This window comes from Chryseobacterium rhizoplanae (assembly GCF_900182655.1).
In the GTDB taxonomy this organism is placed as follows: domain Bacteria; phylum Bacteroidota; class Bacteroidia; order Flavobacteriales; family Weeksellaceae; genus Chryseobacterium; species Chryseobacterium rhizoplanae.
This window is the reverse complement of the sequence record NZ_FXTC01000008.1, coordinates 1-57,671: the sequence shown is the minus strand read 5'-3', so window position 1 is coordinate 57,671 and position 57,671 is coordinate 1. Positions and strand designations below refer to the sequence as shown.

The window sequence follows — 57,671 nt, the reverse complement described above, 5'->3', positions numbered from 1 at the left end:
AGCAGATGAAATTGTAAAACGTGTAATGGCCGGGCTTAAACTACAGAGAGGAAATATCATTCTTCTTCACGATGCGGGCGGAGATACCAGAGAAGAAACAGTGAAAGCTTTAAAAATACTGATCCCTACACTTCAGAAACAAGGCTATCATTTTACCAACCTGACCAGTATTCTGCATAAAACCAGAAGTGAACTGATGCCTGAAGTTCCGAAAACAAAGTCATACTATATCATGCAGCTCAACCTTGTACTGGCCACTGTAATTTATGGAATAAGCCATTTTCTGGTAGCTTTGTTTACCATTTTCATTGTATTAGGATTAGTCAGACTATTGCTGATGGCATACTGGGCTTTTAAAGAAAGAAAAAAAGAGAAAAAACTTGGCGAATTTCCGGTCTTGGAATCTTATCCTAAAGTTTCCATTATTGTACCCGCTTATAATGAAGAAGTGAATATTGTTTCTTCCTTGCAGAATCTGTTGAAGCAGACCTATCCGAATTTTGACATTATTATGGTAGATGACGGAAGTAAGGATTCCACTTATGAAAAGGTATCAGAAGCATTCCCTGATCATCCGAAACTGAAAATTTTCACCAAAACAAATGGCGGAAAAGCTACCGCCCTGAACTTCGGAATAGCACAGACGGATGCAGAATATGTAGTGTGTATTGATGCAGATACCAAACTGCAGCAGGATGCCGTAAAATATCTGGTTGCGAGATTTTTAAATTCAGATCCGGAAGAAAAAATTGCAGCCGTAGCAGGAAACGTGAAAGTGGGAAACAGAGTCAACTGGCTTACCAGATGGCAGGCTATAGAATATACGACGAGTCAGAATTTTGACAGGCTGGCATATGCGAATATCAATGCGATTACCGTAATTCCGGGTGCTATCGGTGCATTCAAAAGAGCTGTAATTATTGAGGCAGGAGGCTATTCATCAGATACCTTAGCTGAAGATTGTGATATTACCGTGAAAATTTTAAAAGCAGGATATACCGTCGCCAATGAAAACAGAGCGGTTGCCGTTACTGAAGCTCCGGAAACTGCGAACCAGTTTTTAAAACAGCGCTTCCGCTGGACCTATGGAATCATGCAGATGTTCTGGAAGCAGAGACAGACTTTCCTTAACCCCAAATATAAAGGATTGGGACTTTGGGCAATGCCGAATATTTTATTATTCCAATATATTATTCCATTTTTCTCGCCGCTGGCAGATGTGATTATGTTCTTTGGAATTTTGTCCGGAAACGGAGATAAAATATTCACCTATTATCTGATCTTTCTTTTGGTAGATGCTTCCTTAGCTTTAGTGGCATTTATTATGCAGCGTGAAAAATTAATCAATCTGCTGTATATTATTCCACAGAGATTCGGGTATAGATGGCTGATGTATATTGTTTTGTTTAAAAGTTTAAGAAAAGCACTGAAAGGCGAAATGCAGTCCTGGGGGTTCCTGAAAAGAACCGGGAATGTGAAAGAGATAGCCACTTCTTAAGAAGCCGGGAAGCCAGAAGAATGAGGCTGGAAGTTATTGTACGATTTCATAACTTCCAGCTTCCATCTTTTATAAATTTTTATAATGCTGTAATGTTATTTGTTTAAATTTGTTTGCTTAAAAAGTAACAAATACGAAATAAATCATACATATTCTAAAAATTGTTATCATAATGAAAAAAATAACGCTTTCTTTGTTTTTAATAGCAGGGATCTGTACTCAAACGACTATGAGCGCACAAGCTAAAGCTGCTAAAGTAGCAGTGAACAACACAGATAAAGGTTTAGACCTTAGCTTGATGGACACTTCGGTGCGTCCACAGGATGATTTTTACAACTACGTGAGTGGAACCTGGATGAAAACTGCCAAAATTCCATCTGATAAACCAACTTGGGGAAGCTTCAATAAACTGGCTGAGGATACGGATAACAATTCCATGACCATCCTGAACTCTCTTCTGAAAGATAAATTTGCTGACGGAAGTGAAGGGAAAAAAATCCAGGATCTGTATGCTACTTACATGAACATGGAGAAGAGAAATGCAGACGGAATCAAACCTATCCAACAAAACCTGAATAAGATTGATGCTATCAAAAACATGGCTGATCTTCAAAACTACCTTACTTCTGTAACGAAAGAAGGGGAGAATGTTTTCTACGGATGGGGTGTTGACGCAGACCTTAAAGATTCTAAAATGAATGCCGTTTACTTAGGAAATCCTTCTTTAGGTTTAGGAAGAGATTACTATCAGAAAGTAAACGAAAAAAATACAGAAGCTATCGCTGAATATCAGAAATACGTAGCTTCAATGCTAAAAGAATTAGGGTACAAAAATGCTGATGAAGCAGCAAAAGGTATCGTAGATTATGAAAAAAGCATTGCACAGACGTATCTGACCAACGAGCAGAGCCGTGATAACACGCTTCAGTACAATCCTAAGACGATGACGGAGCTTTCTGCTTTGGTAAAAAATGTTGATCTTCCTGGTTACCTTAAAAAAGTAGGAGTAAATACAGATAAAGTAATTATCAGTGAATTAGGATTCTATAAAGATTTCGATAAATTAGTAAATGCTCAGAATCTTTCTGTGATCAAAGATTATCTGAAATTCCACATGATCCACGGAAGCGCTTCTTATTTAAGTGAAAACTTAGGAAATATGAAATTTGCTTTCTATGGTAAATATCTTAGAGGGCAGCAGGAACAAAGAGCTCTTAACAAGAGAGGATTTGAGCTGATCAACGGTTCTTTGGGTGAAGCGTTCGGAAAATTATATGTTGAAAAATATTTCCCTGCTGAAGCTAAAGCTCAGATGGTGGAACTGATCGACTATTTAAAGAAAAGCTTCGCAGTTCATATCAATAACTTAGCTTGGATGTCTTCAACAACTAAGGAAAAAGCAATGCAAAAACTGAACAAGTTCACGGTAAAAGTTGCTTATCCTGACAAATGGAAAGACTATTCAAAATTAAATATCATTTCTGAAGCAAAAGGTGGAAACCTGTATAAAAACCTTCAGAACATCGGAGAATGGCAATACAATAAAGATTTAGCTAAAATCGGTAAGCCAGTAGATAAAACAGAATGGGGAATGACTCCACAGACTGTAAATGCATATTACAACCCGGTAAACAACGAGATTGTATTCCCTGCTGCAATCCTTCAGCCGCCATTCTTCAATCCTAAAGCTGATGCTGCTGTAAACTTCGGAGGTATCGGTGCCGTTATCGGTCACGAAATGAGCCACGGATTTGATGATTCAGGGGCGCAGTTTGATGCAGACGGTAACTTGGTAGACTGGTGGACGCCGGAAGATAAAGCGAACTTCGAAAAAGCAACAAAAGCCCTTGCTTCTCAATATGACAAATATGAGCCTGTAAAAGGAACCTTTGTAAACGGTACTTTCACAAACGGTGAAAATATCGCTGACTTAGGAGGAGTAAACATTGCTTACGACGCTCTTCAGATGTACTTAAAAGACAAAGGAAATCCAGGGAAAATCAGTGGATTCTCTCAGGATCAGAGATTCTTCCTAAGCTGGGCAACGGTTTGGAGAACATTATCCAGTGAGAAATATATGGTAAACCAGGTGAAAACTGACCCGCACTCTCCGGGATACTTCAGAAGTTTTGGTCCGCTTATCAATGTCGATGCTTTCTACAAAGCATTCGATGTGAAAAAAGGAGACAAATTATACAAAACTCCGGAAGAAAGAATTAAAATCTGGTAAAAATAACAACCGCTCAGGAATGGGCGGTTTTGTTTTTTTAGGTAGCAGGTGGCAGATGATAGGTAGCAGTGAATAGGATTTTGGGATTAGATATTAGGAGATCGGAAGAATTCTATTTGTCATAACGACTTCCATCATTCCCCTCCCTCGGAGGGGTGGCAAAAATTCTTTGAATTTTTGACGGGGTGGTTCTAAACTAACATTCAACCCTGAATTACCAATTACCATTCATCACATATCATTAAAGTTTGTATATTTGATAAGTTTGTGTAAAATCAAAAATAATCTTTAATGAAAAAGCTAAATATTGGAATACTTGCCCTTTCAGGTTTTGTATTTCTTAATTCGTGTGGTGCAGCAAAGACTGCAGGGACAGAGAATAAAACAGAAGCTACGGCAAAAGTGGCTGAACCGGTAAAAGAAGAAGCAAAAGAAGAGGGAATCAATTTATCGTATATGGATACCAGTGTCCGCCCGCAGGATGACTTTTTTAGCTATGTGAACGGAAATTGGGTGAAAACTACTCAGATTCCTTCCGACAAAGCCAACTGGGGTTCTTTCAATGCTTTGAGAGAAAATGTAGATGATGCTTCATTAGATATATTAAACAAAATCCTTACAGAATCATATCCTGCCGGATCAGAAGGACAGAAAATTCAGAATCTGTATGCTTCTTTTATGGATACCAATAAGAGAAATGCAGAAGGTCTGTCACCAATCAAGGCTGATCTTGCCAAAGTAGATGCTATTAAAAGTCTGGGTGATCTTCAGAAATATCTTTTGGAGGCTACAAGATTGGGAGACAACTCTTTCTACGGATGGAGAGTGGGTGCTGATATGAAGAATTCCAATATGAATGCAGTATATCTTGGTGGCCCGGATTTAGGTTTAGGAAGAGATTATTATCAGAAAGTAAATGATGCCAATACTAAAACATTGGCTGAATATCAGACTTATGTTGGAAAACTATTCGGAGTTTTAGGATATAAAAATTCTCCACAGGCTGCACAGAATGTGGTAGACTTTGAAAAGCAACTTGCCAACTACCTATTGACGCTTGAGCAGAACAGAGATGCCAACTTAAGATACAACCCTAAAAATGTATCTGAACTATCTGGCCTTGTGAAAAATGTTGATCTTGCAAAATACCTGAAAGATGCTGGTGTAAATACAGACAGAGTGATCATCGGAGAACTGAAATATTACCAGAATATGGATCAGTTCATTACTCAGAAAAATCTTCCTTTATTGAAAGACTATCTGAAATATCACATTATCAATGGAAATGCAAGCAATCTGGATGACAGTCTGGAACAGATCAGATTCGATTTCTATGCGAAATACTTACAGGGGCAGAAAGAACAGCGTCCGATGAACAAAAGAGGGCTTACCCTTGTGAATGGCGTTCTTGGAGAAGCTTTCGGGAAACTGTATGTAGACAAATACTTTACTCCTGAAGCGAAAAAGCAGATGGAAACGTATATTGATTACCTTTTAAAATCATTCAAATCCCATATCGCAAACATAGACTGGATGTCTCCTGAAACTAAAGTAAAAGCTCAGGAAAAGCTATCCAAATTTACCGTGAAAATTGCTTACCCAGATAAATGGAAAGATTATACACAGTTAAAAGTAGAATCTCCAAAAGATGGAGCAACATTATATTCTAACCTTCAGAATGTAGCAGCATGGCAGTATCAGAGAAGTTTAGATAAAGTAGGAAAACCTGTTGACAAAACAGAATGGGGAATGTCTCCACAAACGGTAAATGCATACTACAGCGGATCAAACAACGAAATTGTATTCCCTGCAGCTATTCTTCAGCCGCCTTTCTACAATCCTAAAGCTGATGCAGCAGTGAATTTCGGAGGAATCGGAGCCGTTATCGGTCACGAAATTTCTCACGGATTTGATGACAGCGGTTCACGTTTCGATGGTGATGGTAACCTTAATAACTGGTGGACGGATGCGGACCGTAAAAACTTTGATGCAAAAGTAGGTCAGCTGGCAGCTCAGTACAGTGCTTATGAACCTGTAAAAGGAAGCTTTGTGAATGGTAAATTTACAAGTGGAGAAAATATTGGTGACTTAGGTGGAGTAGCAGTGGCTTACGATGCCCTTCAGATGTATTTAAAAGATAAAGGAAATCCAGGTAAGATCAGCGGATTTACTCAGGATCAGAGATTCTTTATGAGCTGGGCTACTGTTTGGAGAACAAAAGCTACCGATCAGTATATGATTAACCAGGTGAAAACAGATCCGCACTCTCCGGGAATGTTCAGAGCTTTCGGGCCACTGGTAAACCAGGACTCATTCATCAAGGCATTTGATATTAAACAAGGGGACAAACTATATAAAGCTCCTCAGGACAGAATAAAAATCTGGTAATTTTACCTTAGAAATTGTTAGAAAAGAAAGAATCCGTCTCAATGTGGGCGGATTCTCTTTTTTAATATTCTTTCTTATAATTCCGGAGCACAAATTTTATTCCGGTTTCTATAATGTCTCCCATGCTTTTACAGTACTTGAAATTGACATCATAGGTGAGTTTTTGTAAAGCAGTCTTTAGTTCTGTAACATTGGCTTCCGGTGCAATATTGTCTTTTTTCATAATAGAAATAAGTTCATCAAATCTGTTTTGACTGCTCGTTACTCTTTTCACGATTTGTGAACGTACTTCCTTGCGGTATTGCTCTATAGAACTAGGCTTCAGCTTTTCCAGTACCATATTGACCATTTGGCTGTTTTCCTTGAAATACTGCGGAAGATAGACTTTCAGATTTCCCTCATACGTTTGCTGGTCAAAATCAATAGGGCGAATTCTGTAAATCACCTGGTCGAAATCATGGATGGGAATAACAACATAATTATAAGAACGCATGTCGCCAAGGAGGCCAATAAGACAACGCTCATTGAATTTCACAAATTCCTTGGAAATCTGTGCTTTTTCAAGTTCTGAGCAGCTGGATAAATGTTTCTGAATAAAAACATCTCCGGGAATTCCCAAAATATGTTCTTCAATCAAAGTATTTTTGTAAACCAGAAAGTTAATCCGGTTGGGAGAAAGCAGGTCTTCAAGTTCCAATCCGAATATTCGGGAAGCATCGGCCTGTTTAATATAAAAATAAGTATAATTATCGTTCAGTACATTTCTTACCCGAATCCGGAAAGGTTTGGAATTCCCGAAAGTACAAAAGTCAATGGTATCCACTTTCAGATAAGGTAAAGTAGCGATATCCCCATCAGAATGAAGCAAGGTGTAAATCTTATTTAAATTGGCTTCTATTTCTTTAAACTCAAATTCAGGATATAACACCCCAAGCCACAAAGTATCTTTGCCTTCTTTATCCAGAATTCTCACACTGTCACTGAACCTTAGCAGATCTTCATACAGAAACTTGATTTTGGTAGTTCTGTTATATTTTTCCAGATACTGCTGTAATGCTTCTGAAACTGGAAATATGGGTTTTCTGAACGCTATTTTTACATCTTTCATGACACTGTTCACTTTGATTAAATATAAAGATTTTTTTTTGTAATAATTGAGGAATTCTTATTTTAACATTCATTGGATACTTTTGTATAAAAAATAAAGCGGACAAAATTTTATTTATTTTTTCTTGAATTTTTTTATTTATTTTTTCATAGCTTAGTGATATCGTAATATGGTGATTTTATGTTGAATAAATGTAGATAAATTTAGATGATCCAAGAAAAATCTTAGTAAAATTTTTTATGTTACAGTTTTTTTTTAAATTTAAACACTGGATTGGTAATTTATTTGATTCATCTGTAAATTACTCAAAGACAGATCCAAACCAGAATAAGAAATCTCAAAATAACAATAATATGGCAATGTTTAATTATGGTGTTGGCGGAAACGAAGTAAAAGTAGACGCTAATGAAGCTATTCAGGAAATACAGGAAAATAAATCACTGATAGTAAGCCAGCTTACAACAGAAGAGTCTTATACTCCTGAAATCGTAACAGGATTAAAAACAGTGGAAGACGTTTTCAAACATTTTCAGCCTTCAATATCGGTACAACACGAAACCGAAGACGGAGGAGTGGTAGAAGAAGAATTCCGTTTTCAAAACCTTGGAGACTTTACCCCTAAAAGCCTTACTCAGAAGTCAGATTATCTGCAGCAGCTGAGCATGGAGCAGGAGCAGTACAATAAAATAGTACGTCAGCTGAAAACAAACAAAATTCTACGCAATATGCTGGAGAACGATCAGACAAGAGCAGCGTTCGTAGAGGTATTGAAAGAAGTGGCACAAGAACTTGAAAAATAATTAAAGACTTACATTAAATCATGGATAGCAAATTACAGGCACAAGAAAGCCAGCAGCAGGGTCAGCAGCAGCACTCGGGACAACCGAAAGGCAACCCGCTTGCAGAGCTCAATAAAATGGGAGGATTTGGCTTTGTTGAATCCGTTGTAGACGGTATTGCCAATATGAACCCAACAAGAAAGGCAAGAAAAGAAATCTTCCTGAATGACAGCAATAAAGCAGACGAAAGAAAAGAACTTCTTCAGAAGATCAATCTTTGGGTAAACCTTTTAGAAGGTAGCGAATCTGCAGATAAAATGGCCGATACATGCAAGAGTAAAGCACAACAGGCCGACCAAAACCTAAAAACAAACTTAAAAAATACACTGGATGCCGTTCGTATGCTGGAAACCAACTACAGAACAGTAGCTCAATTCTACAAAAACACAGAATTGGATAAAGTGGATAACGTAAGTATCGTAAATGCAAGCCTTGAACAGGTTTCCGATCTGGATAATCCTTTGTTCATTGATGCAATCTCAGAAGAGTTCAAAAATTATTACGACCGTCTTGATCTTAGAGATAACTATTCAATCCTTGCAATCCCAGGATATTTAGGATCTAACAAGGTTATCGAGAAGTGGGCAAAAATCTGTAACGAAAACAAAGTAATGATGGTTACAGACTTCGCCAACCTTGATAAACCGGATGACGTAGTAGATTTATTCCACTCTGCGAACCTTACCGGAGGAGAACTTCACAGAAGTAACGTTATTATGACGTGTAACTGGCTTGTAGGTCGTGGTAAAGCTGAAGAAGTAGGGGAAGAAGAAAACGTAGAACTTCCACCTTCCACTTCATTGGCAGGAAAAATCCATAAAACCCTGATGTCTCAGGTAGCAGCAGGTAAAAAACATGGTAACATCAACGAAGTAGACGCTGTAAAATTCGAATTGAAGAAAAGTGAAATTTCTCAGTTGGAAAAAATGGGTCTTGTACCCATGGTAAACGAGTACGGAAAAATTATGGCCTTCTCAGCGAAGACCTTATTTACAGGAGACAATATCGGTCTTCAGACGTATTCGGTAGTTCGTGTATTCGATTACGTAACCAAAGTACTTCTAGACTTCCTGAACAGAAGAGCTTTCGAAAACTGGAATGCTAAAAACGAAGACGATTTGAGAAGACAGATCGTAACTTTCCTTGATAATATCAAAGGACCGGACAAATTGATTGAGAAATTCAAAATTGTTCGTTTCGAGCAGGATAGAGTAAACAAAGACAGAGTGTGGCTGGATATCCGTATGACGCCTTATTTCCCTACGAAAAGTTTCGTTATTAAACTTGACGGACACAAGGGAGATGATGGTAACGAATGGGATGCAGAATATACTCAGGAGTAACATCAACGTACTTTACATAACAAAAACCGATGCAATTTTACATCGGTTTTTTTTCAACCAACACCTATGAAATTTAATATGAATAAGAAACTTATCATTGGCTTGCCCGTTATATTGATGGTGCTTTTGTTAAGTTGTGAGAAAAAATACCAAAGCCCAGGCCAATACGAAAATGATCTTTTTGCAGACGAGCATCAGGAAGGTAAGGCATACATCATGAACAAAGATGAATGTTTTAATGGCAGTGAACTTGTCATTGCAAGTTCAGACGTAAAGCTGACAGACAGTTCAAAAGGCCGTGGAAAATCATTCTACCTTTACAAAGTAAGATCTGGAAAAGTATTAAAAACAGTAAGAGATTCCACCGTAGAAATGCCTATGTTGTTTTTATCCCAATATAAATTAAAGATAAAAAACACAGATTCTATGTATGTTTACCTGAAGAATCTGGAAGGATACCGCTTTTTAAAGAAAGACAGAAACCTTAATTATCAGTGGCTAAAAGCTGCTCCTGTTTGTAATGTGGATAAGAAATAACGTTGAATCTGTTATTTTTTTATATCACTGTATAATGATTTTTTATATTTTTGTTTTTGAACAAACACAAAAACAAAAATGAAAAAAAGCGTAATCCTGTATGAGGATATAATCCTACATCCTCTCCAACAATTTAATCTGAAAAGTAATACCTGTCTCAATAGCTTCCGGCAGGAAGCTAGTTAAATTTTATTAGCCATGACAGGGAAAATTGCCGGGGATCAGAATCCTCGGGTAGGAACAGCGTGTTCCTACGAAATAAAGCCTTCAGGACTTTTATTCATACTGAATGGAGATTATGAATGGTATCTTTTTAAGAAACAGAAAAACGGAAGCTGGAAAGATATCACCGGAAAACCGAAAACCGGTGAAAAAGTGACTTACAAATTTGGGGAAATAGCGCTGGGAATAGAATTTCAAATGAAGGTGTATGAAACTAAAAAAGGGATTTTACCAGGTTTTCCAATTACCAGGGAACTGGTTGGCAGCCTTACCATTATTCCTAACAGCAACAAGGTTCCGAAGATCGATAAAGTAGTACTCTTTAACAGAGGAGCAAAGGATGTCAATAAAGCCAGCTATCGCGATACTCTTATTGCGCAGGCACACTGCATTGCCATGTTCAATAAGGAAATAGAATTTCACCTTTGGGAAGATGATGCTCCGGGTAAAGGCCATGATCCCAATATTAATAAAAACAACCGTCACACACGCAGCTACAAGGCTCGTGTCAATGAAAAAGGAATTGCGGAAGTATCCATTCCTCTGATGTCTGATGAAAAAATTCTTCGTCATATGGCCAATCAGTTTATGATGAGAGGTGATAAAAATGAAGGAGCCAATCATGAATATTATGTTACAGCCACTTACTCCGGGAAAATTCAGGGTGCCAGCCAGGTGAATGTGGATGTGGCCAATCCGGATGATAAAGAACGGGCTCAAAGTCAGCCAAAGCCACAACCCAAACCGCAGCCTCGGAAAGACACTCCAAAATTCCCGGCCGGACAAGGAAATGTCCCTAAACAACCCGATTCTAAAGGGAATATCATAGAAGCTGTTTTCATTGATGATACTGGAAAAGAGCTTTCCAAAGTAGCTTTAGGAGATAAAGTGAGGGTAAGAATTCACTCCAAAAATATGGTGGGAAAGCACATTCAATATGTAATCTGGAAATATGACACCACTTCTAACGATGAAGTCTACCGAAGCAGAATGATTAAAATACCTGCAGATATATGCGACACTTCAGGGTTTATCATTAGCAATGAGATTTTTGAAAAAGGAATCGGATCGCCGATAGGCGATCCGGATGCAGATAAACAAAACTATTTTATAGAAATTATCTCCAAAGAACTTTCTGCGGAATCTCAGAAATTTGGGGTAAATTCGGAAGGCTTGATGGATGTGGACAAGGTGAAGAGTGCGGCGGGGGTGCAGAAGCAACCGGAACCGGAGAAAACTAAAGGCGAAAAATGCCCGAATTGTAAAAAACCAATTACAATACATGAATTCAATAAAATATATCCAAATATCAATAAACTATTTTCTGTCGGAAAAAATAATCTTTCTTCAACTACTATTCAACAATTCATTGATAGTTTAAACCAAACACTTCTAGAATTTCATATTGACACGTGTATAAAAAAAGCTTTTTTCTTAGCCCAATTAACCAAAGAAACAGGCTATTTTTCCAGAATTGATGAAAATTTATATTATACTTCTGAACAAGCACTTCATACTTATTGGAAAAAAGAAAGCCACCCTCTATTATATTCTAATCCTTATTCCTTTTTTAGAAATCCTGAAAAACTTGGAAATTATGTGTATAGAAACATTGCTGAAAATGGAAATGAACAATCAGGTGATGGATATAAATTTAGGGGTCGTGGTCTTTTACAGATAACTAGAAAAAAAGGATACAGGAGATTTGGAGAATATGCAGTAAAAGATTTAGTTACTAATCCTGATTTACTCATACAGGATTTAGACTTAATGGTAAGATCAGCTGGTTGGTTTTGGAAGCATGGGGTTTTATTAAAAGATGGAACTGAAAAGGATATTAATGAAGTTGCTAAAAAAGGGGACTTTAAAGAAACAACTAGATTAGTTCATGGTACAACACTAGATATAGTAGCAAGGACCGAAATTTTAAATAAAATAAAACTGATTTTAGAGACTGATGAATGTAAAGAAGTTATTACAGAACCCTTTCAACAAACAAACTCTGATAATGACATAGAGTATCACATAATAGCATCAACTGGGGAAATTAACTATAAATTACAAAGTGATAAGAGAGAAACTGCTGAATATTTCTACCATGACTCAACCGGAAATATTCATAACTTAGGCAAGTTCAATTTAAAAAAAATCAAAAATAACTATGGTGATCTTTATAAAGATCGAATAAAAGGAAATAATATATATTTAGTTGATATCCGGACTTTAAAAAACTATAAGAATGGTAGTGTTAAATTTAAATTAGAGCTAAACACCAATCGTTATTATATGAACGATGTGACATTAGCCGCTTTATTAGGGGCAATGTTAGATTGTGGCTATGAAGACTATACATTCAATGGCTTCAGTAATGAAAGAGGTGAATCTATAGGCGGGAGCAAATCTCATAAAAATGGTATGAATGGAGACTTAAGATACCTTAGGAAAGATAAGTCAGGTAAAAAAGTTTATTTAAATCATGATGAAGAAAAGGGAGATCCATGTGGATGGAGAGGTATGGATGAAACACGACAAAATAAATTTAATGATGCTCTTTATAGATATGGCTGGAAAGGTATGCTATCTTGGAAGTATAATGGAAAACTATTAAATCATGCAATTAAATTTGAAGATCATCACGACCATCTGCACGTCCAGACCTTTACACCTAAATTAAAAAAAATATAAAATTTATGAAAAATCTATTTTTAGTGATTATCATATTAATCATCATTTCTTGTAAGGGTGAAGAGAAAAAAGAATTCCTTAAAATTCAATCAAAAGTCAACATATCTCAAATTCAAAATGAAAATCTAGATTTCACATCAATAGATAACTCATCTATTGGTCAAGAAATTACTGATTCAATGAGAAAAAAAATTATACAGTTCTATAAACAAGCTTTAGAAAGAGATTTTGAGAGACCTTATATATGGGATGCACTTTTACCAGACAATGAAAATTTTATAAAAATTTATAATTATAAAAAATATATTATCAATAATATGAGTTTTAATTCATATTGTATTAAAATAAAATATGAGGATGCAAATTACGAATCCATTCTGCTAACGGTAAGTAATTTAGAAGTAAATACTAGAGATAATTCTTCTATTATTGTTTATGAAAATCAATTCTCTGAAGAACTTTATAAAAGGTATTCAAAAATTAATAATGGCAATGTTCTAAACATTATTTTACAAAAGGATAAAAAAGACTACAATCATTTTCAATATCTAGTAGCTGAGAATATGTTTTTAGATTATTTTACTACTGATAATAAACAGATAAATAGAAATTGGGGTGAAAATGAAGATAATATATATGATTATCAGATAAAGGGGACTATTAAAAATCATCTGAAAAATGGACATTGGGAAGAAAAAAGATATTCTTTTGATTATAATAAATCTGTATGGATGGATGGTGAATATAGTGATGGTGTTAGAAATAAAGAATGGAATATTTCTCCAGATGGGCCTGTTGAAAAAATAAAATTATATAATAACGGATTCATAGTCAGGATATTTTCTCCATAAATCTATTTTTCATGGAACAGATGCAAAAATCTGTTTTAAAAATCAAAACAGGTAAAAAAATAAAATAAGCCTATCTTTGCAACATTGAAAATAATGTTAAAGAGGAAGAGAAAATTATCTCTTCAATGATTTAAAACAAGATTGGTTTTTGGAAAAAAATAAAACAGCCTCAGAATTTCCACACGTTGGCAGCAAAATCCTGGAATGGTATAAAAATAATGCAAGAGATCTGCCTTTCAGACAGACAAAAGATCCGTACAAAATCTGGATCTGTGAAATTGTATTTCAGCAGACAAGGATCAATCAAGGATTGAATCATTATAATAATTTTATTAAAAGATTTCCGGACGTAAAAACGTTGGCAGAAGCTGAAGAAAATGAAGTGCTGTTGTATTGGAAGGGATTAGGCTATTATTCCAGAGCGATCAATATCCATAAAGCTGCCCGGCAGATCATGAATGATTATCACGGCGTCTTTCCTGAACAATACGAAGAAATTTTAAAACTTAAAGGAGTTGGGAAATATACAGCAGCAGCCGTTTCAAGCATATGTTTTGGCGGGAAAATGCCTGCTGTTGACGGGAATTTTTACCGTGTTCTGAGCCGCCTTTTTGCTGATGATTTTGATATTTCTAATTCAAGAGCTTTTACCTATTTTTCTGAGCTGGCTGCTTTGGTGATGCCGGAAAATGTGGGTGATTTTAACCAGGCCATGATGGATATAGGGTCAGAAATCTGTAAACCCAAAAATCCATTGTGTGGAGAATGTCCCATCAATGAAGACTGTCTGGCATTTGCTATGCAGAAAATTTCAGACTATCCTGTAAAAACAAAAAAAGTAAAAGCGGAAGATCTTGCTCTGACCTATTATTTTGTTCATAGAAACGGCCAGTTTCTGATCCGTCAGAGAGCAGATGACTTCATATGGAAGAAGTTATTTGAGTTTCCTGCAGCCATTTCTTCGGATATGGAACCATTCATAACAGGTTCAAAAACGGTTGCTCATAAACTTACTCATAAGAATTTAAGCATTGAAATATTGAATGTTGAGGTTACTTCACAAAAGATATGGAATGATTTTATTGCTGAAAATCAATACCTGATTACAGATGTTGAAGGCTCTCACGAAAAATCGTTTCCGAAGCCTTTGGAAAATTACATTCAAAACTCTCTGAAAGACTGAAATTTGTCTTCTGAAATCTGAAATCTAATTTGTACTTTTGCAAAATGATTAAAAAAGTCATTTTTATTTTTGTATCACTGCTTTTAATTTCATGTGGAAAAGATCCTTCACCAAAGCCTTATGGAGAGCTGCGTCTTGAATATCCTGCACCGAAATACCAAAAGTTTGAAAACGATTGTGCCTATACCTTTGAGTATTCGGACTTTGCTACTATTGCACCGGCTAAAAAACCTTGCTGGTTCTATGTGAATTACCCTAAAATGAAAGCAAAGCTTTTCGTTACCTATTACCCGATACAAAACGACTTTGCAGACCACATCAAAGAAGCTGAAAAAATGGTATATGAGCATACCATCAAAGCCAGTTCTATAGATACAAAATCCTTTGAATACCCTGAAAAGAAAGTATACGGGAACTTCTATGAGCTGAAAGGGCAGAGTGCTTCCAACCTTCAGTTTTACATTACAGACAGTACGAAACACTTCGTTACTGCTTACTTATACTTTAATACGAGACCGAAACCGGATTCTCTTGCGCCTGCAGTGAACTATATCAAAAATGATATGAAACACATGCTGGACACTTTTGAATGGAAAAAATAATTACTTTTAATATACATTGAAAAATATATGAAACTTTTAGTTGTAGGAAGTGTTGCATTTGATGCAATTGAAACACCATTTGGTAAAACGGACAAAATTTTAGGAGGTGCTGCCACTTATATCGGAATCACTTCATCAATTTTAGGCGTTAAATCCGGAATTGTTTCTGTAGTAGGAGGAGACTTTCCACAAGAACATCTTGATATGTTCACAGACAGAGATGTAAATATCGAAGGAATTGAAATCGTAAAAGAAGGAAAAACTTTCTTCTGGTCTGGAAAATACCACAATGATCTGAACACAAGAGATACTTTGGCTACAGAAGTAAATGTGCTGGAGAATTTTGATCCGAAAATCCCGGATTCAATGCAGGATGCCGAAATTTTGTTACTTGGAAACCTACACCCTGGAGTTCAGTTATCCGTACTTGAAAAAATGAACAACCGTCCGAAACTGGTTATTCTTGATACCATGAATTTCTGGATGGATTCTGCATGGGATATCTTAATGGATATGATTGCGAAAACAGACGTAATTACGATCAATGATGAAGAGGCAAGACAGCTTTCTGGAGAATATTCTCTGGTGAAAGCAGCTAAAAAGATTCATACAATGGGACCTGAATATGTGATCATCAAAAAAGGTGAACACGGAGCTTTACTTTTCCATGATAATAAAGTATTTGCTATCCCGGCACTTCCGTTAGAAGATGTTTTCGATCCAACAGGAGCCGGAGATACTTTTGCAGGAGGTTTTGCGGCTTATCTTGCTAAAAAAGAGAAAATAGATTTCGATACCATGAAATCGGCTCTTATCGTAGGATCTGCCATGGCTTCATTCACTGTAGAGAAGTTCGGAACAGAAAGAATAGAGGAAGTAAGCGAAGCAGATATGTTCAGCAGATTGAGACAATTTAAAGAATTAACGACTTTTGATGTTGAACTGCAGTAAATAAGTCTTTTTAAGAAATATTTATAATAAAAAATTGAGTGAAATTCGTTAAGAATTCTAAATTTGCAACTTGTTAAAATAGTAAAATGACAAATAAACTAAAAATCACTTTTCTCCTTGGGATTTTCATCATGATATTCTCTTCAAATATGATGAATGCCCAGCTAAAACAAGGAGATTTGGTGGATGGTATTGCAGCTGTTATCGGGGATGAGATTGTTTTGGAATCTGATGTACTTGAGCAAATGAATTATGGAAAACAGCAGGGAGCTGCCAACACAGACAAATGTGAGTTCCTGGAAAACCTTATCAGCAACAAGCTTCTTGTATATGAAGCAAAAAAAGATACCTTAATTGAAAACCGTTCTGCAGCAATCAAAGAACAGGCTAACGCAAAATACCGTCAGTTGCTTTCTCAATTTCCGGATGAAAAAACATTGCTTGCCGCTTATAAGTTCAGAAACGCTTATGAAATGAAAAATGCTATCGAAAAGATAGATACTGACCAGTATTACGGACAGGCAAAATACCAGAGAGTTACTGATAAAGCAGACGTAACTCCAAATGAGGTAACTGACTTCTATAATATGTATAAATCACAGCTGCCACAGGTAAAAGATGAAGTTACTTTAGCTCAGATTATGATCTATCCTACCTTAACGGAAGCACACAAACAAGAGCTTATCAACAGATTAAAAAAGATCAAGCAGGATATTCTTGGAGGGGAAACTTTTGAGAGCCAGGCCAGAATTTATTCTGAAGATGAAGGATCGGCTGCTAACGGAGGTTTATATAAAAATATCAATAAAGGGCAGATGGTGAAGCCATTCGAGGCTGCTGCACTGAACCTTCAGGAAAATGAAATTTCAGATCCTATCGAATCAGAATTCGGATTCCACATTATCCAGTTGCTGAAAAGATCAGGTAAAGTGTATGATGCAAGACATATCCTGCTAAAAGCTGTACCTACTGATGATGAGCTTAAAACTGCAAAAGCAAAACTAGACAGTATCAGAGGTCTTATCGTGAATGGTAAAATGACATTTAAAGATGCTGCTTTTAAATTCTCGGATGATAAAAGAACAAAATTCAACGCAGGGGTAATTCCCGGAGCAGATGGTTCTGACAAAATTGAAAGAGAAAGTATTCCGGGAACAATCAGCTACGAATTGGCAGGATTGAACAAAGGAGACATTACTACAGCTTTTGAAGATGAAGAAAACAAAAGAAAGCAGATCAAGATCATTAAAATTGAAGATGTGATTCCTTCTCACCAGATTACACTGGAAACAGACTTCAGCAGAATCAAGCAGATGGCACTGAATAAAAAGAAAAGTGAAATGGTTGAAAAGTTTGTCAACTCTAAGTTACCGACAACTTTTATATCTATTGACGGACGTTACGACAATTGTAGCTTTAAGTCTAACTGGAAGAAACAATCCATAGCAAAATAAAATGAAAACCTTCAGAACTTCTGAAGGTTTTTTTTATGCCTTTTATCTAAGATGATTGCTTAAGCTGCATTCAAATTCTTAATGAAAATATCACTGCATATTCTCTTGAAAACCGTTGTTTTTAGTATTTTTACACATGAGCAATTTTATAGATTTTAACGCTGCAAAAAAACTTCATGACATGGTGGCTACCCAAAATAGAATTTCAACCCTTTTTAATATTAAATATCCCATTATCCAGGCAGGTATGATCTGGCATTCCGGATGGAGGCTCGCTTCTGCGGTTTCCAATTGTGGTGGTTTGGGCTTAATTGGAGCAGGAAGTATGTATCCTGATATTCTGAGAGAAAATATCCAGAAATGCAAACAGGCTACAGATAAACCTTTCGGGGTAAATGTGCCGATGTTATACCCTAATATTGAAGAAATCATTCAGATCATTCTTGAAGAAGGAGTGAAGATTGTATTTACATCAGCAGGTAACCCGAAAACGTATACGGAAACCCTTCAGAAAGAAGGAATAAAAGTAGCGCACGTAGTTTCCTCAACTAAATTTGCTGTAAAATGTGAAGATGCAGGAGTAGATGCTATTGTTGCAGAAGGTTTTGAAGCAGGCGGCCACAACGGAAGAGATGAAACAACAACATTCTGTTTGATTCCGAATGTAAAGAAACATATTTCTAAGCCGTTAATTGCTGCGGGAGGAATTGCCTTGGGTTCACAGATCAAAGCAGCAATGATTCTTGGAGCAGATGGTGTACAGATCGGATCCCGTTTTGCCGCCACTACGGAAGCCAGTGCCCATGAAAACTGGAAAAAGAAAATCACAGAACTGCAGGAAGGAGATACCCATCTTACTTTGAAGGAGCTGGCACCTGTAAGAATGGTTAAAAATAAATTTTTCAGTGAGCTGGAAGATATCTATCAGATCGGAAGAAATAAAGATGCCTTGGTTGCCTCATTGGGAAGAGCCAGAGCAAAACGCGGAATGTTTGAAGGAGATATGGAAGATGGTGAGCTGGAAATTGGTCAGGTTTCTGCATTGATTGATGAAGTTCTTCCTGTGGAAACTGTTTTCAGTCACCTGTTAAAAGAATTTGAAGAAACAAAAATGCCAACTTTTTAAATATAATTTATTCAATGGAGGGAAGAATAATTGATGTAAAGGGTAAAAAATTATATATAGAACATAATAATCCGTTTGAAGACAGACCTACCATTATTTTTCTGCATGATTCATTAGGATCAGTACAGCTGTGGAGAGATTTTCCGGCCAAATTATCCGAAACCACACAATGCAACACTCTGGCATATGACCGTTTGGGCTATGGAAAATCAAATCCGCTGTCTACTCATGAAAGACCGGTGAATTATATGGAGCTGGAAGCAGATATACTAAACAGTTTACTGGCTGAAATGAACATTGATAATGTAATTCTTTTCGGGCACAGCGATGGAGGAACAATAGCCTTAATTACCGCTGCCAAATATCCTGAAAGAGTAAAAGCCGTTATCTGTGAAGCAGGACATATATTTGTTGAAGAAATTACTTTAAAAGGAGTATATGATGCCTGGGAAGCTTACAAAACAACCAATCTTCCCGAACGTTTACAGAAATACCATGGAGATAAAGTAGAAATGCTTTTCAAGGCCTGGACTGAGACCTGGACGCGTGAAGATTACAGAAGCTGGAATATTGAATATCTGTTGAAAAATATCGTGACTCCATTATTATTTATACAGGGAGAAGCCGATGAATACGGAACATTGGATCAGGTAGAAAAAACAATTACCCAGGTGAGCGGGAGTGCTGAAAAATATATTATTCCTAATATCGGGCATACGCCGCATAAAGAAGTTCCTGAACTGGTGTTGGGCAAAGCTGAAGCATTTATTAAAGAAAATTCTTAAATCAGAAACTTTCTGCACAATATAAAATAAGGCACCTTTCAATGGGTGTCTTATTAATTTAAAAAGGGAAAAATTAAATAATATCCCTTTCAATTACAGCAGTCGGAGTTCTCCAGCAATATTTTCCTTTGCCTGGGCTTCATATTTCTGCTTAAAATAATCTGTTTTAAAGATACTTTCAAGTTCCAGAAAATGTCTGAGTACTTTTTTCCGTCCCGGCTTATAAAGGAAGTCAGGATAAATGGAATATTCTTTTCTGATATTTTGAGTATATTCTAAATAAGTTATAAAATCTTTTCCCAAAACAGAAAGATCAGCATCTAAAAGATAATTGGTATCTTCATGATCAGATCGTTGATGGGATTTTGTTGCTAAGATCTGCTCTGAAATTATGGAAATCTTATTTTTATCTAAATGAAATTCTGCAAGTCTTTTTTCTGCTTTGGAAGCACTTTTCTCTTCATTAGTTTTGGAAGTTGCATCGTAGATAACGTCATGGTAAAATACTGAAAAAGAAAGAGCTGTAAAATCTGAGATATTACTTTTCACGGCTTCTAGCTCTTTAAACATATTTTCAAGATGAAGAAGATTATGATAATGCCTGCCTTTTTCAGAGTATCTGGTTTCAATTTCCACCCACAGATCACGGATTAATTGCTGATCTTCTGTAAACGGAGCGCAAAGCTGGTCAAATTGATTTTTCAGATTCATAGAAATAAAGGGATAAAAAAAGGAACTTTTAAAAAGTTCCCTGATTTGCTTCCAGAACAGCCTTCAGCTCAGCCCAGCCTCCACCGTTATAACCGTCTTTTAATCCTTGAGCATTAAGATAATCCAATGCTTTTCCACTTCTGTTTCCGCTTCTGCAGAATAAGATTACTGGTTTTTCAACAGATAGAATTTCATCCTGTCTGTCTTCTACTTCACCTAGAGGAATATTCTTAGCACCATCTATATTACCGTCCATTTCAAGCTCCATTGGCTCACGAACGTCTATTAATTCATAGTTTCCGGATTGTATTACTTCTATTAAAGACATAGTTGTTGGGTTTAAACATTAAATTAGAAACGAAATTACGCAATTTTTTTTTGAAAAAAATCCTAATGAAAACATAATTTTTCAGAAAAGAAGCAGGGCAGGAACAGGAGTTCAGACGAATCTCCACAGAAATCAGAAGATTGATAAAATAATCTTAATTTTGCAGTGTGAAATTATGAATGCAGGCGCTGAAAAATATTCCCAACTGATCAAGTCCAAAGCAAAAAGTTTTGGATTCCAGAGTTGTGGCATTTCCAAAGCTGATTTTCTGGAGGAAGATGCTCCTCATCTTGAAAAATGGCTGAAGAACAATTATAACGGCGAAATGAAGTATATGGAAAATCATTTCGATAAAAGACTTGATCCCCGACTTTTGGTTGAGGGCTCCAAATCTGTTATTTCACTTTCATACAACTACTTTCCCGAGGAAAAAATTTCAATTTTAGAAAATTACAAAATCTCAAAATATGCCTATGCAGAAGATTATCATGAGGTAATCAAGGAGATTCTCCGGGAGATGGTTGCAGAGCTGCAGGAGGAAATAGGGGAGTTCGGATTTCGTGTTTTTGTAGATTCTGCACCTATTATGGAAAGAAGCTGGGCCAGAAAATCAGGAATTGGCTGGGTTGGAAAAAATGCAAACCTCATTACCAAACAAAGCGGTTCTTTTTATTTTCTGGCTGAAATTATCTGTGATTTGGAACTGATTCCTGATCATGCAACCACAGATCATTGCGGAAGCTGCAGAAAATGTATTGATGCATGCCCTACAGATGCTATTGTTTCTGAGAAAATTATTGACGGAAGCCGTTGTATTTCTTATGCAACCATCGAGCTAAAAAATGAAATTCCTGATTATTTTAAAGATAAAATGGAAGACTGGATGTTTGGTTGTGATATCTGCCAGGATGTTTGTCCCTGGAACAGGTTCTCAGCGCCTAATAAACAAAGCCGTTTCCAACCCAATGAAGCGTTGAAAAACTTCAAAAAAGGAGAATGGAAGGAACTTACCCAGGAAATTTTCTCAGAAATCTTCAGGAAGTCCCCCGTGAAAAGGACCAAATTTGCAGGTCTGAAGAGAAATATTGAGTTTTTACAGAAATCTTCTGACTGATTTTTCTCTGAACTTTTGGTGACAATCCCTCTTTTGGAATTTTTTGAAGTTCCAAACCAGAGCTGATAGTCGACCATTCCTTAAATTTTTGGCTTTAAGGAGGTAAAGATTTATACCAATAAGTTACTTGAAAAACCTTTCCTATAAAGAAAAATTGATTTTCAGGAGATCAGAATCTCACCGAAAATCAACGTTTTTTTTGTATTCTTTTAGGAGCAGTTTTTACTCTTACTTTAAACCTTTTTTGGGATTTGATAGTTTTACGCATATTTGTGAATATTTCGTAACTAAATATAGCTAATTTTTCGATTAAAACAAATACTTTTACTAAAAATTAAAGATTAAATTTTATTAAAACATGACGGTGAAAACTATATTAATGTATCTCCTGAAAGTGGTAGGAATTATTTTAGGAATTGTGGTAATTTATGTAATTCTCGGATTGCTGATTCCCTATATTCCGGTTTCGGCTAAAGATGATGGACAGAAGAAAGAAATTCCGATTTATATCTATACCAACGGAGTGCATACAGATATAGTTATGCCTGTAAAAAATGATCTGCAGGACTGGAGCCTGAAAATTCCTTTTGCCAATACAAAATCAAAAAAAACAGATTATCAGTATATCGGAATAGGCTGGGGTGACAAAGGATTTTATCTTGATACGCCTACCTGGGCTGACCTGAAGTTTTCAACAGCGGTGAAAGCTGCATTCTGGCTAAGTGATTCTGCTATGCACTGTACTTATTATAATACCATGAAAGAAGGTGACGATTGTAAAATGATCATGATCAGCAGAAGCCAGTATGAAAATCTGGTAAAATTTGTTGAAGATAAGTTTGACAGGGATCAGAACGGTAATTTCATACTGATTCCTACAAACGCTGTATATGGTGATAATGATGCCTTTTATGACGCAAAAGGTACCTATAGCTTTCTTTATACATGCAATACATGGTCGAATAATGCTTTAAAGGCTGCTGGTCAGAAAGCGGCCCTTTGGACTCCGTCAGATTTCGGGATTTTCCAGCACTATAAATAGTTTATGAAGAGGAGTTATCTGTTTTTCATCACTCTCTGGTTGTTTTCCTGTGCTCAGGAGAAAAAAAACAGTATCACTCATACTGCTGAAATACCTGCTGTGGCTGAAAAAAAACCTGATGCTGACCTTTCCAGAATAAAAATAAAAGCTGAGGAAGCATTGAGGTTCTGTAATTCAAAGGATCTTAATAATGATTTCTGTATCCTTATCGATATGAGTCTCCATTCCGGGGTGAACCGCTTTTTTGTGTGGGATTTTAAAAAGAATAAAATCTCAAAAAAATATCTGGTTGGCCATGGCTGTGGCTCCAATTCATGGAGTAAGGATGATTCTAAAACAAATCCGGGATTCAGTAATGAGGATGGAAGCCACCTTTCATCCTTAGGAAAATATAAGCTTGAAGGAAGAGGGTACAGCGACTGGGGAATCAACATAAAATACCTGATGCACGGCTTTGAAGAAACAAACAGCAATGCCTTAAAAAGGTTTATTGTTTTTCATTCCTGGGATATGATGAGTGATGATGAAGTCTTTCCAAAAGGATCACCTGAAGGATGGGGCTGTCCTACCGTTTCCAACAATGCTATGAAGGAAATTGATCCGATGATTCAAAAGTCGGGAAAACCTGTACTGATGTGGATCTATAATTAAATCTTTAACTTTGTTTCATAACAATCGTGTTAACTGATTCCTTCTTATGAAACATACCCTTTTCCGCGAACAACAGCTCAATTGTGATATAGAAACCGCCTGGAAATTCTTCTCTTCAGCCAATAACCTTTCAGAAATCACCCCAAAAGACATGGGTTTTATTGTATTGACGGAAATGGAAGATGATGAAATCTACGAAGGAATGCTCATCGACTATTATGTTTCACCATTGTTTGGTATTAAAATGAAATGGCAGACGGAGATTACCCATGTAGACTTCCAAAAAAGCTTTATTGATTTTCAGAAAAAAGGTCCCTACAAATTGTGGAACCACCATCATGAATTTATTCCCAATGAAGACGGCGTTCTGATGAAAGATACCATAGATTATGAACTTCCCATGGGATTTCTAGGCGAAATTGCCCATCGTCTTTTCGTTAAAAAGAAATTGGATCATATCTTTGATTACCGTTTTCGGGTTTTGAGTAAATTGTTCTAGCTATTCAATAGAAACGGGTTATAATCCTGAGCTTAGACGAAGGAAGCCCGTTTAAAATAATAATCAAAACTTCATTGGCTTTAGCCGAAACCTAATGATTTTATCTAGATTTCCACAAATGACAAATACTATGGATAAATCTAACGTTCTGTTTGTCATCCCATAGAAATCTACATTCCAATAATTGGAATTATTCATCCATTGTTTAAGTTTTTTTAACAATTCAATGACCGTATTTCCCAGTAGAAATCACTATTTTTGCAATATATCGTTTTTACTAAAAAACTAAATGTGTTCTGGTTGACATGGCAGGTCTGAGGTCATTTTTCTTATTTTATATCATGCTGGTTTTTACCCTTTTCAATTCGAATTGGGCAGAAAAATCATTGCAGAATGTTCCTCACGTTCCCCATGTAACCAATATTTATCTTCTGGATGTTTACGAAGAGGCAGATATGAACACGCATGCATTGCCTGCTGCTGCCAAAATTGTAAAACATTCCGTCAAAAAAAGTGATCCTGCAATTGCGGATTTTTCAGGAATTTTAAAAGTTATTCCGAAAATCACCCTTCCGGAGATTGCTGTATCTACTATTTGTGGAGTTAAATCCTTTCTCCATCTCCTCCAGTTGTACTAAGTTTAAGTTATTGAAAATCAGATTATTTTAACAAAAATTTTATAACTTAAACATTTAAAAATGTATTTTAAAACTGTAATAATTTGCCTTTTGGCAACATTATTCGCTGTGTCATGCAGTAAAGACAAGGAGAAAAATAATAAAAAAGACAAAGAAGTTCCCGTACTGGAAATCAAAGAAAAAGATACTTTGGTGAGCAACCAGTTTGTCACTGATATCCAGGCTAAAAAGAATGTTGAGATGCGTTCCAGAATCGGAGGTATTATACAGCATATTTATGTGAATGAGGGACAATTTGTGCATCAGGGGCAGGCTTTATTTAAAATCAATGATGCCGAGCTGCAGATGGAACTTCTGAAAGCCAATGCGGCATTAAAGCAGACAGAAGCTGATGTTCGTATTGCAGAAGTAGAACTGAAACAGATTCAGAGTCTTCATGCTAAAAAATTTGTGGCCAACAACGAGCTGGAAATGGTGAAGGCAAAGCTGTCTTCCGCTAAAGCAAAACATGCTTTTGCCGATGCTGAAAAGAGAACCGTTCTTCAGAAAATAAGCTTTACAAGGATTACGGCGCCTTTTGATGGGGTCATTGACGTGATTCCTCATAAAGATGGAAGTTTGGTGGAAAATGGTACGTTGCTGACTACACTGTCTCAGCTGAATGAAGTATATGCGTATTTCTCAATCCCTGAAAACCTATATTTTGAGCTTTTGGCCAACGATAAGATCGGAAGTCACCAAAAGATAGAACTGACACTGCCAAACGGAGTCAATTACCAGTTCAACGGAGCTTTGAAAACCGCTGAAGGGGAAATCGACAGAGCCACGGGTTCTATCCGTTATAAAGTACTGTTCCCGAATCCGGACCGTCTGATCAAACACGGAACTTCCGGAAAGCTTATTATTTCCGAGCAACAGAATAATGCAATTCTTATCCCTCAAAAATCAACCTTTTCCATTCAGGATAAGACCTATGTTTTTGTAGTGGATAAACAGAATAAAGTGAAAATGACCAGCATTAAGATCGGAACTACCTTAAGGGATTCTTATATGGTAGAAAGCGGTCTTAAGAAAGGAGATTTAATCATTTATGAAGGCACTCAGTCTTTGAAAGACGGTGATATTATCAGAATCAAAAAGAAGTATTAACCTTTCATAATCTTTAAATCTATTGACTATGGTAGAAATGTTTATAAGACGAAAGGTTCTTTCGTTGGTTATTTCCATATTATTTGTACTGCTGGGAATAATGGCTTTATTAAAGATGCCTATTACCCAGTTTCCGGACATCGTACCACCTTCAGTAACGGTTACGGCAAAATATACAGGAGCGAATGCCGAAGTATCTGCCAATGCAGTAGCTCTTCCTCTCGAAAGGGCAATCAATGGGGTACCGGGAATGACGTATATGTCAACAGTAACATCCAACGACGGTCTTACCCTTATTCAGGTGTTCTTTGAAGTAGGAACAGATCCTGATGTAGCGGCGGTAAACGTTCAGAATAGAGTAACAACAATTTTGGATGAACTTCCTGAAGAAGTGATAAGGGCCGGAGTTACCACTGAAAAAGAGGTGAACAGTATGCTGATGTACCTCAACATCACGAGTACAGACCCAAGCCAGGATGAGCAGTTCATCTATAACTTTACGGATATTAATGTACTTCAGGAACTGAAACGTATTGATGGAGTGGGACGAGCCGAGATCATGGGGCAGAAAGAATATTCGATGAGAGTATGGCTGGACCCACAGAAAATGGCCGCTTACAATATCTCTGCGGATGAAGTGATTACCTCACTACAAAAACAGAATATTTCTGCAGCACCTGGGAAAGTAGGAGAAACATCAGGGAAAACTTCCAGCCAGCTTCAATATGTGATCAAATATAAAGGGAAGTTTTTTGAGCCTAAACAATATGAAGAAGTTCCCATCAGATCTGATGTTGACGGAACCATTTTAAAGCTTAAAGATATTGCTAAAGTTGAATTCGGAGCGATGAACTACGGAATGGTTTCCAAAACAGACGGAAGACCCTCTGCATCTATTATGATGAAACAACGTCCGGGCTCCAATGCTTCCGAGGTGATTGAAAGTGTAAAGACAAAGATGGAAGAATTAAAAGTCACATCTTTCCCACCCGGAATGGAGTACAACATGGCTTATGATGTTTCCAGATTCCTGGACGCTTCCATCAGTGCGGTACTGACAACTCTTATCGAAGCCTTTATTCTGGTAGGAATTGTGGTATTTATCTTCCTTCAGGACTGGCGTTCCACATTGATTCCTGTGCTGGCTGTTCCGGTAGCGCTTGTAGGAACTTTTGCCTTCATGAATACGCTTGATTTCTCTGTCAACCTTTTAACATTGTTTGCATTGGTTCTTGCCATTGGAATTGTGGTCGATAATGCCATTGTCGTCGTTGAAGCCGTCCATGTCAAAATGGAAGAAGGAATGAATGCCATGGATGCAACCATCAGTGCAACCAAAGAAATTGCGGGAGCGGTAGTCGCTATTACCATTGTAATGTCAGCTGTATTTATTCCTGTGGCATTTCTTGATGGTCCGGTAGGGGTATTCTATCGTCAGTTTTCATTGACACTGGCAATCAGTATTGTGATTTCCGGAGTGAATGCATTGACGCTTACACCAGCGCTTTGTGCAATTATTTTAAAACCTCACCATCATGATAAAAAGAAAACCATCATTGACAGAGCTTTCCAGAGTTTCAATACAGGTTTTGAAAGGCTGACTAATGGCTATGTAAATATTTTATCAAAATTTGCGACAAGAACTACAGTTACTTTTGGACTGTTGTTTTTATTCGTTGGATTGACTTTTGTGACCAGCAAATTTCTGCCAACCGGATTTATTCCCATGGAAGATCAGGGAATGGTATATGTAAGTGTGACCACTCCACAGGGAGCAACAGTGGAAAGAACTGAAAAAGTCCTTGATGAAGTGACCGTTATTGCCAAGAAGATTAAAGGAGTTGAAAACGTAACCACTCTTGCTGGTTACAGTATCGTAACGGAAATCGCAGGTTCATCATACGGAATGGCGATGATTAATCTTAAAGACTGGAAAGAAAGAAATATTTCCGTGAATGATCTGATTACAGAGCTTTCTGACAAAACAAAAAGCATTGCTGATGCCCAGATTGAGATTTTTGCGCCGCCTACAGTTCCCGGATTCGGTAATACCAGTGGTTTTGAACTGCGTTTGCTTGACAGAACCGGAGGAACCATTGAGAACACAGATAAAATTACTAAGGACTTTGTTAAAAAACTCAATGAATCTCCTGAATTACAGAACAGTTTTACCAGTTTTGATGCTACTTTCCCGCAATATATGATCAATGTGGATTATGATATGGCAGCGAAGAAAGGAGTTTCCGTAGACAATGCAATGTCTACCTTACAGACAATGCTGGGGTCCTATTATGCTACGAATTTTATCCGTTTCAGTCAGATGTATAAAGTGATGGTACAGGCGAGTCCGGAGCATAGAGATACCCCTGAAAGTATTCTGAATTTATATTTAAAAAATGATAAAGGCGAAATGGTTCCGTTCTCTACCTTCATCACTATTGAAAAAGTGTACGGACCCGAAGTACTGACGAGGTACAATATGTATATGTCTGCGATGATTAATGGAGAACCTGCAGACGGTTACAGCTCGGGAGATGCCATTGCTGCCGTAGAGCGTGTTGCCAAAGAAACACTGCCAAGAGGATTTGATGTTGAATGGTCAGGGATGACAAGAGAAGAAATCTTATCAGGAAACCAGACTGTTTACATTTTCGCGATCTGCCTTTTATTCGTCTATCTTTTGCTGGCGGCGCAATACGAAAGTTTCCTTCTTCCGATGCCGGTATTATTAAGTCTTCCAACGGGGATCTTCGGTTCCTATATCGCATTGGTACTTGCGGGGTTAGATAACAATATTTACGCCCAGGTGGCATTGGTCATGCTGATCGGACTTCTGGCTAAAAATGCCATTCTGATTGTGGAATTTGCGGTGGCAAGAAACAAACAGGGATTTGATATCATTCCGGCTGCGATTGAAGGGGCAAGACAGCGTCTGAGACCTATTCTGATGACCTCTTTTGCATTTGTAGCGGGACTTATTCCATTATGTATTGCATCAGGAGCAGGAGCCATAGGTAATCGCTCCATTGGTACGGCAGCGGCAGGAGGAATGCTGATAGGAACTATCTTCGGATTGGTTGTGATTCCGGGACTGTATATATTCTTTGCAAAACTTGAAAATAAGAAGAAAGATGAAAAGATTAAATCATAGAACTATAATATACGGAATTGCCTCACTAAGCCTGGTTTCATGCGCTGTTCCCAAAGTAACCGAATTGAAAAAAGCCCAGGAATTACCGAATGAACTGATCAAAACAGATAAAAATAAAAATTCGGATGAATTTCAGCAGATCAACCTGAAGGCTTACTTTACAGATCCGCTGCTGCTCGAACTTTTTGATAAAGTAGTACAGGCAAATCCGGATTTCCAGATTGCGCAGCAAAGAGTGGAAATTGCCAACAGTTTCCTTCAAAGATCAAAAATGGATTTACTGCCTTCCCTTGAAGTGGGAGTACAGGCTTCCGGCGACCGATACGGAAAATATACAATGGAAGGAGTTGGAAACTATGATACCAACCTTTCTCCCAATATTACGGAAAACCAGAAAATTAACAGGGATTTTACCCCTAATTACTGGCTGGGAGCAAGAAGCAGCTGGGAAATTGATGCGTGGGGCAAACTGAAAAATAAAAAGATTGCTGCCCAGAAGAAGTATCTGGCTTCCACAGAAGGATTGAGGTTGTTGCAGGTAGAACTTTTTACGGACATTGCCAATCTATATTACCAGCTGGTGGCTTTAGACAACCGTCTTGCCATTTACCAGAAGAATTACAACCTTCAGCAAAGAGCATTTGAGATTGTTCTGGCCCAGCGTGAAGTAGGAAAAGCTACAGAATTGGCTGTACAGCAGTTCAAAGCACAGAATAACAATTGGCTGGCAGAGATTGAACATATAAGGGTAGAAATTGTTACAGTGGAACAGGCAATTACTACGTTGACAGGAAGCTACGGTGGAGAGGTAAAACGTGGAAAAATATTGATGCCTACCAATATGGAAGTCTTAAATAAAACTATTAATGTGGAAGGAGTTATCCATTCCAGACCTGATGTAGCGGCAAACTATTATGTTTTAGAAGCTTCACAGGCTGACGCAAAGGCTGCAAGAGCTGCTTTTTATCCTAAGATTGATCTTGGAGCTGGTTTCGGACTCAATTCTTTTTCTGTAGAAACATTCTTTAAACCAAGTTCATTGGCTGGGCAATTGTTGGGTGGATTGATGGTACCTGTTTTTAATAAAGGACAGTTGAAGTATGAATTCAAAGTAGCGAGTAAAGAGCAGGAAATTGCTTTTTTGAACTACCAGAAAAGTATTACGACTGCTTTTAACGAGCTCCAGTCGATTCTGAAACAGACTAAGATCTATGAACGGGTTTTGAAGCTGAAATCAGAAGAAGTAGGTTTCCTGGACCGTGGTGTGGAGGTTTCCAACGATCTCTATCTGACAGGATATGCCAATTATTTTGAGCTGATCAACTCTCAGAAGAGCAAACTGACTGCTGAACTGGATTTATTACAGTTCCAGCACCAGAATACCAGAAATAACGTCCTGCTATTTAAAGCGCTGGGCGGGAAGCTGGATTAATTTTTACTTTTTTACGATGAAGGAAGCTGTCTTTTAGGCAGCTTCTTTTATATTTTAACGCTGTTCTACGGGTTCCCGTAATGGGAATGGAGGTAATTAAAGGATATTGCGTTAGATTCTAACTTTATATAAGTTGAGTTAACTTTTTTTTATATGTTCCAAAAAAAGAGACTGTCCCAATAGGGCAGTCTCTTTGTATATGGTTTAAAACGAATCTGCTTGTACCGCAGAAAACATTTTATAAGTACATATTATTTAACAATCTGAATTTCAACAGCGGAGAATCCTTTAGGAGACTTCTCTTTTTCGAAAGATACCTTGTTTCCTTTTTTTACCGGTTCCACACAGTTGTTGTTGTGGAAGAAGATATTTTCTTTAGAATTGTCTTCAGTGATGAAACCGTATCCTTTTTCACTAAGGAAAGTAACAATTCCTGTTTTTCTTGGATCTTCCTCAATAATAGGAGCAGCACCCAGTTGAATATCATCAAGGTTTACTTCCTGTCTTTGTTCAGGTGGAGTAGAAGTTAATCTTCCGAATTCGTCTACATACATGAAGACATCCTCAGCTCCTTTGTTGTTGTTCGTTTTACGTTCTTCGCGTCTTAGCGCCTTTTCTTTTTGCTTTTGAATTTTTTTCTTGAAATTTTCCTTTTTAGAAAAAGAATCTGCCATAAATTATTTTTAGTATTTAGTTTCTATAAATTAATTGGTTCAATCTGGTCTGTTTTAGACCCCTATAAAGCCTGTCTATGTTTTCTGTTTTAGATTTTCCCAATCATACAGAGCTTTAAAATTCCGACAAGTATTGTTCTTAGTAGAAGAATAAAAGTTTAAAATATGGCTGCTCAAAAAGCAAAGACTGAATAAAAATATTCGGGTCGTTACAGAAAACAAAGTATTGACTTGGTTATTTAATGTACAAATATACAACAATAAAATGAATTATCAGGTTTTAAATGATTGATTATCAGAAATGGTTTTACAACAGATTTACCGAGATACCTTTATAGTCTGAGTGTAAGACGATAATGTGAGTCAGAATAAGTGCATAAAAAAAATCCTCAGAATACTGAGGATTATAAAAAAATATATTATAAAAATGAAGTGGTGTATAATATGGCTGTGAAAGTATCAAATGTTATGCCTAAAATTGATGCGGAATAGTGAATTATAAGGCTTTGTTTAATATATGATGCTTGTTTCAGGTCATATCTGGCTGGTAAATAGCATTCTATTAAAAAATGTTGTTTATATAAAAAAATATAAATGTTTTTGTCTTTCGTTTAAATTAGAATCAGAATAATACCTTTTTCTTTAAAATTTCCGAAAACTTCACCATGTTGAGACCGTTTTTATTATTCATCTTTGCCTTATTAACATTTAAAAATAAAATCGATGTCAACACAAAATGTAAAAGGAAAAGTTGTTTTAATTGCCGGAGGAGGTAAAAACCTTGGAGGACTGTTAAGTAGAGATTTTGCACAGAAAGGAGCAAAACTGGCAATACATTATAATAGTGAAAGCTCTAGAGCAGATAGCGAGAAAACCCTTGCTGAGGTACAGGCGCTAGGAGCAGAGGCTTTTTTGTTCCAGGGAGACCTTACCCAGGTAGATAATATTACCAAATTCTTTGATGAAGCAATTTCCCGTTTCGGAGGGATTGATATTGCAATCAATACGGTGGGAATGGTACTTAAAAAACCATTTTCAGAGACTACAGAAGCAGAATACGATACCATGTTCAATGTCAATTCAAAATCGGCTTATTTCTTTTTACAGGAAGCCGGTAAAAAACTGAACGATCATGGGAAAATCTGTACCATTGTTACATCATTACTGGCTGCTTACACAGGATTGTATTCTACTTATGCAGGCGCAAAAGCACCCGTAGAGCATTTTACAAGAGCTGCTTCCAAAGAATTCGGAGCAAGAGGAATTTCTGTAACTGCTGTAGCACCCGGCCCAATGGATACACCTTTCTTCTATGGACAGGAAACAGATGATGCCGTTGCTTATCATAAATCTGCATCCGCATTAGGAGGACTTACAGATATTAAAGATATCGCTCCTCTGGTAGAATTTCTGGTAACAGAAGGCTGGTGGATTACCGGGCAGACGATCTTTGCTAACGGAGGATATACAACAAGATAATTCATTAGATGATCTATTAAAAAGAAACTCACTGAAAACAGCTTTCAGTGAGTTTTTATTTTAAAGAAATCAGAAATTAAATGGTTTTTACCTTTCCTTTTTCCATTATACTTTTGATGATAAAGAATAAGCCCAGAAGAACAAAAGGAATACTTAAAAGTTGTCCCATATTCAGACTCATTCCGTGCTCGAATTCTACCTGGTCTACCTTGATGAACTCAATCAGAATTCTCATGATGAAGATCAGCAGAATACTGATTCCGAAATAAAACCCTCTTCCGATTTTAAATATGTTTTTCTTGTAAATAAAATACACAGAAAGGAAAATAATAAAATAAGAGATCGCTTCATAAAGCTGGGCAGGATGTCTCGGAAGATCATCTACCTGGCGAAATACAAAAGCCCATGGAAGATCCGTAGGAACTCCTATGATTTCAGAATTCATCAGATTGGCAAGCCTTATAAAAGTACCACCCAACGGAAGCACAATCGCTATAGCATCTAAAATTGTCATGAACGGGATAGAAAATTTTCTCGCATAGATAAGCAGCATGATCACCAATCCGATACCACCACCATGACTCGCAAGTCCTGCAAATCCTGTAAAGTGGTAGGTTCCGTCCACTCCCTTTTGAATCGGTAATAAGATTTCAAGAGGATGTTGAGAATAATAATCAAAATCATAAAAAAGACAGTGTCCAAGTCTGGCGCCCAGTAGAATTCCTATCAATGCATAGGAAAATAAAGCTTCATGAGCCTGCGAACTAAGACCTTCTTTTTTGTAAATACGTTTTAAAATATTTAAACATAAAACCAGTCCTGTAAGAAATAGCAGTCCGTAATATTTTAAAGGAAATCCAAGAATATTGACGATTTCGGGATTCACATCCCAGTTGATATATAATAAATTCATTCCTGCAAAGATAATAAAATAGGAATTTCCGGACCGGATGGACGTATTTCGGTATTTTTCAATTTGATTTTCAGAAGGCTATAGGTTGATTTTTGTAGGTCAGATAATGAACATACGATGTCTTATTTAAGATAAGAATGAACATAATTTAAAATGATTCTTGATGAAACATTTGGTAACTTTAGCGTACTACCAAAACAAAAAGCTATGCATCATCAGTTGGAGAAACATTATGTAAACAGAGTAGGCTGGCTTCGGGCAGCTGTATTGGGTGCGAATGACGGATTGTTATCCACCACAAGTATTGTCATTGGGGTTGCGGCTGCAGAACCGGAACGGCATATTATTATTCTTGCAGCGCTTGCGGGTATGATTGCCGGAGCAATGTCTATGGCTGCAGGGGAGTATGTTTCCGTGAGTTCACAGGAAGATACTGAGAAAGCAGATTTACTTCGTGAAAAACGTGAGCTTGAAGAAATGCCGGAAATAGAACTTAGAGAACTTGCCAAAGTCTATGAAAAAAGGGGATGCACTAAAGAAACAGCGATGCAGGTAGCCATTGAACTTACAGAGCATGATGCATTGGGAGCCCACGCTCGTGATGAATTAGGAATTAATGAAATAACACAGGCAAAACCTTTACAGGCAGCAATGGCTTCCTTCGGTTCATTTGCTGTAGGTGCTTTATTGCCGTTTTGTGTTTCACTTTTAGCACCCCTTAAGCAAATGGTGTATTTCCAATATGGATTTTCAATTATATTTTTAATGCTTTTGGGAGCCGTTTCTGCCAGAGCAGGAGGTTCCGGTATTAAAGTAGCTGTATTGAGGATCTGTTTCTGGGGAACCGTAGCCATGGGAATTACAGCATTAGTCGGTCATCTTTTTGGGGTCAATGTAGCCTGAAAAATTGCAGTTTTTCTTTGAATTTTTACTGCAAAGCAAAACAACTTTACTATAACTTTTTTTGCTGTGTTGATGGTAATGTTCTGATTTATAGATTAAATTTAACCTAACAAGTGTTAGTCGTAAAAATACTACACTTTTTCAGATTTATGCCTGAATTTTATTTTGTTATGATCAATACTTCTAAATTTGGTGATATAACAAACATCAAATCATAAAGTACTAACGATTAAAATTTACAATCATGGCAGAAAGAAATTCCAGAGGAATCTTAAAATTCAACAACGGTGAAGGGCAAAAGTTATTAAAACTAAACTACAGTGTATCAAGAGCTACAGACGTTTCAGGACGTGTAGCATCAGACCCTTCCAATGCGCTTATCAAAATTACAGTAGAAGCTACTGAAAAATCAGACATCCTTGAAAGCTTATTAAACGGAAAGTACAAGCCTACCGTAGGAGAGGTAACTTTCAATAAGTCTCACGAAGAAGGAACTTTAACAACATTGAAATGGACAAACGGTTACGTTATCCAGCACGAAGTAGATTTCGATGCAGTAGATGAAAACAGTATGTACATCAGTTTTGTGATAAGTGCAGAGCAGATTGAGCTTGGTAATTCATCTTATGACGGAGCTTGGCCTGGATCTCAGGGATAAAATCCTTTAACAATTACAAACATAAAAACAGAATAGTAGATCCGTTATCAGGAATCCTGTTCTGTTTTTTTGTCAGTAATCTTTTCCCTTAGAAAAGAACATTATTTTCACTAAGATTTAGAAAAATAAACTGATAATGTGAACTTTATATTGTGAAAAATTGATAACTTTATAAAAAGCTGTTTATTTTAGTTTTTTTCAAAAATAGAAAGCTCACCAAACACTCTACATCATATGAATAAAAATATCTCGAATTCCGAAAAGATTTCAGAGAATCATATTCCTGGAATCAACCGTGTGGTGAAACTGGATATTGTGATTGAAGGCAAAATGATTAAGCACTTCAAACATTTCCGTTTACAGCAGAGCGTAAAAAAACACCATTATTTTGAACTTACATTAGCCCATGATACTTTAGACGGAGTACAAAACCATGACCTGGAAGAAGCTCAGCAGTTTTTAGGAAAACGATTAACAGTCGTTTTTAAATATAAAGACGTTGAAGGAAGCCCGGAAAGAACCTTTGTAGGGGTCATTACGAAAGTAGGATTCAGCCAGGAGAACCATAGCTTGGGAAATATTGTACTGAAAGGGTACAGCCCTACCATTTTGCTGGATGGCGCTCCTCATACCCAAAGTTTTGGCGGGGATAAACCTGTGAATATGGGCATCATTGCTGAAGATGTCATCAAACAGGGGATAGAAAACAGTAAATTTGATGTAAGAGTGAATGCGAAGGCATCTTCCCAGATTCTTTACAGTGCCCAGTATAATGAAACCCACTATAATTATCTCTGCAGAATGGCAGAAGCCTATGGAGAACAGTTTTATTACGATGGTGAAGTATTGCATTTCGGAAATATGCCGCCTCAGAACAAATCACTCGAATTAATATACGGAAGCAACGTTTCTGATGTGAATGTGGAACTGAAAGCCGTTCATATCAAACCTCATTTTTATGGATATAACAGCAGTTCCAATGCTAAACTTATTTCTGGTGAAACTCCTATAAAACATGTTGGTAATCTGGCCCAGACAGCCTATAAAAATAATGAAGGAATATTCAAAACTCCATCATTGCAGGTGGCTCCCATAAAAGCAGCAACCGATATGGATGTTGTTATTTCTCAAACAAGTAGTGCCGGAAGCAAAGCGGTGGAAGTTTTTACCGTTTCCGGAGGAACTACTATTCCGTTTTTATATCCGGGATGTGTAGCTGATATCAATATGAGAAAGACAGATACCAGCAAAACAGCGTATTTCACCAAACTGATGATGACAGAAGTTATTCATGAAGTAGATACTCTCGGGCGTTACAAAGGAAGATTCGAGGCCATTGCCTCAGATACAGGTTATATTCCGACGCCGGACTTTACTATGCCTATCGCACAGCCACAGATTGCAACCGTAATTTCCAATACAGATCCGCTGGCACAGGGAAGAATTACAGTAAGATTCGACTGGCAGCTGCATGACACCACCAATTTTATCAGAATGATGGCTCCTGATGCCGGAGGAACAGATCAAATCACTCAAAACAGAGGGTATGTAGCGATACCGGAAGTTGGAGATCAGGTGATGGTAGGTTTTGTACACAATCATCCCGATCGTCCTTTTGTCATGGGAGGAATGTTTCATGGAGGAACAGCTCTTGGAGGCGGAGTAGATAATCATTTAAAATCAATACAAACCAGAAGCGGAATCCGTATTTTAATGAATGATGCTGAAGGAAGTGTAAATATCATAGACCCAAGTGGGAATAACTATTTGATGGATGGTAAAGGAAATATTATTGTAACTGCTCCTAAAAATATGACCTTTAATGTAGGGGAAAACCTGGCAATCAACGTAGGAAAAGATATGAAGACCAGCGTAGGAAATGATAATGCCGTTAGTATCATCAATGATCATAGGTTTACCTCAAAAAATTATAAACAGACCGTCAATGAAAATAAAACAATTAATGTGACGGGTGATCTTAAAGAAACTACTTCAACCACTACCCATAAAGCAAAAAACGGAGATATTTTACTGCAGAGCTCAGGCGTAGCCAAAATGTTAGGTAAAATAGATGCTAAAGTGAATAAAGGGTAATCCAAATAATAAATCAGTTATCAATACGGTACAGCAAGGCATTAAAGAATGAATAAAGCGATAAAATTTTTACTGAGCTTTTTATTTTTTATCCAGATCTCGTGTCAGGATAAAAAAAGCAATCAAAAAACTAAAACTATGACAAAATACGAATGGACCGAAGGAACTTCTGCAGCTTTAGGCTATCCTATGGAAGTATACAAAGGAGGAATAGAGTGTGAAGGAGGAGAATGGGTAGGATTAAATTTTGGAATAGCATCGGGAAATCAAGGTTGGGGAACCATCAATAATGGGATGAGTAATGGTTTCAAAAGCTTACCAAAGCGATTGGATTTTATCTGGATGTCTTATCTGGAAAACCAGTTTTACCAGGTAGATACAGAAATAGATACGGAAAAGATAAGAAAATATTTCAGCCAGGGATTTGAAATAAAAGGAGCTAGCGGAAAACCGCAACATTTAAACTATGATGTTATCTCTGTAGGCATGGCACCGGGAGGAGTGGTCGTTGTCTGGATATCAGGAGTTGGATGGCAAAAGGAAATAGGAAGATATCAGGGTAAAAAAGTAACCATTCCGGAATCAGAAATTGCTAAGCTGGACAGTCATGAAAACCGGTTTTGGCGCAAAGATTATTTGGAAATGGTACACACGAGAGAACAAATCATTCCCAAAAAAGTACAGGAAGAAAACAAAGGAAAACCAATACCATTGGGTTTATGGGATGTTTACAGAACAAGATTTAGCTGGAAACCCGTTTTTGAACTTCCGGAAAATGCAAAATTAAACCCGCTGAGAGATGTTGGGATTGAAATGATAAATGGTGAAAAAGAACAGTTTGATGCTGCAAAAAATCCTTTATCAGATTTTGATTTTAGGGCAATTCCCCGGTCAATTTCAATGTCTGTATCAGATAAAGACAATAATAGATACGGAGCAGCATGTAATTTGGACGGAAAATCCAGCCTTGATGCTTTCAACACCGTTTTTGGGGATGATCCCAAAAGTACTAAAGCAGAATTAATTATAAAAGTGAATGAAGCTTTTAGCTTTTTTACGGTAAAACTAAAAGGAGAGAATGGTAAGGAAGCTTTTATCAAGACAGATTCATTAGAAATGTTTAAGTCGAAAAAGAAAAATTAAGAAATTCTCAAATTTAAGATTATGGGAAAAACATTAGTATATAACACTGGCAATGCTAAACCTCCTGTAGATGAATTGCATCTGGAGGTAGGTGTTTTCTTTGACGGAACTTTGAATAATCTTAAAAATACTGAGCTCCGTCAAAAATATAAAGATGGCAAAAACAAAATTGAAAGCACAGATTCTGATGATGTAGTTGCAAAAAAAGAAGAAGCTATAGACAATACTACTAAACAGCAGGAAAAGGAGTATGATAATTTAGATCATAAAAAAAATCCGGATGTAGGTTCCGAATATGAACAGTACCTTAAAGCAATTCACAGGAGCCGTTTAGATAAAATGGGTGTTGATAATAGCTTTAGCAACGATTTTACGAATGTTGCCAGACTGTATAAATGTTGTGAGCAGAGTAACTATGCCATTTATATAGAAGGTATTGGGACGCTGGATAACCGAAGAGATGTAGATGATGGCTTCCAATACGGATCCGGTATCACAGGGGTAAGAGGAAAAGTGAGAAAAGGATGTGAAAAACTGGCGGAAAGAATTAAAGTAATCATTAGAAATGGTTTAAATGCAGATAAACAATTTGCAAAAATATACATAGATACCTTTGGATTCAGTCGTGGAGCTGCCGCAGCAAGGAATTTCGCTTACGAAATCAATGGAAAAAAAAGACCCGTTGATGTTGAAATAAAAAAATCCAGAAAGATAGTAGGATATACCCAAATGGATTCTCCTGAAGGCCCCATTACTGTTCCGGAATATGGAGATATCTGGATAGATAAAGATAAAACGGAGGTAGATCCTAATTACCTTGTAGATGGAAAGCTTCCGAAATTTGGTTTTCTGGGATATTATCTTTTAAGTAAAGATGTACTCACCAAAGAAGAATTGGAAGCCTTAGATCTGGACGTCCGTTTTATTGGGGTGTATGACACTGTATCGTCTTATGAAGAATTTGGTGATATGGGAGTAATGAGACGTGTAGGATGGGAAGGAATGAAGCATTCTACATTAGGATCCAGTTATAATTTCGGAGACGATGTAGAACAGTTACAGCTGCTGAATCCGGGATCATATTTCAAAGCCGTTCATTTTACAGCAGGAAATGAACATAGGGAAAACTTTTCATTAACAAGCTTTCCGGGCAGCGTAGAAAAAGAATTTCCGGGTGTTCACTGTGATATTGGCGGAGCTTATGAAAACGGAAAAGAAACTGTAGACGAAATAGAAACCTCCAATCATAAACCAGTGTGGTTCTTAAACAAGCGCAGACAGCAATTGATTGATGAACATTGGTTTGATGATGAACAGATAACAATTAATAACAGCTTCCTGAATGTTCTTACAATGGGGGCAGTATACCGTAAGATTACAGGAATTCGTTTCCTCAGAAAAGAATACAGCTATATTCCGCTTCAGTTCATGGAAGAACACGGAAAGCACCATTATGATCATCAGGTGGTCACAAAAACCGAAACAACCTTTTCTATAGAGCACGACAAATATCTGCCGTCGGCAAGAGATATTTTACACCATTATGTTTTTGAGGACGGAGAAAAATGGAATTTCAAAACAGATGAAGAAGTTAAGAAAGAAAAAGAGGAAAGAGCAAGAGAAAGATTAGAAAATCCCGAACCAGAGCCTGTGCAGGAACCAATACCGGATGAAGTAGTGGATAAAGATGGCAATATCATTAAAACAAAGACGCTGCAGGAGGTGGTAGTTACCGCCTATCATCCTCAGACATTATTGAGAATTATGCGTAATAAATATCTTCACTGGTCAGCAAACAGAGACTGGATGGGAATGGACCCCAATAGTAATTATAAAAGAATAGTATATCCCCTGAAATAATGTTTACGCTACTGGAAAATCTTCACCGGAAAACATACAGGCTTGAAACCATTGTAACAGAGCAGAGAAATCCGGTTTATGCCATTACAAAAAGCTATGCCCGGGAAATTGAAGTATATTATCTCGGGAAAACGAAGGATGAACATCAATTTCAGATTCTGGTAGTTGAGTTCGATTTTTCGGATAATGATACAGCGATGGGGAAGTTGGTAAGAAAGCTCAGCTATCTGTTTGATGAACTGGAACTCAGAGTAGATAACGAAGGGAATATAACTGCCGTAGATAATTTGCTTTTCCTGCGTTTGAGATGGGGCAAAATTCAGTCTGAATTATCAAAAACCCACAAAGGTGATGCTATAGATAACTATTTCAGCCAGATCAGCAGTCTGTTGGAGGATGAAACAAAACTGATTGATTTTTTAACAGGCTATAATATGTTTGGACTGCTCTTCAACGGCTTGCTGGAGTCATTCAATACCAAAAGAAAAAGAATTTCTCCGGAAGGATTTACAGAAATCATGATTCCTGAAAAAGATGGAGAGAAAATGACTTTAAAAATCTCAGCTCAAAACCTGGAACACACAGAAATTGATGATTTCAGAGGAATATTTATCTGCAAAGGAAACACGTATGAAGAAGGTTTTGTAGCCATTAAAAAACAGAATTCTCACTTAAAACATTCATTATTATGGATAGGTTAAAGAACGATGGAGAAGGAAATACTCCGGAAACTCAGACTCAAGCTCAAAATACGACACAGGATAGCGAGCAGATGAAGGCAGAAAACAGTAAGAAGATGGAGGAGAAGCGTGCTGAAAATGAGGAAAAAGATAAAGTAGAAGATGGGTTGAAAGTTGTCATAGATACAGCAACACTGGAATGCACATTGTGTACTGTTCCCCAGGGTATTATGAAAGTGAATTATGATACCCCAACAATACAGGAAAAGAAAACCGCAACTGTAAAAGAGAGAGGGCCAAAAAGTTTAATTTTCACAGGAAACTGTAAAAAAAGCCCACAAATGGCAGCACCATGTGCTTCTGTTATGAATGTAAGAGATTGGCAGGATATAGGTACCTATCTTTCTCAGGAACAATTTATATTGCTGCAGAAAAGTACCATTCCATGTACTTATGGTGGTGTAGATATTAAAATTACCGATAGCGGACAAATTCATCAGCCGGAAACCGTTGATGTAGCCGGAGCCCCTGTACCTGAATCAAAAGAAAAAATAAATGGTTATTTTTATAATTATAATGGAAGCTTCGAAGGAAATGTAAAAGGGCAGAAAAAAGGAAATGAAAATGATGTATATGCCTGTGAAGGAAAAGGATCGGAAGAAGATATCTATAAAAGTCCTAAAAAGCTGAATATTGTACATAGTGATTTTCAGAAAGTATGTAATATTATTAAACATGAAGGTCTTTCATCAGAAAAAGAAGAATATTTATACATAGCTCATACAAATTATAATGAAGCAAAAAGAGTTGGAAAAACAATGTTCCAGTTACTAAATTCCAGTTATTCCAGTGTGGATGCTAAGGATAAGGTTGAAATGAAAACTTCAGAAAAAGATACCATTTCTTTGTATTCCAGAGCGGGGGCAATTGATGCTCTTTTAAGAGACGTGGATGAGGTTAAAAATGATCCTACCGATAATGCAACACAATGGGATGGCGAAGATTTTCTTGCCTGGGGTATTGATACAGACTTAAAACCGGACAGTACCACAAAATATGGGCATAATAAGTTTGATGAGTATGATTATATAAAAATAAGTAAAAGCCTTTATGATTCGTTTGAAAGTAAAATAACCGGAAGAAGAGGAACAACTTTAGCTTATAATTCGGTTCATGAAGAAGGGTGTGATAAAGGGACACATACACACAAAACGGTAAAAGGAAAAAATAAAGCAGTTTATACTCTTCCTAATGAAGATTTTGCAAAAAAGGACTATTGGACAACTGGTGATTTTTATTATAAAAATGCAACTAAGAGATCTTTCGGCCTGGAAGCAACCCGGGTTGCTGGATATACTATATTTTGGAAAAAAGTAAAAGTTTAATCATGAGAAAATTAGCATACATATTATTCATTTTGGCGGTGTTTCATACAAATGCCTGTGCACAAGCGCCTAAATCATATACTATCACTCATATTGTTAATAAAACTATTGATAAGGGAGAATATGTTGATGAGAAAAGAATTGATAAAAAAGATAAGACAAGTACAAATAACCTTATTTATATATTCAGTCCGAAAAAAGACAGTATTGCTTTTTACAGATTTACTGACTCGCAGGTATCAGAAAAGAAAGTACCGGATGTATATACCTTAACAAAAAACGAAAATACTCTTTTGCTAACCTCTAAAAATGAAAGTTATACAAACCAACTTAAAATTGCATTCAATGAAAAGGATAAAACAATTTTAGTGGGAGAAAAGGATGTATTTTATTTAAATGACCCTTATTTCAGCTATTTGCAGAAAAACGTTAATGAGTATTTAAACATTTCAGATCTTATTGATTTTTTAGAAGACTTTCTGTCGGGGTATAATCTTGGTGATTTAAAATATATTTCTTCATATGAAAAATATAAACATAAGGACTTCAAAATAATAAAAGGATATATGGAGTCTTACAGAACACAGGCAAGTGATTATCTTGACAAATGGAATCTGAAGTTTTTATATGATGATAAAGGAATGCCAAAATATGTTTTAAAAGAATCTGTGGAAGGAGATCAGGAACTGGAGAAAAAAATAATACCATCCAATAATGGATCTTTGAAATATACTCAACATACCAATATTGAAAGCAGGCTTATTACTGACAGTGAAATTTTTATAGATCCAAACAAAAATATCTATGATGAAAAAGTGATTTCAGTTCAGGTAGGATTAGGAAAAGAAACCCGATATGAAATTAAACAACTTTCTTATAAAAGGGTTCCAACCAATGTGTTTACGATAAATTCAACGAATATTCTAAAATTATACCAAAAATAAAACAGCACCAGGATGATGCTGTTGTTTTATTTTGAGCCCATTTTGAAGAAATTATAATTATACTCACATTTCACTTCATTGGAAATAACTATTATTTATTTAAAAATCTCTTTTCAACCAAGTGATAAAAAATAGTTGTTACAGGTATTATAAAAACAAAAATAAATATAAAGATAATCCACTGCCGGTTATCATTTGTGAGGTCAAAGTTTTTCAATAAATAAAGGTTTATCAATGCAAGGAAGGGTCCATGTATAAGATATAGACTGTAAGATATTTTTCCTAAAAATTCTAATGGTTTGTTTTCAAGAATATTGATTGATTTTCCTGTTAATTTTTTATAAGTGACTAATGCATACAGTAAAAAAGAGAAAGTTATCCCTGTAATCAATATCATTAAAAAACCGTTAATATCTAATAACGCGAATACGACTAAACTTCCTATGAAAAGAGTTGTGGCTAACGGAATTAAAAATTTATTGATTGTCGTCTTTTTAAATGATAAATAACAACATATAACTCCCATAAAAAATAGAATTATAAATTCAGGTTTTGCCATCGGAATCAGCTTTTTTAATAATAATGCCAACACAGCGAATATAACAAATGATACATACATATTAATTCTTTTCCAAAATATAAGCATAAGTGGAAAAAGCCAATAAATCTGCCATTCTGTAGCTATAGACCAATGAGCTCCATTGATCTTATAAATCCATGAAGAATCCAAATTATGAACTAGCCCGATATGGCTGATAACGGATCCAAAAGTGACTGGTATCTTACTATCCCAAGCTGTATTTTGTGTAGTTTGTAACAAAGGGAAAAATAAGATCATTAATCCTGATAATAGTAAAGCAATATAATATGGTGGAATTAATCTTTTGGCTCTTCTGCTGATGTATCTTTTAAACCCTCCTTTTATTTCCATGTTATTGTTAACCACTGGAATGGCAAGACAAAAACCGGAAAGAACTATAAATATAGATACTGCCAAATGACCAATTGATGTAGATTTTTGTATAAAGTGTAGAATAAAATCATCAGACCATTTAATATCGTGAGCGGTAGAATAGCCATTAAATAATAAAGAATGATATAAAACGACCCATAAAGCTGAAATTCCTCTTATCCCGTCAAGAAACTCAAATCTTATCTTCATAAAAATATTTTCCGCAAAAGTAAAGTAAAATACCAAGACGTGGAAAAATAATGTTACTCTTAACTTTTATTAATAAATCTGTTTAGATTATTTCTAATGGATGGAAAAATAAGAACGATATCATAAGAGTAAAAGTGCAGCCTCATATGTTGTACTTTGAAATACTAAATCTGGAATTATTTCTTGTATAAACTTAGGATTGATAGAATTGGAGAATTATTAGTTACGAAGAATAAAGGAGTGTAAAAGTGCTGCCCTAAAAATCAAAAACCTCTGAAAATCAAATGATTTCAGAGGTTCTTTGTACCCAGGACCGGGATCGAACCGGTACTCCTAAGAACTGGTGTTTGAGACCAGCGCGTCTACCAATTCCGCCACCTGGGCTTGATGTTGAGTTCAAACGTGATGTTTGTTTCAAATTGGTGTGCAAATATATAAACTTTTTTCAATGTTCAAAAGCTTTTTGAAGAAAAATTTTTAAAAGTTCAGTTCCAAACCATCGTAGGCAAGGTGTATTCCGGGGGGAAGCTGCTTATCTTCAATGTCATGCAATCCCAAATGATGGCTGATATGTGTTAAAAATAATTTTTTCGGTTTTAGTTCTTCAAACAATTTAATAACATCAGGAAGAATAAAATGGGCAGGATGGGGATCAAATTTTCTGATACAGTTTAAGATCAGAACATCCAGGTTCTTCAGTTTCTCCTTTTCCGTTTCAGAAATGAACCCGGCATCTGTGATGTAGGCAAGGTTTTTAAATTTGTAGCCGAAGACGGTAATTTTATAGTGAATCACTTCTACTGGAGTGATTTCCGTATCCAGTACATGAAAAGGTTTATTTTCAATTTCATGAAGTTCAAAAGCGGGCGCTCCGGGATATCTTACATCAGCAAAAGCATAAGGAAATCTGTTTTTTATTTCATGAGCAACCCTTGAATAGCAGTAGAGAGGAACATCTTTTCCACTCTTGAAAATCAATGGCCGCATATCATCAAGCCCGATTACGTGGTCATTATGTTCATGAGTTATCAACGCAATATCTACGGTATGTTCGTGGTTGGTAAGCATTTGCTGCCTGAAATCCGGACCGCAGTCGATCAGTATTTTTTTATTTTCTTCCGTAGTTACCATCACGGAAGAACGTAAGCGTTTGTCTTTGGGATTTTCAGAAGTACACACTTCACATGTACAGCCAATAACGGGTACACCTTGGGAAGTACCGGTTCCTAAAAATTTCAACTTCATTTTGTTTTGAGGTTGGTTTAATTTTGGTAAATTTACAAAAAATTTCATGTCCTAATGTATCAGAAACTAACTCCTAAGCAAAAAGCATTAACAATTAATCTAGATCCTACTATTTATGGTACTTTCGCAGAAATTGGAGCAGGGCAGGAGACTGTTCGCCACTTTTTTAGAGCAGGAGGAGCTTCCGGTACGATTGCTAAGGCGATGTCTGCTTACGACAAAGATTTTAGTGATGCCATCTATGGAAAGGAAGTAAAAAACAGGTACGTTACCCAAAACAGGCTTCGCAAAATGCTTCGATATGAAGTAGCTTTGATTGAAGAGAGAATTTCAAGAGATAATAATCCCGATAGAAAATTCTTTTCTTATGCCAATACGGTAACAACCATCAATTTTGACAAGACTGTAAGAGGCCATGGCTGGGTAGGAATTCGTTTTCAGACCAAAGAAAATGAAGATTACAATGAAATCGTGATTCACGTAAAATTCAAAGAAAATGATGCCACCCTTCAGCAGGAAACCTTAGGAAATCTGGGGGTAAATCTTATTTTCGGAGCTTTTAATTACTTTGACAATCCAAGAACTTTAGTAGAGTCCTTATACGACGATATTGCAAAAGACAATCTGGAAATTGATATGATTGATTTCAGCGGTCCTGCTTTTGCTTATGTTGACAACAGACTGATGTCACTGCAGTTGGTGAAAAATGGAATGACCGATGCCGTTATTTTCAATTCTCAGGGCAGCAATATGCTTCCTGCAGATGTGTTGTACAAGAAAAATATTTTCGCGGTAAGAGGAAGTTTCAGACCGGTAACGAAAGTAAACATTGATATGCTTAAAAACGGGATGGATATGTTTTTCAAAGATGCGATCTGTACCCATGACGAAACAGAAGTTCTTATCGAGATCACCATTTCCAATCTGAGGGCAGATGGAGATATTGATGAAAGAGACTTCCTTGACAGGGTTGATATTCTGGCTAAACTGGGATATACCGTTATTATTTCCAACTTCTCTGAATATTACAGGCTGATTGATTATTTCGCCTCTTATACAAGTGGTGATATTGGAGTAGCAATGGGTGTAAATAACCTGTTGATGGTATTTGACGAGAAGTATTACAAAAATATGTCAGGGGGAATCCTTGAAGCATTCGGAAAATTTTTCAGAAACGGGATGAGAGTATATCTGTATCCTTATAAAGATCCTGAAACCCACCAATTGCTGGATTCTTCAAACCTGAAAGTAGAAGAAAACCTGAAAGAACTCTATAAATATTTCAAACACAACAATCGTATTGTAGATATTACCAACTATAATCCGGAGTTTCTGGAAATCTATTCAAGAGAAATTTTGAGAAAAATTGCATGTTGTGTGAAAGGCTGGGAAAGTCAGGTTCCGGAAGGCGTAGCAGAAATGATTAAAGAGCGTGGAATGTTTGGATATAAAGAAGAGCTTTCCCTAAAACAATTCTCTTAAAAAAATATATACAATGTCAGAATTAAAGAAAAGACTTTCCTCAATTCTTGAAAGTCCTAAACATAATACAGAAGAAAAACTTGAAAAAGTTTGCCACTTGTTGGATCAGGAAATTTCTTATTTCAACTGGACGGGTTTCTATTTCAAAAACGGAGATAAGGAAGAATTGATTTTAGGCCCTTATGTAGGAGCACCAACAGATCATACCATTATTCCTTACGGTAAAGGAATTTGCGGACAGGTAGCAGTTTCCAATGAAACATTTGTAGTTCCTGATGTGAATGAAGAAAGCAACTATTTAAGCTGCTCTATTGATACAAAAGCAGAAATTGTAGTTCCTATCTTTAAAGACGGAAAAAACATCGGCCAGATTGATATTGATTCCCATACGGTAGATCCTTTCACCAATGAAGACCGTGAATTATTAGAATGGCTTTGTAACGAAGTTTCTAAGATTTTATAATAGAATTTCAATACGAATATAATATAGACTCCGGCTTTTATAGTCGGAGTTTTTTATGGGTTATTGGTTGTAATGACAAACATGATTAAAGGCTCATCTCCTGTATTTTCGATAGAATGATACCCTATAGAACTGATCGCTGTAATATCTCCTTTCTTAAGAGTCTTTTTTCGTATGGATCCCTCAACTCCGGTTCTTTCACGGTATTCTCCTGTCCCGTGCACGACTACATACAATTCCTGCTCATTTCTTTGGTTGTGCGTATGAAACCCGGACTCATCCCCCTTATTCAATAAAACCATATACGCTGCCAGACGATTATTAGCCAATTCTTTCTGGTCAAACATCTGCAGCATATATACCGTTCCTTTTCCACCATACATATTTAGACGTTTATCCATTTGTGTGATGGCCCTTTCATTCTTTTCAAAAGCCATTACATAAAGATTGATGTATTTTGAAACTTCCTGAATAACGTGATCAAATTCTGCTCCCTCAGATAATATAACTGTATCGGACATGTGAGTTTAATGTTTTAGAGTTTAAAGTTAATGGTCAAAAAATTAGCTTTGCTGCATCAGATGAATCTCAGCCAACAGTTCTTTAAAGTAATTCTCACATTTCGCAATATGGGTTCCATACCAGGAAAATGCTTCGCCATCTACAATCATAATCTTTTTATCAGGATAAAAAGCCTGCAGTTCCTCAATATGTTTTTCTTTAAACGGAAACGGCTCAGAGGACAGCATGATAACGTCCGCATCCGCAAGATCTTCAGCAATAATCTGAGGATAACGGGTTTTATCTTTGAAAATATTCTCAAAGCCGATTTCTGATAAAATTCTATGGATAAACGTATCTGACCCAATAGTCATATAAGGATTCTTCCAGATCAGATATGCCGTTTTCACAGGAGTTTCCAGCTTGGCCTGATTCAAAATTTCATATATTTTAAGATTGAAAAGCTGGGCCCTCTCTTCCTTTCCCAAAAGTTTTCCGAGATTTTTAAGCAGGTAATAATTGTCTTCAATCGTTTCTACATTGGTGACCGTTACCTTGTAGTCATCCATCAGAGCTTCTACCTGGTCTTTTACATTCTCTTCCTTATTGGCAAGAATAAGATCCGGCTGTAATGCTTTTATTTTCTCAATATTGATATTTTTGGTCCCGCCGATTACGGCTACATTTTTTATTTTATCCTGAGGATGAATGCAGAATTTTGTTCTCCCGACAACTTCATTTTCAGTAAGACCAAGGTCAAATAAAGCCTCAGTTATTGAGGGTACAAGTGAAACGATTTTCATATTGGCATGTTAGATGATGCCTAAAATTACAAAAGTTTTCCGGTTAAGAAAAGTCCGGCTACGGTAAAATAGATAATAAGTCCCGTCACATCCACCAATGTGGCTACAAATGGAGCCGAAGAAGTAGCTGGGTCAAGGTTTAATTTCTTTAAGACAAACGGGATCATAGAACCGGATAGCGTTCCCCACAGCACAATGGCGATTAATGAAACGGAAACACTTAATCCAACGTAAGCCCAGTACTGGCCATAATCAAAAAGACCAATCTGCTGCCAAAGCATGATTCTTATAAACCCTATAATTCCCAAAATTGCCCCAAGACACAATCCTGAGATAATTTCTTTTTTCATGACATACCACCAATCTTTCAGACTGATTTCCTGAAGCGCCATTGCACGGATAATCAACGTTGCGGCCTGCGATCCGGAGTTTCCTCCACTGGAAATAATCAAAGGAACAAATAGAGCAAGGACAACAGCTTTTTCAATTTCTTTATCAAAATACCCCATGGCAGAAGCCGTCAGCATTTCAGAAACAAATAAAATAATCAGCCAGGTTGCTCTTTTTTTGATCATTTCAGTCCATGAGGTCTGGATGTAAGGAAGATCCAATGCTTCCAATCCCCCGAATTTCTGGATATCTTCCGTATTCTGTTGTTCAATCTGATCGAGAATATCGTCAATCGTTACAATTCCTACCAGAACACCGGCTTCCGTAATAATAGGAAGAGCGCCACGGTCATACTTTTCAAAATACGTTACCGCATCTTCTTTGGAAGTAGTGGTGGTAATCGCTACAAAATGATTATCTGTGATATCAGAAACCAGTGTGTCTTCCTCTTCCAGCAGTAAAGTTCCGATGGCAAGGTCATCAATCAGACGGTTTCTTTCATCCACCACATACAGGTAGTTCATGGTTTCCACTCTTTTTCCAACCTTTTTGATCTGCTGAAGACATCTCTTTACCGTCCATTCCTTACGGATCTGAATATAATAAGGCGTCATCAGACGGGCAATAGAGTCTGAGTTATACCCAAGAAGCTTTAAAGCAATTCTTCTTTCCTGAGGATTAAGATGATTAATAGAATATTTAATTAGCTCATCCGGGAAATCTTCGAAAAGAGCAGTCCTATCATCCGGAGTCATTGCATTCAGGATCTCAGAAACTTCATCGCTTCCGATACTTCTGATGGTATCTTCCTGAAAATCAGGATCAAGATGTGAAAAAACCTCTGCTTTGTATTCTTTCGGAACCTTCAGAAACGCGAGCAGCCTCTCATCAGCAGGAAGTTCGCTGAGAGTTTCGGCAATATCGGCAGGGTTGAAGATAAGTTCGTCTCTAGAATTCAAAACGTGAATTTTTTTGGATATGCAAAAATAATTCAAATTTTTAAGACTGAGCAATAAAGTGGCAAAATTAAGGATTAATTAAAGTTTATCACTTCAGTATAAGGCCAAAAAAAACACCCGCCGAAGCGGATGTTCAAAAATTAAATTTAAATTCCAATATTCTTTAAATTGGTTCACATTCCGAGGTAGGGATGTATGTGCAGACAGCATTTGTACAGCACTGGTAGGGGCCGCAATCTGAGTTGTCCCCACACTTTTTTATTCCGTTTCCTTTAATATTTTTCTGCTGCAGCCTGTTGAGCTTCTTAAGATTTGAATTTTTCATGGTGATCAAATATAGTAAGATTAAGGCTCTATCGGACAGTCATGATCCCAACATTCTCCGTTACAGCAATATCCCACAGAACATGGTCTTGTTATACTGCATCTGAACGGGCCGATACCACCGTTAATTTCTTTGGCAGCTTGTCTGCTGAGTTTTTTTAGATTTTTCATATGGTTTTAGATTTAATGTTAAACTAAAATAGTAAATATTTTTATATTATTCATTTGGTGGTGAAAATATTTTTCCATAAATCAATATTTTATTTAATTTTTAAATAAAAAAACACCTACAATTGCAGGTGTCCGTAATGATCATATATTATTCCAGGGGACATGGGTTCACAACACAGGTGTTATGACAACATGATCCGCCCGGACATTCGTAATGTTCTGTACATCTTTTGAAAGGTCCGCTGCCTTTGATTTCCTTTTGAACTTGTCTGCTGAGTTTTTTTAGATTTTTCATGAGATTTGATTTTATGTGAGTTAGTTAATTTTTTACATTCTATTCAAGACAGATGAAGGGTGAACAGATTCCGAAGCAGCACCATCCAACAGCACAGGGATTGGTTTCGCTACATCTTTCCATGGAGCCTCCATTCACTTGTTTTGCTTTTTCTCTGCTGAGTTTCTTTAGATTTTTCATGATATTTTGGTTTTAATGTAAGACTAAAATAGTAAAAAATATTTAATAATTCCTTATTTGGTGAAAATATTTAATTGTTAATCAATTATTTATGATGTATTTAAAGTGAAAAGCACCTGTTCCATAAGTGCGGACAAGTGCTTTATTTAACATGAAAATATTTATAATTCTGGAGACGGGAAGTACTTTGTAAAAAATGATGAATGATGAATGATGAATTTTTCTGGTACAGCTAATTGAGCAAAGGAATAACAGTTCACAATTGACTTGCGAAGCAAAATTGACCATTGATTTTCAAAAGTCTTATATTCCAACCTTAAACCTTAAACCTTAAACTCAGAACTCAAAGCTCTGCTTCCGTCGGTTTCAGTTTTCTCAGTTTTTTGATGATTCCCTTTATCGCTCCTTCGGTTCCTATTTTGACAGAATTGGTTGTGGAGCCCAGCAGACGCATGCTTTTTCGATAGGTATCATGGTCAGTTTCGGTTACAAGAGTGCCGTCAGCACCAAAGAGTTTCATACTCACAACCACCTGATTGGAGAAAACATATTTTCCAAATCCAACTTTGAAATATCTCACTTTGGAAACAATGGCAAAATCTGCATCATTGTTGAGGCAGTAGTCTACAATAGTTTGTTTATCTATGCTGTCAAAGGGAACCTGAACTTCTGCGCGAAGCATTTTATTTCTTCTGCCACTGAAATTATCGGTAACGGCATCAAAGAAAGCATTGTTGGTAGGGTCTTTTATTTCGTCAATATCAGGCTCTACTTCAGGATTGAAGTACAGAACTTTTTTTATTTTGTCATCAGCCGTTTTCTGGGCTTTTACCGAAGTAAACCCGATGAACAAAAAAGTAATTGCTGTAAAGAATATAATTTTTTTCATTTGTAATTCGAATGCAAAATTACTGCCTTTTCGTTGGATTGCATAAAATTTATTAAGAAATTTTTAACATTTTTTTCTATCAAATTTGATTTATGAAATCAATAATGTTTGCAGAATCAAAAAATAGTCGTAATTTTGCACCCGTTACATAATAATCATTAAACAATATTGGAATGTACTTAACAACAGACAAAAAGCAGGAAATTTTCGCACAACATGGAAAATCTGCACAGGACACAGGAAGCGCAGAAGGACAAATTGCTCTTTTCACTTTCAGAATCAACCACTTATCTCAACACCTAAAGGCTAACCGTCACGATTTCAACACAGAGAGATCTCTAGTGAAATTGGTAGGTAAGAGAAAAAGTTTATTAGATTACCTTAAAAAGAAAGATATCGCAAGATACAGAGCTATTATTGCTGCATTAGGTTTAAGAAAATAATCTATAAAGATTTTCAAAATAAAAAGCAACTTCGAAAGAGGTTGCTTTTTTGTTTTATAGTGCTTGGAATCTTTAACTATAAAAAGCACAAAAGCTTTTTTAGAAACTATTAGATGTTTGAGAAGAACACTTAAGTTTTGAAAGTCTTTGATTTTAATAAAGAGTATTTAGATTTCTGCGGAATCACACAATTCAAATGGAGCTTTGTATTTGTCATTCCGTAAGAATCCAGCTTTTATTATCCATAAAAAGATTACAACTTGAGCCAATAGCACAACTGAAGGTGCGAAAATTCCCCTCCTCCGGAGGGGTGGCGAAAATTCAAAGAATTTTTGACGGGGTGGTCAGCCCTCTACAATTGCTATTTTATTCAGCCTTCTTTCCAATCTTTCCCAAATGCGTATTCTGAAAACTATCCGGATACTTCAATCCATAGCCCAGAATCCTGTCAAAAGCGGAGTGAGAAAATAAGATGGCTCCTATCATCTGCAAATAGGGAAGTGATAAAGCTGTTCCGGCAAAATAAACAATCACAGCTACTCCAAAGTGATGGAATAGATTATAGAAAAATGCTCCAACCTTAGCATTCACCGTATACCCCAGCATTGAAATGTCCGGCGCAAGGAATAGTCCGGCAAACCACCACCATGAATATCCCGTTTGGGCAAAAGCATAGATCCCTAACAACAGAAATGCTGCGTATTCAAGCTTTAATTGTATTTTCATAATAATTTGGTGTTAATTATTAGATAAGTTCTTTTTTATGGTGGAAAGTTACATTTTAAGATCGAAAAAAAGCGGAACACCTTTGAGATATTCCGCTTATACATTTTGATATGATTGATTTTTAATGCCCTGCTTTGGATTCAGTGGTTTCTACATGACCAAGATATTTGGTACAGTAAGCGCCGAAGATCAGAATAACCAGATAGCAGAATACAGGAATAATGAATGAATGCTGTACTCCAAACTGATCTGCAAGATACCCCTGAAATATAGGAACAATAGCACCTCCTAAGATAGCCATTACCACTAATGATGATCCCTGGCTGGTATATTTACCCAATCCTGAAATAGCCAATGTATAAATATTAGAGAACATGATAGAGTTGAAAATCCCGATTCCTAAAATGCTGTACATAGCCAGTTCTCCATGATTAACCATGGCTGAAATTAATAATACGACATTGATCGCTGCAAAGATTGATAGCGTTCTTGCAGGAGCCGCTTTACCAATGAAAAAGGCAATGAAATTCAGAACGATAAATACAAGGAAAAAGCTGATCTGAGAGAACGTAAGATTTACAATGCTGAAGATTACAAGGAAAACAGCTCCTGCTGCCCCGAGCATAAAAACAGCCTTTTTACTCTGGCTTAAAGATTGGTTCAAAGAGATAGCTCCAAGAAAACGGCCAATCATGGCACCGCCCCAATACAGAGAAAGGTAATTCTTACTGATGATTTCATTGAAGCCCATAATTTGAGGCTGCTCAAGGAAACTGATAATAAAGCTTCCCACTGCTACTTCTCCACCCACATAGCAGAACATAGCAAATACCCCGAATTTCAGATGGCTGAATTCAAGCGCTCCCCAGCCTTTTACAACTTCTTCTTCACCCATCTGGAATGATGGAAGTTTAACTCTGGAAATCAGTAGGGCTACCAACAAGAGAATACCCGCGAAAATAAGATACGGAATTCTTGTTGCTACCGCACTGAATGATCCATCCGGGGATGAGAAAAATTCAAAAATAAGGTGGCCCCCAAGCACAGGAGCAATCGTAGTTCCGAATGCGTTGAATGCCTGTGTCATATTCAGTCGGCTGGAAGCAGATTCCTCACTTCCCAGTAACGAAACATAGGCATTGGCAGTAATCTGCAATACCGTAAAACCTAATCCTAAAATAAATAAGGCCCCTAAAAACAACGGATAATACGAAAACGTAGCTGCCGGATAAAAAAGGACACAGCCAAAAGCCGCGAGAAAAATTCCGAACAGGATTCCTTTTTTATACCCCAATTTATTGATAGGATCTCCTTTTGTAATAGAGATCAGGAAATAAATCAGCGATCCGATAAAGTAAGCTCCGAAAAAACAGAACTGTACCAGCATGGATTCGAAAAAGGTAAGATTGAAAAGTTGCTTCAGATAGGGGATCAGAATGTCATTCATACAGGTGATGAATCCCCACATAAAAAACAGCAGGGTGATGGTAATCAACGGAACCGTATAATTCCTGCTTTGCGATTGTACTTCTTTATTAATCATAAACATTTATTTATCTGTATAAGGATAAGTCCTTAACTTTTTTGCCCACAGCATTGCATTTTGTGAAGTAAGGCAAATATAGGGATCTACCTATGTTTTTGCAATAATTTTAATGGTTTTTATAATGAAATGTATCCTTCTTTTTAATTTAGAATGTTATTTTCATTTTTTGAGACAATAATACAAAAACACCAGCATTTTTCAATGCATTATCTTCAGAAAAACACATTTTTGTTTTCACAAATAACGAATAAGTTGAGGTTACAGCTATAAAATTTTGAATCTTTCATCAACTGATAGCCAATTTTTTGTATTTTGACGACCTATTTATGCAAGTGAAAAATTTAATATTTCATTATTATATAGTACCTTTGCACACGAAATTTAAAGAGTTTAAATATTAATTCATACTCAATACGGAGTATTAAGAAGACAAATTTATGAGTATACCTCAAGCGTTTACAGAAATGATTACTCTTGCTGACGGCAGAGAAATCACTATCGAAACAGGGAAATTGGCTAAGCAGGCTGACGGATCTGTGGTAGTAAAAATGGGTGGAACAATGCTTTTAGCAACTGTTGTAGCCAATAAAGAAGCAAATCCTGGTGTAGATTTTTTACCATTAACCGTTGATTACAGAGAAAAATTCTACGCAGGTGGAAGAATTCCTGGAAACTTCTTCCGTAGAGAAGCAAGACCTTCTGATCAGGAAATTTTAACAATGCGTTTGGTGGACAGAGTTTTACGTCCGCTTTTCCCTGAAGATTTCCATGCCGAAGTTCAGGTGATGATTTCATTAATTTCTTATGACGGAAAAACAATTCCTGATGATTTAGCAGGTTTGGCAGCTTCTGCAGCCATTGCTATTACAGATATCCCTTTCAACGGACCAATGTCTGAAGTAAGAGTTGTAAGATTTGACGGAGTACTTTCTATCAACCCAAGCTATGAAGAGTTGAAAAATTCTGAGCTGGACATCATGGTTGGAGCTACTAAGGATTCCATCGTAATGGTAGAAGGTGAAATGAAAGAAATTTCTGAGCAGGAAATGTTAGAAGCTATTAATTTTGGTCATGCTGAAATTAAAAAGCAAATTGAAGCTCAGGAGAGATTAGCAGAAAAAGTAGGAAAAGCTTTCCCTAAGAGAGAATATTCTCACGAAACTCATGACGAAGAAATTCGTGAAAAAGTATGGAAAGAAACTTACGATAAAGTATATGAAGTAGCAAGAACTCCATCTGGAAAAGAGGAGAGAGGAGAGAAATTCAAAGCGGTTCGTGAAGAATTCCTTGCTCAATATGCTGATAACGAAGAAGAATTGGAAAGAGTAACCCCTTTCGTAAAAGTATATTATCATGATGTAGAGAAAGAAGCAATGCGTCAGATGATTCTTGAAGATAATATCCGTCTTGATGGTCGTGATCCTCAAACGATCCGTCCAATCTGGTCAGAAATTGATTATCTTCCGGGAGCTCACGGTTCTGCAGTGTTTACAAGAGGTGAAACTCAGTCTTTAACAGCAGTAACGTTAGGTTCTGTGAAAGATGCCAACATGGTAGACAGCGTAATTACGCAACACGACGAAAAATTCTTCTTACATTATAACTTCCCTCCGTTCTCTACAGGTGAAGCAAGACCTTTAAGAGGAACTTCAAGAAGAGAAGTAGGACACGGTAACCTTGCTCAGAGAGCATTGCAGGCTGTAATTCCTGAAGAAAATCCATATACCATCAGAATTGTTTCTGATATCCTGGAATCAAACGGTTCATCATCAATGGCAACAGTTTGTGCAGGAACACTGGCACTAATGGATGCCGGGGTAAAGATTACAAAACCTGTTTCCGGTATTGCAATGGGATTGATCACAGATGCAAAATCAGGTAAATTCACTGTACTTTCTGATATCTTAGGAGATGAAGATCACCTTGGAGATATGGACTTTAAAGTAACAGGTACCGCAGACGGTATCACTGCTTGTCAGATGGATATCAAAATCCAGGGGCTTTCTATGGATATCATGGAAAAAGCTTTGATGCAGGCAAGAGACGGAAGATTACACATCTTAAATAAAATCACTGAAACAATTGCTGAGCCAAGAGCAGACGTGAAGCCTCACGCTCCGAAAATGGTAGTAATGGAGATCGCTAAAGACTTCATTGGAGCTGTAATCGGGCCTGGAGGAAAAATCATTCAGCAGATGCAGAAAGATACTGATACTGTTATTGCTATTGAAGAAGTCGGAGAAATCGGACGTATCGAGATTGCAGGAACAGACAGAGAGAAAATCAATGCTGCTGTTGCTAAGATCAACGAAATTACTTTCGTACCGGTTGTAGGTGAAGTTTACAAAGGTAAAGTAGTGAAAGTAATGGACTTTGGTGCATTTGTAGCAATTGCTAAAGGTACAGAAGGACTTCTTCACATTTCTGAAATTGAATGGGCTCGTCTGGACAAAGTTCCTTATGCTGAAGGCGATGAAGTAGAAGTGAAGTTCATGGGTTATGATGACCGTAAGAAAATGAAACTTTCAAGAAAAGTTCTTTTACCAAGACCTCCAAGACCGGAAGGACAAGGTAGACCAGAAGGACAGGGAAGACCGGAAGGGCAAAGAAGACCAGAGGGACAAAGAAGACCTGAAGGACAGAAGCCACAAGGTGAAAAACCACAAAGCGAAAAACCAGTGGAAAACGAAACTCCTTCTAACGAAGCTTAATAAGAATCATTCTTAAATATAAAAAATCCCTCAGTGTAGACTGCACCCAAAAGTTTAGACAAAATTAAACAATATTATTATATGAAAGAGTTCGGTACTGTACCGGACTCTTTCCTTTTAGATTAAGTCTT

The 57,671-nt window shown here is 36.7% G+C and carries 51 protein-coding genes and 1 tRNA gene (1 of these 52 running past the window's edge); 35 read left to right on the top strand and 17 right to left on the bottom strand.

Annotated features, from left to right (window positions below; all coding sequences use genetic code 11):
• The 3 genes from FN817_RS16950 to FN817_RS16940 form a co-directional block, all read left to right on the top strand.
• Positions 1 to 1,498, top strand: partial view of a polysaccharide deacetylase family protein gene (locus FN817_RS16950; RefSeq protein WP_142718973.1) — the 3' end only. 1,901 nt of this gene lie to the left of the window's left edge; only the last 1,498 of its 3,399 coding nucleotides appear in the window; its start codon lies beyond the left edge, outside the window; the stop codon is at positions 1,496 to 1,498.
• Positions 1,499 to 1,670: 172 nt separating this feature from the next.
• On the top strand, positions 1,671 to 3,728 hold the full coding sequence (locus FN817_RS16945; protein ID WP_142718972.1) for a M13 family metallopeptidase: 2,058 nt from the start codon (positions 1,671 to 1,673) through the stop codon (positions 3,726 to 3,728).
• A gap of 291 nt (positions 3,729 to 4,019) precedes the next feature.
• Positions 4,020 to 6,116, top strand: a complete 2,097-nt coding sequence (locus FN817_RS16940; RefSeq protein WP_142718971.1) for a M13 family metallopeptidase — start codon at positions 4,020 to 4,022, stop codon at positions 6,114 to 6,116.
• A 61-nt stretch (positions 6,117 to 6,177) separates the two neighbouring features.
• On the opposite strand, the gene FN817_RS16935 is transcribed toward FN817_RS16940, so the two are convergent.
• Complete coding sequence (locus tag FN817_RS16935) at positions 6,178 to 7,224, bottom strand: hypothetical protein (protein ID WP_142718970.1); 1,047 nt, start codon at positions 7,222 to 7,224, stop codon at positions 6,178 to 6,180.
• 353 nt (positions 7,225 to 7,577) lie between these two features.
• Here FN817_RS16935 and FN817_RS16930 point away from each other — a divergent pair, with 353 nt between their 5' ends.
• From FN817_RS16930 to FN817_RS16880, 11 genes are all read left to right on the top strand, one after another.
• Positions 7,578 to 8,024: a type VI secretion system contractile sheath small subunit gene (locus tag FN817_RS16930; RefSeq protein ID WP_047420541.1), complete on the top strand. Its 447-nt coding sequence runs from the start codon at positions 7,578 to 7,580 to the stop codon at positions 8,022 to 8,024.
• A 20-nt stretch (positions 8,025 to 8,044) separates the two neighbouring features.
• Entirely contained in the window at positions 8,045 to 9,406 is a 1,362-nt protein-coding gene (locus FN817_RS16925; protein WP_047420438.1) for a DUF5458 family protein, read from the top strand.
• Positions 9,407 to 9,484: 78 nt separating this feature from the next.
• Positions 9,485 to 9,943: a hypothetical protein gene (locus tag FN817_RS16920; RefSeq protein ID WP_228451590.1), complete on the top strand. Its 459-nt coding sequence runs from the start codon at positions 9,485 to 9,487 to the stop codon at positions 9,941 to 9,943.
• A 198-nt stretch (positions 9,944 to 10,141) separates the two neighbouring features.
• Positions 10,142 to 12,850 (top strand): glycoside hydrolase family 19 protein, encoded by a 2,709-nt coding sequence (locus tag FN817_RS16915; RefSeq protein ID WP_228451589.1) that lies wholly within the window; start codon positions 10,142 to 10,144, stop codon positions 12,848 to 12,850.
• A gap of 5 nt (positions 12,851 to 12,855) precedes the next feature.
• Positions 12,856 to 13,701, top strand: coding sequence for a hypothetical protein (locus FN817_RS16910; protein ID WP_142718968.1), 846 nt, complete (start codon positions 12,856 to 12,858; stop codon positions 13,699 to 13,701).
• 148 nt (positions 13,702 to 13,849) lie between these two features.
• Positions 13,850 to 14,884 (top strand): A/G-specific adenine glycosylase, encoded by a 1,035-nt coding sequence (mutY, locus tag FN817_RS16905; RefSeq protein WP_142718967.1) that lies wholly within the window; start codon positions 13,850 to 13,852, stop codon positions 14,882 to 14,884.
• A gap of 44 nt (positions 14,885 to 14,928) precedes the next feature.
• A complete protein-coding gene (gene gldD / locus FN817_RS16900; RefSeq protein WP_142718966.1) occupies positions 14,929 to 15,486 on the top strand; it encodes a gliding motility lipoprotein GldD in 558 nt (185 codons plus the stop codon).
• Between the two features lie 27 nt (positions 15,487 to 15,513).
• On the top strand, positions 15,514 to 16,437 hold the full coding sequence (locus FN817_RS16895) for a PfkB family carbohydrate kinase (RefSeq protein WP_142718965.1): 924 nt from the start codon (positions 15,514 to 15,516) through the stop codon (positions 16,435 to 16,437).
• 86 nt (positions 16,438 to 16,523) lie between these two features.
• Positions 16,524 to 17,891: a peptidylprolyl isomerase gene (locus tag FN817_RS16890; protein ID WP_047420445.1), complete on the top strand. Its 1,368-nt coding sequence runs from the start codon at positions 16,524 to 16,526 to the stop codon at positions 17,889 to 17,891.
• Positions 17,892 to 18,027: 136 nt separating this feature from the next.
• Positions 18,028 to 19,017: an NAD(P)H-dependent flavin oxidoreductase gene (locus FN817_RS16885; RefSeq protein WP_228451588.1), complete on the top strand. Its 990-nt coding sequence runs from the start codon at positions 18,028 to 18,030 to the stop codon at positions 19,015 to 19,017.
• Positions 19,018 to 19,031: 14 nt separating this feature from the next.
• Positions 19,032 to 19,802, top strand: coding sequence for an alpha/beta fold hydrolase (locus tag FN817_RS16880; protein ID WP_142718964.1), 771 nt, complete (start codon positions 19,032 to 19,034; stop codon positions 19,800 to 19,802).
• A 93-nt stretch (positions 19,803 to 19,895) separates the two neighbouring features.
• On the opposite strand, the gene FN817_RS16875 is transcribed toward FN817_RS16880, so the two are convergent.
• Positions 19,896 to 20,513, bottom strand: a complete 618-nt coding sequence (locus FN817_RS16875; protein WP_142718963.1) for an HD domain-containing protein — start codon at positions 20,511 to 20,513, stop codon at positions 19,896 to 19,898.
• Between the two features lie 28 nt (positions 20,514 to 20,541).
• Entirely contained in the window at positions 20,542 to 20,841 is a 300-nt protein-coding gene (locus tag FN817_RS16870) for a rhodanese-like domain-containing protein (RefSeq protein ID WP_047420452.1), read from the bottom strand.
• A gap of 175 nt (positions 20,842 to 21,016) precedes the next feature.
• Here FN817_RS16870 and queG point away from each other — a divergent pair, with 175 nt between their 5' ends.
• The 8 genes from queG (at position 21,017) to FN817_RS16830 (ending at position 30,517) form a co-directional block, all read left to right on the top strand.
• On the top strand, positions 21,017 to 21,955 hold the full coding sequence (gene queG / locus FN817_RS16865; protein ID WP_142718962.1) for a tRNA epoxyqueuosine(34) reductase QueG: 939 nt from the start codon (positions 21,017 to 21,019) through the stop codon (positions 21,953 to 21,955).
• 358 nt (positions 21,956 to 22,313) lie between these two features.
• On the top strand, positions 22,314 to 22,997 hold the full coding sequence (locus FN817_RS16860; protein ID WP_142718961.1) for a TIGR02117 family protein: 684 nt from the start codon (positions 22,314 to 22,316) through the stop codon (positions 22,995 to 22,997).
• A gap of 3 nt (positions 22,998 to 23,000) precedes the next feature.
• Positions 23,001 to 23,648 (top strand): murein L,D-transpeptidase catalytic domain-containing protein, encoded by a 648-nt coding sequence (locus tag FN817_RS16855; protein WP_142718960.1) that lies wholly within the window; start codon positions 23,001 to 23,003, stop codon positions 23,646 to 23,648.
• A gap of 46 nt (positions 23,649 to 23,694) precedes the next feature.
• Entirely contained in the window at positions 23,695 to 24,147 is a 453-nt protein-coding gene (locus FN817_RS16850; RefSeq protein ID WP_142718959.1) for an SRPBCC family protein, read from the top strand.
• Positions 24,148 to 24,452: 305 nt separating this feature from the next.
• The gene (locus tag FN817_RS16845; RefSeq protein WP_142718958.1) at positions 24,453 to 24,785 is read left to right on the top strand and encodes a hypothetical protein; all 333 of its coding nucleotides are present in this window, start codon (positions 24,453 to 24,455) and stop codon (positions 24,783 to 24,785) included.
• Between the two features lie 60 nt (positions 24,786 to 24,845).
• Positions 24,846 to 25,934 (top strand): efflux RND transporter periplasmic adaptor subunit, encoded by a 1,089-nt coding sequence (locus FN817_RS16840; RefSeq protein ID WP_142718957.1) that lies wholly within the window; start codon positions 24,846 to 24,848, stop codon positions 25,932 to 25,934.
• Positions 25,935 to 25,962: 28 nt separating this feature from the next.
• Entirely contained in the window at positions 25,963 to 29,085 is a 3,123-nt protein-coding gene (locus FN817_RS16835) for an efflux RND transporter permease subunit (protein WP_142718956.1), read from the top strand.
• Positions 29,066 to 30,517: a TolC family protein gene (locus tag FN817_RS16830; RefSeq protein ID WP_142718955.1), complete on the top strand. Its 1,452-nt coding sequence runs from the start codon at positions 29,066 to 29,068 to the stop codon at positions 30,515 to 30,517. The genes FN817_RS16835 and FN817_RS16830 overlap by 20 nt, the downstream gene beginning before the upstream one ends.
• Positions 30,518 to 30,768: 251 nt before the next feature.
• Here FN817_RS16830 and FN817_RS16825 read toward each other — a convergent pair whose 3' ends face one another.
• Positions 30,769 to 31,191, bottom strand: coding sequence for a cold shock domain-containing protein (locus FN817_RS16825; RefSeq protein WP_047420468.1), 423 nt, complete (start codon positions 31,189 to 31,191; stop codon positions 30,769 to 30,771).
• Positions 31,192 to 31,914: 723 nt separating this feature from the next.
• Here FN817_RS16825 and FN817_RS16820 point away from each other — a divergent pair.
• Positions 31,915 to 32,670 carry an SDR family oxidoreductase gene (locus FN817_RS16820; protein WP_142718954.1) on the top strand — a complete coding sequence of 252 codons (756 nt, stop codon included), beginning with the start codon at positions 31,915 to 31,917 and terminating at the stop codon, positions 32,668 to 32,670.
• 76 nt (positions 32,671 to 32,746) lie between these two features.
• On the opposite strand, the gene lgt is transcribed toward FN817_RS16820, so the two are convergent.
• Positions 32,747 to 33,583: a prolipoprotein diacylglyceryl transferase gene (gene lgt / locus FN817_RS16815; protein WP_142718953.1), complete on the bottom strand. Its 837-nt coding sequence runs from the start codon at positions 33,581 to 33,583 to the stop codon at positions 32,747 to 32,749.
• A gap of 207 nt (positions 33,584 to 33,790) precedes the next feature.
• On the opposite strand from lgt, the gene FN817_RS16810 reads away from it, so the two are divergent.
• From FN817_RS16810 to FN817_RS16775, 8 genes are all read left to right on the top strand, one after another.
• Positions 33,791 to 34,486 carry a VIT1/CCC1 transporter family protein gene (locus tag FN817_RS16810; RefSeq protein ID WP_142718952.1) on the top strand — a complete coding sequence of 232 codons (696 nt, stop codon included), beginning with the start codon at positions 33,791 to 33,793 and terminating at the stop codon, positions 34,484 to 34,486.
• Positions 34,487 to 34,730: 244 nt separating this feature from the next.
• Positions 34,731 to 35,144, top strand: coding sequence for a type VI secretion system tube protein TssD (tssD, locus tag FN817_RS16805; RefSeq protein WP_105702924.1), 414 nt, complete (start codon positions 34,731 to 34,733; stop codon positions 35,142 to 35,144).
• Between the two features lie 234 nt (positions 35,145 to 35,378).
• Positions 35,379 to 37,238: a type VI secretion system Vgr family protein gene (locus tag FN817_RS16800; protein WP_142718951.1), complete on the top strand. Its 1,860-nt coding sequence runs from the start codon at positions 35,379 to 35,381 to the stop codon at positions 37,236 to 37,238.
• 48 nt (positions 37,239 to 37,286) lie between these two features.
• Positions 37,287 to 38,381, top strand: coding sequence for a DUF2931 family protein (locus FN817_RS16795; RefSeq protein ID WP_142718950.1), 1,095 nt, complete (start codon positions 37,287 to 37,289; stop codon positions 38,379 to 38,381).
• A 21-nt stretch (positions 38,382 to 38,402) separates the two neighbouring features.
• Positions 38,403 to 40,241, top strand: coding sequence for a phospholipase effector Tle1 domain-containing protein (locus tag FN817_RS16790; protein ID WP_142718949.1), 1,839 nt, complete (start codon positions 38,403 to 38,405; stop codon positions 40,239 to 40,241).
• Positions 40,241 to 40,942, top strand: coding sequence for a hypothetical protein (locus tag FN817_RS16785; protein WP_142718948.1), 702 nt, complete (start codon positions 40,241 to 40,243; stop codon positions 40,940 to 40,942). Before FN817_RS16790 ends, FN817_RS16785 begins: the two co-directional genes overlap by 1 nt.
• A complete protein-coding gene (locus FN817_RS16780; RefSeq protein WP_142718947.1) occupies positions 40,930 to 42,306 on the top strand; it encodes a DUF4280 domain-containing protein in 1,377 nt (458 codons plus the stop codon). Before FN817_RS16785 ends, FN817_RS16780 begins: the two co-directional genes overlap by 13 nt.
• A gap of 2 nt (positions 42,307 to 42,308) precedes the next feature.
• Positions 42,309 to 43,250 carry a hypothetical protein gene (locus FN817_RS16775; RefSeq protein WP_142718946.1) on the top strand — a complete coding sequence of 314 codons (942 nt, stop codon included), beginning with the start codon at positions 42,309 to 42,311 and terminating at the stop codon, positions 43,248 to 43,250.
• A 91-nt stretch (positions 43,251 to 43,341) separates the two neighbouring features.
• Here the strand turns inward: FN817_RS16775 and FN817_RS16770 are convergent, their stop codons facing one another.
• From FN817_RS16770 to FN817_RS16760, 3 genes are all read right to left on the bottom strand, one after another.
• Complete coding sequence (locus tag FN817_RS16770) at positions 43,342 to 44,412, bottom strand: acyltransferase family protein (protein ID WP_142718945.1); 1,071 nt, start codon at positions 44,410 to 44,412, stop codon at positions 43,342 to 43,344.
• Between the two features lie 304 nt (positions 44,413 to 44,716).
• Positions 44,717 to 44,796: transfer RNA gene (locus tag FN817_RS16765), tRNA-Leu, on the bottom strand.
• A 93-nt stretch (positions 44,797 to 44,889) separates the two neighbouring features.
• Positions 44,890 to 45,657 carry an MBL fold metallo-hydrolase gene (locus FN817_RS16760; protein WP_047423884.1) on the bottom strand — a complete coding sequence of 256 codons (768 nt, stop codon included), beginning with the start codon at positions 45,655 to 45,657 and terminating at the stop codon, positions 44,890 to 44,892.
• Positions 45,658 to 45,711: 54 nt separating this feature from the next.
• On the opposite strand from FN817_RS16760, the gene FN817_RS16755 reads away from it, so the two are divergent.
• On the top strand, positions 45,712 to 47,139 hold the full coding sequence (locus FN817_RS16755) for a TonB-dependent receptor (protein ID WP_142718944.1): 1,428 nt from the start codon (positions 45,712 to 45,714) through the stop codon (positions 47,137 to 47,139).
• A gap of 13 nt (positions 47,140 to 47,152) precedes the next feature.
• On the top strand, positions 47,153 to 47,602 hold the full coding sequence (locus FN817_RS16750) for a GAF domain-containing protein (RefSeq protein WP_047423771.1): 450 nt from the start codon (positions 47,153 to 47,155) through the stop codon (positions 47,600 to 47,602).
• 53 nt (positions 47,603 to 47,655) lie between these two features.
• Here the strand turns inward: FN817_RS16750 and FN817_RS16745 are convergent, their stop codons facing one another.
• The 7 genes from FN817_RS16745 to FN817_RS16730 all read right to left on the bottom strand — a co-directional run bounded on the left by FN817_RS16745 (position 47,656) and on the right by FN817_RS16730 (position 52,114).
• Positions 47,656 to 48,123 carry a cupin domain-containing protein gene (locus FN817_RS16745; RefSeq protein ID WP_142718943.1) on the bottom strand — a complete coding sequence of 156 codons (468 nt, stop codon included), beginning with the start codon at positions 48,121 to 48,123 and terminating at the stop codon, positions 47,656 to 47,658.
• A 42-nt stretch (positions 48,124 to 48,165) separates the two neighbouring features.
• The gene (locus tag FN817_RS16740; protein ID WP_142718942.1) at positions 48,166 to 48,906 is read right to left on the bottom strand and encodes an ABC transporter substrate-binding protein; all 741 of its coding nucleotides are present in this window, start codon (positions 48,904 to 48,906) and stop codon (positions 48,166 to 48,168) included.
• 26 nt (positions 48,907 to 48,932) lie between these two features.
• Positions 48,933 to 50,255: a magnesium transporter gene (gene mgtE / locus FN817_RS16735; protein WP_047381129.1), complete on the bottom strand. Its 1,323-nt coding sequence runs from the start codon at positions 50,253 to 50,255 to the stop codon at positions 48,933 to 48,935.
• Positions 50,256 to 50,600: 345 nt separating this feature from the next.
• Entirely contained in the window at positions 50,601 to 50,750 is a 150-nt protein-coding gene (locus tag FN817_RS23235; protein ID WP_156121080.1) for a bacteriocin-like protein, read from the bottom strand.
• Positions 50,751 to 50,898: 148 nt separating this feature from the next.
• Positions 50,899 to 51,045 carry a bacteriocin-like protein gene (locus FN817_RS23230; protein ID WP_002980914.1) on the bottom strand — a complete coding sequence of 49 codons (147 nt, stop codon included), beginning with the start codon at positions 51,043 to 51,045 and terminating at the stop codon, positions 50,899 to 50,901.
• Positions 51,046 to 51,084: 39 nt separating this feature from the next.
• A complete protein-coding gene (locus FN817_RS23225) occupies positions 51,085 to 51,225 on the bottom strand; it encodes a bacteriocin-like protein (RefSeq protein WP_167498892.1) in 141 nt (46 codons plus the stop codon).
• Between the two features lie 343 nt (positions 51,226 to 51,568).
• Entirely contained in the window at positions 51,569 to 52,114 is a 546-nt protein-coding gene (locus FN817_RS16730; RefSeq protein WP_142718941.1) for a pyruvate decarboxylase, read from the bottom strand.
• A 173-nt stretch (positions 52,115 to 52,287) separates the two neighbouring features.
• Here FN817_RS16730 and rpsO point away from each other — a divergent pair, with 173 nt between their 5' ends.
• Positions 52,288 to 52,557 carry a 30S ribosomal protein S15 gene (rpsO, locus tag FN817_RS16725; protein WP_045494446.1) on the top strand — a complete coding sequence of 90 codons (270 nt, stop codon included), beginning with the start codon at positions 52,288 to 52,290 and terminating at the stop codon, positions 52,555 to 52,557.
• Positions 52,558 to 52,923: 366 nt separating this feature from the next.
• Here rpsO and FN817_RS16720 read toward each other — a convergent pair whose 3' ends face one another.
• Together FN817_RS16720 and FN817_RS16715 are read right to left on the bottom strand one after the other, a co-directional pair.
• A complete protein-coding gene (locus FN817_RS16720) occupies positions 52,924 to 53,283 on the bottom strand; it encodes a DUF4260 domain-containing protein (protein WP_142718940.1) in 360 nt (119 codons plus the stop codon).
• Positions 53,284 to 53,404: 121 nt separating this feature from the next.
• Complete coding sequence (locus tag FN817_RS16715) at positions 53,405 to 54,826, bottom strand: sugar MFS transporter (protein ID WP_142718939.1); 1,422 nt, start codon at positions 54,824 to 54,826, stop codon at positions 53,405 to 53,407.
• 440 nt (positions 54,827 to 55,266) lie between these two features.
• Between FN817_RS16715 and FN817_RS16710 the strand changes: the two genes are divergently transcribed.
• Positions 55,267 to 57,540: a polyribonucleotide nucleotidyltransferase gene (locus FN817_RS16710; RefSeq protein WP_142718938.1), complete on the top strand. Its 2,274-nt coding sequence runs from the start codon at positions 55,267 to 55,269 to the stop codon at positions 57,538 to 57,540.
• Positions 57,541 to 57,671: the final 131 nt, after the last annotated feature.

Bases quoted from the DNA above. Each gene is read 5' to 3' on its own strand.
- FN817_RS16730 (WP_142718941.1), bottom strand. From the start codon at position 52,114: ATGAAAAAAATTATATTCTTTACAGCAATTACTTTTTTGTTCATCGGG.
- FN817_RS16820 (WP_142718954.1), top strand. From the start codon at position 31,915: ATGTCAACACAAAATGTAAAAGGAAAAGTTGTTTTAATTGCCGGAGGA.
- FN817_RS16940 (WP_142718971.1), top strand. From the start codon at position 4,020: ATGAAAAAGCTAAATATTGGAATACTTGCCCTTTCAGGTTTTGTATTT.
- FN817_RS16875 (WP_142718963.1), bottom strand. From the start codon at position 20,513: ATGAATCTGAAAAATCAATTTGACCAGCTTTGCGCTCCGTTTACAGAA.
- FN817_RS16895 (WP_142718965.1), top strand. From the start codon at position 15,514: ATGAAACTTTTAGTTGTAGGAAGTGTTGCATTTGATGCAATTGAAACA.
- FN817_RS16860 (WP_142718961.1), top strand. From the start codon at position 22,314: ATGACGGTGAAAACTATATTAATGTATCTCCTGAAAGTGGTAGGAATT.
- FN817_RS16910 (WP_142718968.1), top strand. From the start codon at position 12,856: ATGAAAAATCTATTTTTAGTGATTATCATATTAATCATCATTTCTTGT.
- FN817_RS16770 (WP_142718945.1), bottom strand. From the start codon at position 44,412: ATGAAGATAAGATTTGAGTTTCTTGACGGGATAAGAGGAATTTCAGCT.
- FN817_RS16835 (WP_142718956.1), top strand. From the start codon at position 25,963: ATGGTAGAAATGTTTATAAGACGAAAGGTTCTTTCGTTGGTTATTTCC.
- FN817_RS16920 (WP_228451590.1), top strand. From the start codon at position 9,485: ATGAATAAGAAACTTATCATTGGCTTGCCCGTTATATTGATGGTGCTT.
- rpsO (WP_045494446.1), top strand. From the start codon at position 52,288: ATGTACTTAACAACAGACAAAAAGCAGGAAATTTTCGCACAACATGGA.
- FN817_RS16780 (WP_142718947.1), top strand. From the start codon at position 40,930: ATGGATAGGTTAAAGAACGATGGAGAAGGAAATACTCCGGAAACTCAG.
- FN817_RS16785 (WP_142718948.1), top strand. From the start codon at position 40,241: ATGTTTACGCTACTGGAAAATCTTCACCGGAAAACATACAGGCTTGAA.
- FN817_RS16710 (WP_142718938.1), top strand. From the start codon at position 55,267: ATGAGTATACCTCAAGCGTTTACAGAAATGATTACTCTTGCTGACGGC.
- FN817_RS16810 (WP_142718952.1), top strand. From the start codon at position 33,791: ATGCATCATCAGTTGGAGAAACATTATGTAAACAGAGTAGGCTGGCTT.
- FN817_RS16790 (WP_142718949.1), top strand. From the start codon at position 38,403: ATGGGAAAAACATTAGTATATAACACTGGCAATGCTAAACCTCCTGTA.
- FN817_RS16740 (WP_142718942.1), bottom strand. From the start codon at position 48,906: ATGAAAATCGTTTCACTTGTACCCTCAATAACTGAGGCTTTATTTGAC.
- FN817_RS16720 (WP_142718940.1), bottom strand. From the start codon at position 53,283: ATGAAAATACAATTAAAGCTTGAATACGCAGCATTTCTGTTGTTAGGG.
- FN817_RS16925 (WP_047420438.1), top strand. From the start codon at position 8,045: ATGGATAGCAAATTACAGGCACAAGAAAGCCAGCAGCAGGGTCAGCAG.
- FN817_RS16775 (WP_142718946.1), top strand. From the start codon at position 42,309: ATGAGAAAATTAGCATACATATTATTCATTTTGGCGGTGTTTCATACA.
- FN817_RS16755 (WP_142718944.1), top strand. From the start codon at position 45,712: ATGTATCAGAAACTAACTCCTAAGCAAAAAGCATTAACAATTAATCTA.
- FN817_RS16915 (WP_228451589.1), top strand. From the start codon at position 10,142: ATGACAGGGAAAATTGCCGGGGATCAGAATCCTCGGGTAGGAACAGCG.
- FN817_RS23235 (WP_156121080.1), bottom strand. From the start codon at position 50,750: ATGAAAAATCTAAAAAAACTCAGCAGACAAGCTGCCAAAGAAATTAAC.
- FN817_RS16880 (WP_142718964.1), top strand. From the start codon at position 19,032: ATGGAGGGAAGAATAATTGATGTAAAGGGTAAAAAATTATATATAGAA.
- FN817_RS16935 (WP_142718970.1), bottom strand. From the start codon at position 7,224: ATGAAAGATGTAAAAATAGCGTTCAGAAAACCCATATTTCCAGTTTCA.
- FN817_RS16845 (WP_142718958.1), top strand. From the start codon at position 24,453: ATGGCAGGTCTGAGGTCATTTTTCTTATTTTATATCATGCTGGTTTTT.
- FN817_RS16885 (WP_228451588.1), top strand. From the start codon at position 18,028: ATGAGCAATTTTATAGATTTTAACGCTGCAAAAAAACTTCATGACATG.
- FN817_RS16750 (WP_047423771.1), top strand. From the start codon at position 47,153: ATGTCAGAATTAAAGAAAAGACTTTCCTCAATTCTTGAAAGTCCTAAA.
- FN817_RS16840 (WP_142718957.1), top strand. From the start codon at position 24,846: ATGTATTTTAAAACTGTAATAATTTGCCTTTTGGCAACATTATTCGCT.
- FN817_RS23225 (WP_167498892.1), bottom strand. From the start codon at position 51,225: ATGAAAAATCTAAAGAAACTCAGCAGAGAAAAAGCAAAACAAGTGAAT.
- FN817_RS16760 (WP_047423884.1), bottom strand. From the start codon at position 45,657: ATGAAGTTGAAATTTTTAGGAACCGGTACTTCCCAAGGTGTACCCGTT.
- tssD (WP_105702924.1), top strand. From the start codon at position 34,731: ATGGCAGAAAGAAATTCCAGAGGAATCTTAAAATTCAACAACGGTGAA.
- FN817_RS16850 (WP_142718959.1), top strand. From the start codon at position 23,695: ATGAAACATACCCTTTTCCGCGAACAACAGCTCAATTGTGATATAGAA.
- queG (WP_142718962.1), top strand. From the start codon at position 21,017: ATGAATGCAGGCGCTGAAAAATATTCCCAACTGATCAAGTCCAAAGCA.
- FN817_RS16715 (WP_142718939.1), bottom strand. From the start codon at position 54,826: ATGATTAATAAAGAAGTACAATCGCAAAGCAGGAATTATACGGTTCCG.
- FN817_RS16745 (WP_142718943.1), bottom strand. From the start codon at position 48,123: ATGTCCGATACAGTTATATTATCTGAGGGAGCAGAATTTGATCACGTT.
- FN817_RS16890 (WP_047420445.1), top strand. From the start codon at position 16,524: ATGACAAATAAACTAAAAATCACTTTTCTCCTTGGGATTTTCATCATG.
- FN817_RS16800 (WP_142718951.1), top strand. From the start codon at position 35,379: ATGAATAAAAATATCTCGAATTCCGAAAAGATTTCAGAGAATCATATT.
- FN817_RS16930 (WP_047420541.1), top strand. From the start codon at position 7,578: ATGGCAATGTTTAATTATGGTGTTGGCGGAAACGAAGTAAAAGTAGAC.
- FN817_RS16870 (WP_047420452.1), bottom strand. From the start codon at position 20,841: ATGTCTTTAATAGAAGTAATACAATCCGGAAACTATGAATTAATAGAC.
- FN817_RS16855 (WP_142718960.1), top strand. From the start codon at position 23,001: ATGAAGAGGAGTTATCTGTTTTTCATCACTCTCTGGTTGTTTTCCTGT.
- FN817_RS16945 (WP_142718972.1), top strand. From the start codon at position 1,671: ATGAAAAAAATAACGCTTTCTTTGTTTTTAATAGCAGGGATCTGTACT.
- lgt (WP_142718953.1), bottom strand. From the start codon at position 33,583: ATGAATTTATTATATATCAACTGGGATGTGAATCCCGAAATCGTCAAT.
- FN817_RS16825 (WP_047420468.1), bottom strand. From the start codon at position 31,191: ATGGCAGATTCTTTTTCTAAAAAGGAAAATTTCAAGAAAAAAATTCAA.
- FN817_RS16830 (WP_142718955.1), top strand. From the start codon at position 29,066: ATGAAAAGATTAAATCATAGAACTATAATATACGGAATTGCCTCACTA.
- gldD (WP_142718966.1), top strand. From the start codon at position 14,929: ATGATTAAAAAAGTCATTTTTATTTTTGTATCACTGCTTTTAATTTCA.
- FN817_RS23230 (WP_002980914.1), bottom strand. From the start codon at position 51,045: ATGAAAAATCTAAAAAAACTCAGCAGACAAGTTCAAAAGGAAATCAAA.
- FN817_RS16795 (WP_142718950.1), top strand. From the start codon at position 37,287: ATGAATAAAGCGATAAAATTTTTACTGAGCTTTTTATTTTTTATCCAG.